Raw genomic sequence first — 57,671 nt, 5'->3', positions numbered from 1 at the left:
TCCTTAAAATGATAAACTTATGAGTAAGTTATGAATCTTTTAACCATTATATCCTTGGATAATAAAAAAATCAAGTCAATTACCAAATAAATATCGAAAATTGTTATTTATATATGCAAAATGATTTCATTCATTTGTAAAAAGCAAATCGATTATGAATCAATTTTATCAATTCTTTGAATGCCGCGTCATTTGGCAAGAAGAATTCTGCCGCCGGAGCCCGTTATAAAGCTGCGGATCTCTTTGGGCGGTTCCGCTTCGGTAATCAGGACGTTTACCTGGCTCAGATCGCAGTAAGTAATCAGGGAAACCGCACCGAATTTACTGCTGTCTGCTAAAAGATAAACCTGCTGGCTGCGCTTTACGGCCATGCGTTTGATATCGGACTCCGAAGGAGAGGAATTGGTCACGCCGTTGGCGATGGAAAACCCGGTCGTGGCCATAAATGCCTTGCTGATATTGTAATTCTGCAGCACCTGTGCGGAGCTGGTGCCGGTAAAGGACAGGGTTTTGCGGTTGAGCGTACCGGAAAGGGAAATGATGTTGATGTTGTCGTACGGGATTGCGCGCAAAATGATTTCCACGTTGTTGGTAAGGATGGTGATTTTCTTTTTATCCCGTATATAGTCGACGATGTGCAGCGTTGTCGTCCCCGAATCAATGAAGGCGATATCGCCGTCCTCCACCAGCTCGGCCGCGGCCGCAGCGATTTGTTCCTTTGCCGCTGAATTCGAGATATTCCGCTCCTCAAAGGAAGTCAGCTCCCTTTTGGGAATCGCCGTCACACCGCCGTAAATTTTTTTAATGTCGCTCTCCATCAAAATCTCGTCCAGGTCCCTTCGGAGCGTGCTCTTCGAAACCTTGAACTTTTCACAGATCTGGTCGAGCGTCACCGTTTTGTTGTCGTAAATGTAGGCTTTGATTTCTTCAATTCTTTTAGACCGCATCATTTTAACTCCTAATCATATGTTATTCGCGGGAAATCATAGAGCAATATATAAAAATGGTTACATTGTTCCTTTATTATATAGAACTTAGTCAAAATTTGCAATTCATAAATTTGTCGAATTCGGAAAGCTTTTGGCTGATTTTTTATTAAAATAGTATTTGATTATAATATAGAAATATAATCACAAAACACGGTGTAAATTTATTCTTTCTGGGACTGATCGGTTGTGAATTATTGATAAAGGAATTATTTGAATATTGTAAGTTATTATAAATAAATAAAAATTGCCTAAGTTTTCGCGAAAATCTATTGAATAATTTGCAGCATAGTGATAACATATCGTCATAACATATCCAAAACATTACAGAGAGAAGGATGAAACATGTCTATCCGTCCTATGAAGGAACTCATTATGGACGCTTCCAAAGAGGATAGGGCAGTCGGAGCCTTCAACGTAGGAAATATGGAAATGCTGATTGGCGCGGTCAAGGCGGCGGAAGAACTGAACACCCCTATTATCCTGCAGATTGCGCAAATCCGGCTGAAACATTCCCCGTTGGATTTGATGGGGCCCATGATGATTCATGCGGCCAGGAATGCGAAAGTGGATGTCGCGGTCCATCTGGACCACGGCCTGACAGTGGATACCGTACAGCAGGCGCTCGATCTGGGCTTTACGTCCGTCATGTTTGACGGCTCCAAATACGAGCTGCCTGAAAACATAAAGGTCACCGGACAGGTGATACGGATGGCCGAAGAGCGCGGAGCATCCACAGAGGCTGAGCTCGGCGTCGTAGGCGGGAGCGAGGACAACAGCGTCAATCATAAAATGGTCTGCACCGATCCGGACGTCGCCCGTGATTTTGTAAAGGAAACAGGGGTGGACGCCCTGGCCGTTGCAATAGGGAATGCACACGGTCACTATACCACAGAGCCGAAAATCCGTTTTGATATTCTGGAAGAAATCCATCAAAAGGTCGCGGTTCCCCTGGTGCTTCACGGCGGTACGGGAATCAGCCCTCAGGATTTCAGGACCTGTATTCAGCACGGTATCCGCAAAATCAACATTGCCACAGCCAATTTCGACGCTCTGACATGGGGAGCGGAAAAGTATTTCCGAACGGAGGCCCCCTACAATTACTTTGCGCTCAATGAAGCGATGGTGAGGGAAGTATACGGGAACGTAAAAAAACATATCGAAATCTTTAACAACAGAATACCTTTGGAGCAAATTTTATAAAAACGCGCACAGGGAAAGGGACGGCATGATGAAATACATAGAGTTTGACGCAAACAGAAAATTCGACCTTACGCCTTTGGGCAGAATTACGATTGACCTCAATCCGGTTGACTATTATAAAACGCTGGCAGAGAGCACGACCTATAAGAAATATCTGGGCGGTTCTCCCGCAAACATCGCGGTGGGTCTTTCGCGGCTGGGGAAGAAATGCGGTTTTTTCGCGCGGGTATCCGACGACCGGTTCGGTGATTATGTGACGGATTATTTCAAAAAAGAGGGAATCGACACTTCCCGGATCCGCCGCTGCGAAAATGGGGAAAAGCTGGGGCTTACCTTTACGGAAATTCTAAGTGAAAAAGAAAGCAGCATTTTAATGTACCGCAACAAAATTGCGGATTTACAGTTAAATGTAAACGATATTGACGAGGAATACATGAAACAGAGCAAGGCGCTTTTGATCTCCGGAACGGCGCTGGCCGAGAGCCCGTCGCGGGAAGCGGCTTTTAAGGCGCTGTTCCTTGCGAAAAAAACCGATACGCCGGTTATTTTTGACATCGATTACCGCGCGTATAACTGGCAGTCACAGGATGAGCTCGGCGTTTACTACGGGATTGCCGCCGGCCAGGCCGATGTGATTCTGGGTTCCAGAGAGGAATACGATCTGACCCAGAGCCTGATCCGGCCCGGTCTTTCGGACGGGGAAACCGCGGCCCTTTGGCACAGCCGCTGCGCCAAAATCGTTGTCATCAAGCACGGGAAGGAAGGCTCCACCGCTTACACCTGCGACGGCCAGAGCTATACCGTGAAGCCGTTTCCGATTAAAAAGCTGAAGGGCTTCGGCGGCGGCGACGGCTACGCTTCCGCGTTCCTGTACGGGCTGCTGGAAGGCTGGGAAATCATCGACTGTCTGGAATTCGGCAGCGCGTCTGCGTCCCTGCTTGTCGCCAGCCATTCCTGCGCGGACAGCATGCCGGACGCGAAGACCGTTCGGGATTACATTGCCGACTGCAAGCAAAAATACGGCGAAATGATCGCCAGAGCATAGAGATTACGAAAGGAGTTCGGTTATGGGTACGACCAGAATGACAATGGCACAGGCGCTTGTGCGTTTTTTGGATCAGCAGTACGTCAGCATGGACGGGGCGGAAAATAAATTCGTGGAAGGAGTCATCACGATTTTCGGGCACGGGAACGTGTGCGGACTCGGGCAGGCGCTGGATGAAAACCGGGGAGAATTAAAGTATTTTCAGGGTAAAAATGAACAGGGCATGGCCCACCTGGCCACCGCCTTCGCAAGGCAGAACAACCGCAAAAGGATTATCGCCTGCTCTTCCTCCATCGGCCCGGGCGCGGCAAATATGGTCACCGCCGCGGCCTGCGCTTCCGTCAACAATATTCCGCTGCTGCTTTTGCCCGGTGATACCTTTGCCAGCAGGCAGCCTGACCCGGTCCTGCAGCAGGTGGAACAGTCAGGCAGCCTGAAAACCACCACGAACGACGCGTTTAAAGCGGTCTGCAAATACTGGGACCGTGTGGAGCGCCCGGAGCAGCTGATGACCGCCATGATTAACGCCATGCGGGTCCTGACCGACCCGGCGGAGGCCGGCGCGGTGTGTGTTGCGATTCCGCAGGACGTGCAGGGTGAAAGCTACAATTATCCGAACTATTTTTTTCAGAAACGCGTACATAAAATCACGAGGTGCCTTCCTGCGAACGAAGAGATCGAAGATGTCCTGAACGCGTTGGCGGCCAGCAAAAAACCGCTGGTGATCTGCGGCGGCGGCGTGAAGTATTCCGGAGCCGGAGACATTCTTCAGAATTTCTGCGAACAGTTCCATATTCCGTTCGGCGAAACACAGGCCGGAAAAAGCGCCTGCTCCGCCAGCTCTCCCTATAATCTGGGCGGGATCGGCGTGACCGGAAATCTGGCCGCGAATACCATCGCGCGGGAAGCCGATCTGATTCTTGCAGTCGGTTCCAGACTGTCCGACTTTACCACTTCCTCCAAATGGCTGTTTCAAAATCCGGGTGTAAAGGTGGTTTCCATCAATGTGTCCCGGTTCCATGCTTATAAAATGGACAGCATCAAAGCGGTCGGCGACGCAAAGGCGTCACTGGAGGTGCTCACCGTCCTGCTGAAAAACAGAGGCTACCGCAGTGCGTACACCAATGAGATTTCAGAAGCCAAAACAGCCTGGAACGAAGAGATGAAACAGCTGGCGGCCTATTCTTACGGGGAAGGCTTTGAGCCGATGGTTACTGCGAGAAATCCCGGCAGCATGGAAGACTTTGTAAAAATGACGGGCAGCAGCCTGACCCAGACGGCGGCGATCTGCGCCATTCGCGGCGGTATTGCGGACGATGCGATCATCATCGGCGCCGCGGGCAGCCTTCCGGGCGATCTGCAGCGCATGTGGACGACCGAGGCACGCGACTCCTATCACATGGAGTACGGTTTTTCCTGCATGGGCTATGAGATTGCCGGCGCGCTCGGCGTCAGGCTTGCAGAGCCAAAGCGGGAAGTTTACGCCATGGTCGGTGACGGCAGCTTCCTGATGCTGCATTCGGAAATTGTCACCGCGGTTCAGGAGCATCAGAAAATCAATATCCTGCTGTTTGACAATGCCTCGAACGGCTGCATCAATAACCTGGAAATGTCCAACGGCATCGGAAATCTGGGGACGGAATTCCGTTTCCGGGATCCCGAAACGGGAAATCAGACGGGGGATTTTGTTCCGGTCAGCTACGCTGCGGTCGCCGCCGGTTACGGGGCGAAAACCTATACCGCGCGCAGCATGGAGGAACTGAAGGCCGCCCTTGCCGACAGCAAGAAACAGACGGTTCCCACTTTGATCGATATCAAAGTCCTGCCCAAAACCATGACGCATGATTACGAATCCTGGTGGCATGTCGGCGTCGCCAGCACAACGCGGAGCGAGGACGGCAGGGAAGCGTTTGAACGCAAGGAACAGCATAAAAAAACTGCGAGAAGCTATTGATGAGGAGTTGTTTTTGATGTTTGACAAAAAGAATGTTTTTCTTGGCATCGCCCCCATTGCATGGACCAATGACGATATGCCCGACCTCGGCAAGGAGAACTCGTTTGAGCAGTGTATCAGCGAAGCCGCGCTCGCGGGTTTTTCCGGCACCGAGGTCGGCAATAAATATCCGCATGATGCCGGTGTGCTGAAAGGCTATATGGAGGAAAGAAATCTGCGCATTGCCAGTGCGTGGTTCAGCTCTTTCCTGACGACGCAGCCTTATGAGGAAACCGAAAAAGCGTTTATCCAACACCGCGATTTTCTATACGACCTTGGCGCGAAGGTGATTGTCGTTTCCGAACAGGGGCACAGCATACAGGGGCAGATGGACACCCCGATTTTCGACGGGAAATATGTTATGAACGACGCGGAATGGAAAATGCTCACAACGGGGCTGGAAAAGCTGGGAAGGCTTGCCGCCGAAAAGGACATGAAGCTTGTTTACCATCATCATATGGGCACGGTCGTGCAGACCACGCACGAGATTGACCGGCTGATGGAGAATACGGATCCCTCCGCGGTTTCTCTGCTGTACGATACCGGACATCTGGTGTTTTCCGGCGAAGACGCGCTGGCGGTGCTGAAAAAATATGCGGGACGTATCCGGCATGTGCATCTGAAGGACATCCGTCCGGCAGTTGTTGCCCGTGTAAAAGCGGAAAAGCTCAGCTTCCTTCAGGCGGTGCGTCTGGGTGCGTTTACCGTTCCCGGTGACGGCGCAATCGATTTCCAGCCGATTTTTGACGTCCTGTCCCAGAATCATTATGAGGGCTGGCTGCTTGTTGAGGCGGAGCAGGACCCCGCCATTGCGAATCCGTTTGTTTACGCAAAGAAAGCGCGAGAATACATCCGTAGGACAGCCGGTATTTAATCCAAACAGTTTTAGCCTCCGGTCATTCTATCTATTTATATTTTCAGGAAAGAGCGGTTGAAAGTGATGAATAAAGTAAGGATTGGCTCCATTGGGCTTGGGCGGCTGGGAGACCGCCATGCAGAGAATATCGCTGAAAAAATTCCGAATGCCGAACTGATTGCTCTCTGTGATGTGGATGCGGATAAGCTGAAAAGGAAAGCGGAATCTCTGCGTGTTCCGCATCTATTTACCGATTTTGATGAAATGCTCGAATGTGACGACGTGGACGCGGTGGTCATCGCCTCCCCTTCCGGACTGCATACGGAGCAGATTGAGAAAGCGCTTGAAAAGGGAAAGCATGTTTTTTCAGAAAAACCGCTGGGAATTACGGTGGAACAGTGCAAAAAAGCGGAAGAGGCGGTTGTGCATCATCCTGACAGAGTGTTTATGCTGGGCTTCATGCGCCGTTTTGACCCCTCTTATCAGTACGCCAAACAAAAAGTGGACGCCGGGGAGATCGGCAAGCCGATTTTGTTTCGTGCTTACAGCCAGGACCCTGAAAAACAGATCGCCGGTTCTATCGCGTTTGCCGCGCACAGCGGAGGAGCGTTTCTGGACATGGCGGTTCATGATATCGATCTGGCGCGCTGGTTTTTAAAGAGCGAGCCGGAAAATGTCTATGCCGTCGGCGGGTGCTATGCTCACGAGGAATTTGCGCGTTACGGAGACGGGGACAACGTTTCCTGCCTGATGAAGTTTCAGAACGGCGCAATGGGGTTCCTTTTTGCAGGGAGAACCGCGCCGCACGGCTATCATATAGAAACCGAAATCGTAGGGACAAAGGGTGTTTTGAGAATCGGCTCCGTACCACAGAAAAATATTGTTGAAATTCTGGACTCCCACGGTGTGCGCAGGGAATGCTGCGAGGATTTTCTGGAGCGGTTCCAGAATGCTTATATCAGCGAAATCAATGAGTTTGCCGATTGCATTTTACACAACCGCAAACCGGAGGTCACAGTTTACGACGGCAGACGCGTTGTGGAAATCGCGGGATCGTGCAAACAGTCGTTTGAGACAGGAAAACTGGTGGAAATGCAGCAGGAATAAAGGGCAAGGTCTCGCAAAAGCTTTTTGCCCGGGTATACAAAAATAATCATTGGAATAAAGGGGCTTATAAAATGAAAAGATCCGCGAATCTGGAAGTCCTTTATACGGAGCTGCCGTGGCGGGAGCGTTTCAGTCAGGCGAAACGGGATGGCTTTGATTCCATAGAGTTCTGGGATTGGGATAACAAGGACCTGGATGAAGTAAAGCGGCTGCTGTCTGAAAATCAGTTGAAAATATCAGCGATGTCCGGCGACAAATACGCTTCTATGTGCGATCCGGAGCATCAGAAAGAGTATGTGGAGTTTGTAAAAAAGTCGATTGGCGCCGCCCAAAAAATCAATTGCCCGGTGCTTGTCGTACACTCCAACGAGCTTCTGTCCGGCCCGAAAGCATATGCGAAGGATCCCTTTCCGCAGTATTCGGATACGGTGAAAATCTGCACCATGTTTGATACGCTGAAAAAATTATCGCCTTACGCGGAAGAAGCGGGTATTACGCTGGCGCTGGAGGCACTGAATATTGTGGTGGACCATATCGGAAATTTCTTGACATCCACGCAGATGTCGGCTGAAATCACTTCGCTGGTCGGTTCACCGAACGTTAAAATCCTTTACGACGCCTATCATATGTACCTGAACGAAGGGAAAATCTGCGAAACACTGTCAAAACACATTGACAGTATTGGGTATATCCACATTGCGGATGCACCGGGCCGCGGGGAACCCGGTACCGGAACCATTCATTACAGGCAGGTGTTTCAGCATCTGAAAAAAATAGGTTATGATCGCACAGTTGGATTTGAGCTGATTCCGCAGAACGGGACGGAGACGGCAGTTCGGGCAATCATGGAATCCAGCAGGGGGTTGTAAAATGGGCGAAGTACCCATTTACATAAAAGTTGAAAGTATTGAAAGGAGAACACTATGAAATTGAGAAGAATTTTAGCAGCAATTTTGGGAGGAATCATGGTTTTGTCCATGGCCGCCTGCAACGGTTCCAGCCAGAATAGCGCTGCGCCGGAGAGCACGGGAGGGACGGAAAGCACCCCGGCATCCACGGAATCATCTGCCGAAAAAAGCAATGCCGATATCCGGATCGGCGTCATTCTGAAAACTTTATCCAGTGAGTATTGGGGATATGTAGCCGCCGGCGTAAAGCAGGCGCAAAAAGACCTGGGTGTTCAGGTGGACCTGGAAGGCCCTCCGTCGGAGACTTCGTTTAACGAACAAAGCAATATGATCGAGACCATGCTTTCAGCCGGAAAGATCGACGCGCTGTGCATTGCGCCGCTTCAGCCGGACATGGTGGTCACAAAACTGCAGGATGCCACGATCCCGGTCCTTTTCGTTGATACGGATGCAAACTACGACAAAAAAGTGACGTTTATTGGAACCGGAAATGAAGAAGCGGCTAAAAAGGGCGGCGAATATATCGCAAAGCTGATCGGCTCCGGTAAAAAAGCAGTGCTGATCGGCGGCGTGCAGGGCGATCCGACCAACGAAGCCCGCATGAGAGGATATACGGAAGCCCTGAAAGCGGGAGGCATAGAGGTTCTGGATACACAGTACGCAAACGCAACTGCCGACAAAGCGGTACAGGTCATGGAAAACTTTATGCAGAATTTCCCGCAGATCGACGCGGTCCTTTGCAACAACGACGATATGGCTATCGGCGCACAGAGAGCGGCTGCTCAGGCGGGGAAAGCAGACAAAATCAAGTTTATGGGCTTTGACGGAATCGCCACCGCGTGCCAGAGCATTATCGACGGCAAAGAGACAGCTTCCGTTGCGCAGTCCCCGTACGACATGGGTTATAAGGCTGTGGAAAATGCGGTGAAAGCGGTAAAGGGCGAGAATGTTGAAAAATTGATCGACAGCGGTTCCACAATCGTCGATGCTTCAAATGCAAAGGATTACCTTGATAAGCTGAATAAGATGACCGGTAAATAAATTTCTCTGTCGGGCAATCCGGAAAGCCATTCCCGCCTTACGGCGGGATGGCGGTTGTCCGCTTACCATGGGGGTGAAATAACGGTGGAATGGAAGATCGGTGTGATAGGCACCGGAGCAATCGGAAGGGATCATATCCGCAGGCTGACAAACGTCGTTCACGGAGCCAAAGTCGTGGCGCTGTCCGATATCCGTCCGGAAAACGCGGCAGGTATTGCGAAGGAATACGGCGCCGTTTTTTATGAAACGGGGGAAGAAGTGATTCGGGACCCGAATGTTGACGCAATTCTGGTTGCCTCCTGGGATCCGACACACGCCGGGTATGTTCTTCAGTGTATCCGCGAACGGAAATATATTTTCTGCGAAAAACCGTTGGGCGTATCGGCGGAGGAATGCCGGAACATTATCGACGCAGAGCTGCAGTGTGGGAAAAGACTGGTTCAGGTGGGGTTCATGAGGCGGTATGACCGCGGCTACCGCGCGCTGAAAGAAATCATCGACAGCGGGAAAATCGGTGCCCCGCTGATGGTGCACTGCTGTCATAGAAACCGTATTCCCGGGCCTCAGCACACTACGGATATGACCATAAAGAATTCCGGGATTCATGAAATCGACGTGCTGCGCTGGCTTTTAGGCGAGGAGTATGAGGCCGGACAGGTCCTGACGGTAAAGCAAAACCGCAGCGCGCAGGACGGTCTGGAGGATCCGCAGATCATGCTTCTTAAAACCGGTAGCGGTGTTCGGATTGATGCGGAGATTAACATGAATTCCCATTATGGGTATGACATTCAATGCGAAGTGGTAGGAGAAAGGGGAACGGCAAGGCTTCCGGACCCGAACACGATTTTATTAAAAACGGACGGCACGCGTTCCTGTCAGATTTATTCCGACTGGTCGGAACGTTTTATAGAAGCATACGACATAGAACTTCAACAATGGATCGATTCTTTGAATCAAGGCGCCCTGCGGGGGCCAAGCGCCTGGGACGGTTACGCTGCCTGCGTAACGGCAGATACGCTGATTCAGGCGCGGCTGAAAGGAACGATAGAACCTGTTTTGATTCAGGAGAAGCCGGCGTTCTATGAGTAACGAAACAGAAGAATACGGGAGATAGAGAATATCTATTCAAATATGATGAGGGAACCCTCAAAAGACAGGTGAAGCGATGAGTGAGTATGTAGTTGAACTCAAAAACATAACGAAACGTTTTCCCGGTGTTGTCGCGCTTCGTGATATGTCCCTTCAAATTAAGCCGGGAGAAATTCACGGGCTGATCGGTGAGAATGGGGCGGGAAAATCAACGCTGATTAAAGTCCTGACCGGCGTGCACCCGGCCGATGAAGGCGAAATCCATGTGAACGGGGAGAATCAAAAATTCAGGAATCCGAACGACGCGAAAATGGCCGGGATTGCCTGTGTTTATCAGGAGCTGAGCATTGTCAAGCTGCTTTCCATCACCGACAATATCTTTATGGGAAACACGGTGAATAAAAAAGGGAGCATTTTTCTTGATTACAATCAGATGCATCAGAAGGCGCATGAGCTTATGCAATCCCTTGGACAGGATGTCGATCCGAAAAAACTGTGCGGGGCCCTTGGAATGGGCGTCCAGCAGATGGTCGAAATCGCAAGGGCGGTTTCCATCGATACGAAACTGATCATTATGGACGAACCGACTTCCAGCCTTGGAGAAAAGGAAGTCCAGCAGCTGATGAAAACGGTTCGTACGCTTAAGGACAGGGGCGTGGCGGTGCTTTTTGTGTCTCATAAGCTGGAGGAACTGTTTGAGCTGTGCGACCGGGTGACGGTTATGCGTGACGGTGAGCATGTACTGACCGACGATATTGCCAATATAGACGCCGACAGACTGATTACCGCGATGGTGGGGCGCTCTATGGACAATCAGTTTCCCAAGGTGCCCGGAAAACGTGAAGAGGAAGCCCTCCGGGTGGAAAAATTGTGTTCGGCGGGCGTTCTGCACGATGTCAGCTTTCAGGCTTATCACGGCGAAATCCTGGGCTTTGCCGGATTGGTCGGCGCGGGCCGGACAGAAACCTTCCGAGCTATTTTCGGAGCAGACCCGGTTGACAGCGGAGAGATCTACATAGAAGGCGAAAAGGTCAGAATCAAATCCCCAAAGAATGCCATTGCACACAAAATTGCTTTTTTGACGGAAGACAGAAGCAGCCAGGGATTGGTGCAGGCAATGGATATCCGTACCAATCTTGTCCTTTCCAATATGAAGGGCTTTCAAAAGGGACCGTGGCTTGACAAAAAGAAAATGAATCAGGTAGGGGAAGAAAATGTCCGGTCACTGCAGATCAAAACGCCCGGGCTTGACGAGCTGGTCGGGCAGCTTTCGGGCGGAAACAAGCAAAAGGTCGTTATTGGCAAATGGATTAATACCGACGCAGATATCTTTATCTTTGACGAGCCTACAAGAGGAATCGACGTCGGTGCAAAAGTCGAGGTCTATAACATTATGAACAGTCTGGTGGAGGCCGGTAAATGCGTGATCATGATTTCCTCCGAGCTGCCGGAAATTCTGGGCATGAGCGACAGAGTCATCGTCATGCGCTCCGGCCGCGTCATGGCGGAAATGGATTGCAGCAGCAGCCACTTTAATCAAGAGGATATTATGAAAGCCGCATGGGGAGGAACATTGGAATGACACAGAAGAAAACAAGCGTGAGTGCAAAGGATATTATGATGAAGCTGGGTTCGCTTCTTGCCCTGTTTATATTGGGCGTGATTTTATCGATTGCGTCACCGAATTTTTTAACCATCAGCAATATTATGAATATTTTCAGGCAGACGGCCGTAAACAGCCTCATTGCTTCGGGGATGCTTGTCACCCTGATTACGGCCGGTATCGATTTGTCGGTTGGCGCCAACTGCGTGCTGTGTACCTGTGTCATGGGTGCGCTTGCGAACAATTTTGGGGTTACAAACCCGGCGGTCCTGATCCTGGCGGCCCTTGCAACCGGCCTGACGGTCGGTCTGCTCAACGGGCTGCTGCTGACTAAGCTGCATCTTCCTCATCCGTTTGTTTCTACCCTGGGTATGAAAAACGTCCTGTGCGGCCTGGCCCTTCTGGTCGTTTCCAGCAAGACGGTCGCAGGTTTCCCCGCGGGCGTAACCGCCCTTGGTTCGACAAATATTTTAAAAGTGGAAGGAAAGTTTTCCGGCTTCCCTCTCTCCTTTATTGTCGTGATTTTGATTTTCATCTGCTTCCACTTTTTTCTCAATAACACGGCTCTGGGCAGGCAGATCTTCTGTGTCGGCGGCAATCCGGAGGCGACGCGCCTTTCCGGTATCAATTCCGACAATGTGCTGATTTTTGTTTATGCGCTTTGCGGGTTTATGGCCGCGATTGCGGGGATTGTTCTGGTTGGCCGGACCGGTGTCGCAAACCCGGCTTCCGCGATCGAACCGTATGACACCGACGCCATCGCCGCCTGCATCATCGGAGGGGCTTCCTTCATGGGCGGCAAGGGTACGATCTGGGGTACGCTGATCGGTGCAATCCTGATTTCAACGATCCGCAACGGGCTGACCCTGCTGAAGGCGTCCAGCGATATCCAGTATGTGGTTATCGGCCTGGTCATTATCGCGGCTGTATTCATCGATGTGACCCGTGTGGCCATGGAGGCAAAAGCAAGAAGACTGGCCGCAAAATAACGGACAGGGTTCCGACACGGAAAAGGATGTATTTATGAAGCTGAGTTATCTTTCCGACAGCCTTGGCAATCTGTCCTTTGACGAAATGCTGAAAACCGTCAGCGGGCTGGGTGTACACGCGCTGGAGCTGACGACCGGGAACTGGGGCGCCTCGCCCCATCTCGACTTGGACGCTCTGCTTTGCAGCGATGTGCAAAGACAGAAATTCTGCGATGCCCTGAAGCGGTACGGCATGGAAGTCATTGCTCTGAACTGCTCGGGGAATCCGCTCGCTTTTTCAAAGGATATGGAAATAACGGAAAAAACCTTCCGCCTTGCGGCAAAGCTGGGAATCCGTAAAATCGTCATGATGAGCGGACTGCCTCCCGGAAATTCCGGGGATACGACGCCGGTGTGGGTATCAACCAGCTGGCCGCCGCTTACACAGGATATCCTGAAATATCAGTGGGAGGAGGTCGCCGTTCCCGTCTGGAGAAAGCTCGCCACCCGGGCGGAAGAATGCGGGATTCAGAAAATCGCCCTTGAAAATCATGGATGGCAGCTGGTCTATAATCCGGAAACTCTGCTGCGGCTGCGCGGCGAAGTGGGGAACATCATCGGCATGAACCTGGACCCGAGCCATCTTTTCTGGATGGGAGGCGACCCCATCTGCGCCGCGCGTGCGCTGGGAGAGGCAATTTATCACGTCCATGGAAAAGATTCCCGCATCGAGCGGTCGCTTTGTGACAGGAACGGGGTTCTCGATACAAAACCTATCAGCCGTTTTTCCGAACGCTCGTGGAACTATGTAGCCGTCGGATGCGGGCATGATCTGCAGTGGTGGAAGGAGTTCTTTTCCGTTGTCCGCATGTGCGGCTACGACGGGGAAGTATCGCTGGAAATGGAGGACCTCACCATGGACGCCATGACGGGCATTAAGATGTCCGTTGCCTGTCTGAAGCAGGCAATGGGTGAGGACTGACGGTAAAGGAACGATCAATTTTATCATTAACAGCTTTTCAATACGGTATCCGATGAATCGGCTCTGCTGTTTTATCTTACAAATTTTACAGGAGGAGAAATCAATATGTTAAACACCGGTATTATTGGCGCGGGACGAATTGGAAAAGTCCACGGGGAGAGCATTACCTATCATGTGAAAAATGCAAGGGTCGCTGCTATGGCGGACCCGTACTGGACCGACGATTCCAGAAAATGGGCAAGGGAAATGGGAATCCCGACATATGATGATTATCACGATATTTTAAAAGATCCTGCCATTGATGCGGTCATGATCTGCTCTTCCACACAGACGCACGCGCCGATTTCCATTGAAGCGATCCGGGCGGGCAAGCACGTCTTCTGTGAAAAACCGATTTCGCGGGAGCTGTCGGAAATCAAGTCGGTCATGAAGGAGCTGGAACATTCCCATTTAAAATACCAGGTGGGCTTCAACCGCAGGTTTGACCACAATTTTCATGCTGTCAGGGAAATCGTGGAGAGCGGGAAAATCGGAGATGTCCACATCGTGAAAATCACCTCCCGCGATCCGGACTCACCCCCGATCGAATACGTGAAGGTGTCCGGCGGTATCTTCCTGGATATGACCATCCATGATTTTGATATGGTACGCTATCTGACCGGAAGCGACGTGGAAGAAATTTACGCAAACTCCGCGGTTCTGGTTGATCCCGGAATCGGGGAAGCGGGCGATGTGGATACGGCGATTATTACCATGAAGCTGGCAAACGGCGCGCTGGCGGTGATCGACAATTCCCGCAAAGCGGTGTACGGCTACGATCAGCGTGCGGAGGTGTTCGGCTCCAAAGGGCAGGCGGCAGTTTCCAACGATCTTCCCTCCAGCGCGGTCGTCAGCACCTCCGACGGCATAACGGGTGAAAAACCGCTCTATTTCTTCCTTGAGCGGTACATGGAATCCTTTGCGACGGAAGTGACACAATTTACGGAATCTGTTTTAAACGATACGCCGGTGGCGGTCACAGTGAACGACGGCCTGCAGGCTGTTCTGATCGCAAAGGCCGCAGCGAAGTCCGTAAAGGAGCATCGTCCGGTCAAGCTGTCCGAAATTCAATTTTAATTTGCAGTCGTTATTTTAATGGAGGCTCGATATGAATCAAATTTTTGGCTGCCCCGGGTTTGATGCGGGGGGCGAAAAAGTTCTCACAGGAATCCACGGCCCTTTTGAAAATATGATGATGAATATTACGGTATACCGTATGGAAAAGGGGAAGTCCGTGACCTTCTCACCCCGGGAAGAGGAAATGGCCCTGCTGCTGATCCAGGGGGATGTCAAGTACAGCTGGGAGGGGCGTTCCGCGACTGCGCGGCGGGGGGATTTCTTTACGGAAGGGGCCACCTGCCTGCACGTGTGCAGGGATGTGCCCGTAACCGTGACCGCCGGCGCGGAAAGTGAGATTCTGGTACAGTCCACACCCAATGACAAAGTCTTTGAAAGTATTCTGTATACGCCGGACAACTGTGGGGAAGAAACCTTCGGACAGGACCAGTTTGAAGGAAAAGCGCAGCGGACGGTCCGCACTTTTTTCGATTACCACACAGCGCCCTATTCCAATATGGTCATGGGCGAAATTCTTGTGCCGCAAGGGGGCTGGTCCAGCTATCCTCCGCACCATCATCCTCAGCCGGAGGTGTACTACTACCGCTTTCAAAAACCGCAGGGCTTCGGCGCATGCTTTATTGGCGACGAGGTCTGCAGAATCAAGGACGGCAGCTTCTGCGCCATCCCCGGAGGGTTGACCCATCCGCAAGTGAACGCGCCCGGCTATCCCATGTATTATGTATGGATGATCCGCCATTTTGACGGGGACCCGTGGACGGACCGCATCTTTGATCCGGCGCACACATGGCTGCTGGAGGAAGCGTAGCTTTCGGAACGGAGGCTATTGGAAAATCGTCTTTCTGTCTGCATTTCAGTTTTTTCATTCATAATGCCTTTTTCTTTAGTCATATACATATCTCCTACCCATCTCCTCCGGTCATTGCGGGTATTCTCCAATCGTCTTGCGGTTCATCAGGAATAACAAGGCCGTCCCCGGAGAATCCCGCAATGGCCCTTTCTGTTTTGAGCGAAAGGATAAATCTTTGAAGTGGCTTTCTATATCGGTCTGCTCCTATTCTATCCCGCAGCGATGATGGCGAACATCGACCCTTGCTTCGCAGTATCAAAATTATCTGAAAAGAGATGCAATCATGTTCAAAAATATGAAAATAGGCAATCAATTAATATTGACCTTTGTATTGGTGACAGTGATTTCCAGCACTGCGGGAGTAGCAGGGCTTGTCAGAATGACGGATATGAATACCCGCTACAGCGGCGCTTTGATCGACTACGGGTTTGCCCAGGGGGATATCGGCCTTTTCAATACGGAATTCAACGACAGCCGAACCATTATCAATTCCGTGATTTCTTCGACCGACACCGGTACCCGGAATATTTATCTGAATCAGCTTTCCGACTCCATTCAGAAGATTGATACCTATTTCTCAAACATGGAAAAAAGGATGACAAACGAAAAAGAGAAAGGGTACTATAATAACATTAAAGATAATTTAGAACAGTATAAAACGGTGAGCAGCCAGGTGGTGGCATTTGCCGAGCAAGACAAAACAATGGAGGCCCAGACTCTTTTAAAGTCCCAGGGGGAGACGCTGTCTGAAAATATTAAGACCGCGACCAGCGCGCTGATCAATGAAAAAACAGTGTCCGGCAACCGGATTGCCGCGGACCTCTCGTCAAAGGGTACGGCGGCCACATGGGGAATCCTTGCCGTCGTTCTTGTTTCTCTGGCCATTTCCACAGTCATTGCGCTGCGTATCTCACGCAGCATCGGCAGACCGGTAAAAAAGATGGCGGAGGCTGCGCAAAGACTGGCGCAGGGGGATCTGAGCGTGCAGGTCAGCGTCGATTCCGGCAATGAAATAGGACAGCTTGCTGCTTCCTTTTCCGAAACGATCGAATCCATTCGAATGTATATTACGGACATATCGGCCAACCTTGCCAAAATGGCGGAAGGGGACCTGAACATCTTCTGCTCTGTGGAATATAAAGGGGACTTTATTGCGCTTCAGAATTCGATCTTTCACATCGACCAGTCTTTTCACCATACTCTGTCCGAAATCAATCAGGCTTCGGAACAGGTGTTGAGCGGTTCCAACCAGGTCTCCGACGGCGCGCAGTCCATGGCGCAGGGAGCCGCCGAACAGGCGGAAGAGGTGGAACGGCTGGCGTCGTCCGTTGCTGCAATTTCCGAACAGGTGAAAAGCAATGCCGAACACACCGCGAATGCCGGTCAGAACGTTTCCCAAGTCCGTTGCGAAATTGATTCCAGCAGCCGCCATATGAGCGAAATGATGGAAGCAATCTCGCAGATCAGCGATTCGTCGGGTCAAATCGGAAAAATTATCCGGGTCATTGACGATATCGCTTTCCAGACCAATATTCTTGCATTGAACGCTGCGGTCGAGGCCGCAAGGGCAGGCGCCGCAGGAAAGGGCTTTGCCGTAGTTGCCGACGAGGTGAGAAATCTGGCGGGCAAGAGCGCAGAGGCGGCAAAAAACATTACTTCCCTGATAGAAAAGTCGGTTCAGCAGATTGAAAACGGAACCGTGATTGCAAATCAGACGGCGGAATCGCTGTTTCAGGTGGTCAACGCAACAAATGTTGTTTTTGACGCGGTTGAGAAAATATCGCAGGCATCCAGTTATCAGTCGGATGCAGTCGGCCAGATCAAAAGGGGAATTGACAACATTTCCAACGTCGTGCAGACGAATTCCGCGACAGCGGAAGAAAGCGCGGCGGCCAGCGAGGAGCTTTCCGGACAGGCAAGGGAGCTTAAAAAACTTGTGGACCGTTTCCGTTTGATTGAAGCCGGGTCCGTTACCGCGGATCGACCGGCGGAGCGTGCGGATGAATTTCAGCCGGATTAAAGGATGATATTGCCTGAGGACTTTGCAAACACGCATCAAAGAAGCCGCTTCCGTATCATACGGGAGCGGCTGTTTTCATAATATTTTCGTTCTGTCAAGGGACCGGTTTTAAGGGAAAAAGCCGACAATCCCCCGGTTTTCCTTATAAGCCCGGCGTAGGGCTGGCCAATAGAAAGCAAATTTTCCCGGCTTTGGTAGTGGCCGTAAAAGGGGCTGTAGCAGGCGGTATTCATTGAATCTTTTTTTCATAGAACATTCCGGTGTATCCGTTATCCGTGGTTTTTCATCTGATTATTTTGAAGATGATTCCAGGCCGCTTTCTACTTCGGAACCGATCTCCTTATATCCTTCGGATTCCACCGAATATCCCGCTGTCTTCAGATTGGGGCGGGTGTAAGCGAAAAGATGAATTTCCGGCTCGTTGTAGGGATTGTAAAACCAATGTGTCGCCCCGCGCGGAATGAAAAGAATATCTCCCGGCATATCGATGCTCTCGTGGTCGCCGATCCCGCCGACGCATTTGCCCGAAATGCAATACATAATTTCCTCACATTCGCTGTGCGCGTGCTTTTCATGATACGATCCGGGCTGATAAATGCATAACCCGACGGTAAGGTCCTCCGCTCCCATGGTATCTTTATCTACCAGGATTTCTCTGATGGCACCCTCCAGGTGGGGAAGGGGGTAGTTCTTTCCATCGGTAAGGAATACTTTTTGATAACGGAAATTCTCTCTATTTTCCATCAGTTGCTCTTCTTGTTCAGGAGTAAGCGGTTTAATTTCTTTCATTATGTAGCCATCCCTTTCTTTTAGCATCAATAAAATACTATTAGAATTCCTTTGGTATACCAATGTGGCTATTATATTCTATTTTTTGCCCAAATGCAACCGCATACTTCTAAATATTATAAAAATCATGCATAAAATAATATTTCCCGATTTAGTGAGAACAGCTAAATCAGTGACCTTTGGCAAAGGAAAAGGCGCGGCCTTTCAGACCACGCCGTTTGTCCGGAGGGAGCATGGCCTAAAATTTTCTATCGACATGAGAAGATCAAATAGTGGAATCCACAATGTTCGGCGCAAACAATTTCAGCTGATTGATTTTGCTGTTCCGGATATGCTCACGCATAAAAGACTCCGCGGCGTTACAATCGTGTCCTTCGATGGATTCAAATATCTGAGTGTGCAGCTTATGGGAATTCATAATGCCGGCGGCGTTTTTATCAATCAGTCTGGTGATTCGGAGCACCTGGCTCTGAAGGTTTTTCCAGGTCGCTAAAAGGATATCGTTATTGGCGCTTTTTATAATGCATTCGTGAAAATTGTAATCCGCAGCGAAAAGATCGTTATGATTATTCACTTCCAGATTCCGTTCCATTACCAGAAGATAGTCGTGGAGCTCTTTTATCCCGGTTTCGGAAATCCGCTGTGCGCTCAGCCGTGCGGCCAGCCCCTCCAGATATTCGCGAACCTCATAGACGCACGCAATATTTTCGTAAGTGATCGTGGAAATCACGCTTCCCTTATTGGTAAGGTTTGTGGCCAGGCCTTCGGAAACCAGCTGCTGAATGGCCTCTCTTACCGGGGTCCGGCTGACGTTCAGCGCATTGCAGATCTGTCTTTCAACCAGCACGGTACCCGGCTCCAGGCGATTGAAAATGATCTCCTGTTTTAAATATTCATAAATTTGCTTCTTCTTTGATTGTTCTGCTGAATTGATTTGCATGATATTCATTGTGATCCCCTGTTTTTCTAATTTTTTATTTCAAAAGTAAATCCCATCTCTTACAGCATTTCCAGTTGATTCTGCAACAAGTTTGCGTTTCTCCCCCGCCGAAGACGGGGGAGAAACGTGTTTTGTCACGCAAACTGAAATGGAATCGCTGTAGGAATTACATTCTGACATGTTTAGTCTGAAAAATTGTGCTCTGTTTTGCTGCTGTCAAAGTCATAACATAAAACATATACCAAGTGAATATCTGTGGTATTCCTTTTGATTTATCATATCATAATTATAAAAAAAGGTCAAAGAGTTATTTTGAAAAAATTGTCAGATCTGTGTAATTTAGCCGATGGAAACAGTAGAATTGCACAAATTTTTTAAAAAGTATTGAAATAAACAGGCCTACATGCTATGATAGCGTTGTTGGTATACCAAATGAATATTACTGGAATTCCTTAGGCGCTATGTTAGTATTCAATAATTAAGGGGGCTCCTTCTCGAAGCAAACTGTTTTACCTGACGGAAATGGCCCTGGCTGAAGGCCGGGGAAAGGGTAAAACCCATTCGATGTTGAAGCGACTGATAAAGGAGGAAGCAGTTTGGATTTATTTGATCTGCACGGTAAAAAAGCGATTGTTACGGGTGCGGCTGCGGGACTGGGCCAGAAAATTGCACAGGGTCTTGCCGAAGCCGGAGCGGCGGTTGCCATTATGGACAGAATCGACGAAACGGAAAAGATCGCCGCTGCCATGTCGGCGGGCGGGCTTACATTTTACGGAGTGCAGGCGGATCTGATGGATCGGGAGGACCTGAAACGCGGATTCGGCAGCGCTGTCCAGAAGCTCGGCGGCCTTGACATCCTGGTGAATAATGCGGGGGTGCAGGTCCGCGGCCCTGCGGAAGAAATCCCGCTGGACAAATGGGACCGCCTGATCGAATTGAACATTACGGCGGTGTTTGAAATGAGCCAGCTGGCAGCGAAAGCAATGATCCCAAACGGAACGGGGAAAATCATCAACGTCGCTTCCATGCTCAGCTTTTTCGGCGGTTACACCTGCTCGCCCTACGCCGCTTCAAAGGGGGCGGTGGCACAGCTCACCAAAGCGTTTTCCAACGAATGGGCGTCAAAGGGAATCAATGTGAACGCCATTGCTCCCGGCTACATGGACACCGCGCTGAATACCGCCATTATCAACGATCCGGTCCGCAATCATGAAATTACGCTGCGTATTCCCGCCGGGCGCTGGGGCACCCCGGACGACTTAAAAGGAACCGTTGTTTTTCTGGCTTCCCGGGCCTCCGATTACGTGACCGGCGCAGTAATCCCCATTGACGGCGGGTACCTTTCCAGATAAACGCCGATCCCCGCGAAAAGGAGAACCGATATGGACACCGCTCAAATCTTACAGGAAATCAAGAAACGAAAGCTCATCGCCATTGTCCGTGGCGTAAAGTCCGGGCAGATCGTGGAAACGGCGGGGGCACTGGGAGCCGGAGGCATCCCCTGCCTGGAAATCGCCATCGACCAGACCAGCGGTGAAACCGTGCAGGAAACCTTCCGTTCCATAAAGCTTGTAAAAGAAACCTTCGGGGACCGGATTTTTCTGGGAGCCGGAACCGTGCTGACGGAAGAACAGGTGAACGCGGCGGCGGAGGCCGGCGCCGAATATATGATTTCTCCCAACACGGATGAAAAGGTTATCCGCCGGACCAAAGCGATCGGAAAAATTTCCATTCCGGGCGCCTTCACCCCTTCGGAAGCGGTAGCCGCTTACCGCGCGGGTGCGGACATTGTAAAGCTCTTCCCCGCCGGGCTGCTCGGCCCGGATTACATAAAAGCGATCAGAGGCCCGCTGGGGCACATTCCGTTTACAGCCGTAGGCGGGGTGGACCTCACAAATGCCGCGCTGTTTCTGCGCGCGGGTGTGTGCGGGGTCAGCGTGGGCGGAAATCTGGTCTCTCTCAAGCACATCGCCGCCGGAGATTTCGCCTATCTTACGAAAACGGCGCAGGATTTTATAAAGGCGATTCAGGACTTCTGTTAATCCGCATATCGCTGTAAACCAACAGTGACCATACAATATTTTATAAAGGAGACGGAAAAAATGAGTAAGAAGTGGGAGATCCCATACCCCCAGACCGTAAAGGTCGCCGGATATATGGATTCCGAGGAACCGATTTATTTTCAGAACATGACCATGAAGCAGAGTGAGGAACGTTTAAAGAAGAATGACCTCATTATCATCCCGATCGGCTCTACGGAGTGTCACGGAGCCTGCGCGCCGTACGGGGAAGACACCTTCCTGGTAACGCGTATGGCGGAGCAGGTGGCGAAGAAAACAGGCTGCACGGTTTCCCAGCCGGTCTGGTTCGGTTCGCATCCTTACCACCATATGGGCATGCCCGGCACGGTCCCGATCAATGAAAACACCTTCTGCGATTACCTTGCGCAGATCATCGCCGGTTTCTGGAACGCCGGTTACCGCAAGCAGATCCTTCTGAACGGTCACGGACAGGAATACGTCATTCCCACGGCCATCCATCAGTATGCGAGAAAGTATCAGGTGCCGGGCGTAATCATGAATGTCAACTGGTACTACGCCATTCCGGAGTATCTCAAGGTCGGCGATCCCAAGTGCCGTTTTGAAACACCGTTCAACCATGCCGACGAGCAGGAAACCTCCTTCTCCCTCGCACTGTTCCCCGAAATGTTCCACATGGAGGATGCCCAGAACACCACCCTGCACACCTTCCTTCCTCCGGGGCATATCGACAACGCGGGCAATATTTACGGCAGAGCGGTCAAATGGTACGCGCACGCGGGCGCCGGTACGATTGAAGTCATCGGAAATCCGGAGGGCGTCGTAGGCAACGCACAGCTGGCAAGCGCGGAAAAGGCGATGCCGGGAACGGAAGCGCTGCTGGATTATCTGGAGAAGCTGGTCAACGACATTATTGAGAAATGGCCGGCCGGCAAGCTGCCCGATACCAACAAGGTCACCCAGCGCTTTACCGACGAGGAGCTTCAGGCTTACATAGACGGTCCGCTGAAGGGCGGCAAGCATATCTACACCATCGCAGCCTATTGATCTTTTTTTTGAAATTACCACAGCTGTATTTCGGCCGGCGGTTTTTCCGCCGGCACCGGAATACACCGCAGAAGGAGTTTTTGCAATGAAAGCCTATGTGCTGGTCAATCCCATGGATATGCAGGTACAGGAACGGGCGGTCCCGGACATTTCGGACGACGATGTTTTGGTCAGGGTCACGAATGTCGGTCTCTGCGGTTCCGATATCCATCTTTATAAAGGAACCTATAACGGCCCCCACAATTATCCGATGCTTTTCGGTCACGAATGGTCCGGAATCGTTGAAAAAACCGGCAAAGGTGTCACCGGCCTGAAGCCGGGGGACAAGGTCACCGGCGACTGTTCCCGCTACTGCGGGGAGTGCGAAGCCTGCCGAAGGGATAAAAATCTGTGCACCCACATCGAAAAGTTCGGAATCACCGTCGACGGCGCTTCCGCCGAATACATCGTACGCAATCAGAAGTACTTATACAAAGCGGACGCGAAGGCCGATCTGGCCCTTCTGGCGCTGACGGAACCGATTTCCGTGGCAAAGCACCTGCTGGAAAAAGTTCTGGGAGCCGCGGGCAGCCTGCGCGGCAAAAAAATTCTGGTATACGGCGGCGGAGCCATCGGACAGGCCGCGCTGCTGCTCCTGAAACGCCTGTACGGCTGTGAAGAGGTGGACCTTTCCGACCTGATTGCCTTCCGTACCGATCTGGCCAAATCCTTCGGGGCGAATATCCCCTCCCGGGAGGAGCTGAAAGTACAGGGCGGCAGCGATTACGCTTCCCTATACAGTCAGGCAAGGTACGACGTGATCATCGAAACCACGGGTGTCGCCCCGGTCTTTGCCAATGCGCTGAACCTGCTGAAGCCGGGCGGGGTGCTGGGCTGTGTGGGCATGATCGCCAGCGTGGAGATCGCGCAGAAGCTGATTGTCACCAAGGCTCTGACCGTACTGGGCAGCATTGGGGGAACCGGCGAATTTGAGCAGGTGATCCGGTTTATCCATGAGAATGAAACCGAAGCGGCCCGGCTGATCAGCCATCACTTCAAAATGGAAAACGCATCACAGGCTTTTGAAACGGCGGTAGATGCGAATCAGGCAATGAAAATCACATTGGAATTATAGACAGAAAAAACCAACAATTTTATATGGATATATGAAGAAGAAACAACCGGAAAAGGATTCTGGTTATAATGGAGGAGTGATCTTTTGTCTTTACCAAAGAGAATGAGGGCTGCCGTCCTTTATGATTATAACGACCTCCGGGTAGTCGACCGGGACGTCCCCGCTCCCGGAGAACAGGAGGTATTGATTCAGGTAAAAGCGTGCGCGATCTGTGGGTCCGATCCGAAGATCGTTGCGCATGGCTGGCCCAACTGTCCCCCCATGGGAGAGTATATTCCCGGACATGAGTTTTCCGGCGTGATCGCGGCGGTCGGCAGCGGCGTAACCGGCTACCGGGCGGGCGACCGGGTGGCAGTGGAGCCGCACAAGGGCTGCGGACACTGCGTCAACTGCATCCGCGGCTTATACACGACCTGCCTGAATTACGGAAAGCTGGAGGAAGGGCATCGCCATTACGGCTTTACCGTAAATGGCGGATACGCAGAATATGCCGTATGTCATATCAACTGCATTCACAAATTTTCAGAGACGCTGTCCTATGAAGACGCCACGCTGCTTACAACCGCGGGCACCGCGCTCTATGGCATCCAGCGCGCCGGGGGTATCTGGCCGGGCGAGACGGTTGTCGTCATCGGGCCGGGGCCAATCGGGCTGATGGCGGTTCAGCTGGCCAAAGTGCTGGGCGCCGGCAGGGTCATTCTGGTGGGCACGCGCGAATCGCGCCTTGCGACAGGGAAGGAGGTCGGAGCGGATATTACCGTGAACAGCCGGGAAACGGATGCCGTACAGGCGATTTCCGAGCTGACGGGCGGCGTGATGGCCGACATGGTTGTGGAAACATCCGGCAGCACCGGCGGCGGAGCACAGGCCGTGGAGCTTGTCAAAAAGAGCGGCCGCGTTGCGTTTGTCGGCATTTATTCCGAACCGGTGACTTTGAACCTGAACAAGGTCGTACAGTGGAACGTACAGCTGGCGGGCGGCAAGGCGGAGGGCGAGGATGTGCTCGACCGCATTGTACCCCTGATGGAAAGCGGCCGTATTAAAACCAAGCCGCTGCTGACCCATGAGTTCTCGCTGGAGCAGATCAATGAGGGCATGAATACCTATATCAACCGCGTTGGGAATGCCCTGAAAGTCGTCATTAAACCTTAGGCCCACATTTGAAATGAGGTGAGAACCTTGAGCAATTCCGATATTGCCCTGCAAATGAAGGATATTTGCAAATATTTCCCCGGTGTGAAGGCTTTGGACCATGTTGGATTCGAAGTGAAAAAAGGGGAAGTCCATGTGCTTCTGGGGGAAAACGGCGCGGGAAAATCCACTCTGATGAAAATTCTGTCGGGCGTGTATCCAAAGGACGGCGGAGAGATTTTCCTGGAGGGGGAACCGGTCGAAATCCACGGGGTCAAAGAGGCGCAGGCCCTCGGCATCAGCATCATCCATCAGGAGCTGAACATGCTGACCGAGCGCGACATTGCCCAGAATATTTTTCTTGGGCGGGAGCCGGTCAAAAACAAGCTGAACGCTGTTGATACGAAAAAAATGTACGCGGACAGCAGCGCCCTGCTGCAGAAGCTGGACATCGATCTGAATCCCAAAACCATGATCAAGGACCTGAGCATCGCGCAGCAGCAAATGGTGGAGGTCGTCAAAGCGCTGTCCATCCAGACGAAAATTCTGATTATGGACGAGCCCACCTCCAGCCTGACGCAGAAAGAGATTGACCGTCTGTTTTCCATTGTGCGCAGCCTGCGTGACAGCGGGATCAGCATCGTCTATATCTCCCACCGCATGGAAGAAATTTTTGAAATCGGGGACCGCGTCACCGTCATGCGCGACGGAAAATACATAGATACCGTCAATGTCAGGGAAACCGACATGAGCCGCCTGATTTCCATGATGGTCGGCAGAACCATCGACCACCTTTACAGCCGGACTTATCATACCCCCGGAGAGGAGGCGCTTCGGACGGAAAATCTGACCGGGCTGCGCTTCCGCAACGTGAACATCAGCCTGCACCGCGGCGAAATCGTCGGTCTTGCGGGACTGGTCGGCGCGGGACGCACGGAGCTGGTCAAAGCTATTTTCGGCTACGACCCGATTGACAGCGGAACCATCCTGCTGAACGGGAAAAAGGTAAAAAGGCATTCCCCGAAGGAACTGGTGGAAAACGGTCTGGTGCTGATTCCGGAGGACAGAAAAAACGAAGGGCTGGTCGTCCAGGAGCCGATCAAGAACAATATTGTGCAGGCCAGCCTCAGGAAGCTTTTTAAAAATCATATCGTCAATAAAGAGGTTGAACGAAAGACAGCGGAGAAATATCACGCCGACCTGCATATCGCGTCCTCCGGCATCGTACAGAAGGTCGAGTCGCTTTCCGGCGGAAACCAGCAAAAGGTTGTTCTGGGAAAATGGCTCTGTACCGGATGCAATGTCCTGATTTTCGATGAACCGACCCGCGGAATCGACGTCGGAGCAAAAGCGGAGATCTACGAGCTGATGAATCAGCTCGTAGGGGAAGGCTACGCCATCCTGATGATCTCATCGGATCAGATGGAACTGCTGGGCATGTCCGACCGCATCTATGTGATGTGCGAGGGAGAAATTACCGGTGAGCTTTCAAAAGAAGATGCAACTCCTGCGCTTTTACTGTCGTATTCCATTGGAAAGGGAGGAATAGAGAGTGAATAAAGTCAAGACTGCCTTTTCAAAGCTGCCCGGCATCCTGTACGGCCTGCTTGCGATCGGCCTTATCTTCAGCGTGGTTGCACAGGGATTTTTCACTGTTTCCAATTTGCTGGATCTTGCAAAGAGCAGCGGGCTTCTGATCCTTGTCTCCATGGGGATGAGCCTGTGTATTTTGTCCGGATATATCGACATGTCCGTGGGTGCGCTGATGTCCCTGAGCGGGGTGGTCACGGCGCTCTGCCTGAAAGCTGGAACGGGCCTTCTTGTGGCTGTGCTGGCCGGAATCGTAACGGGACTGGCCGTGGGTTCGATTAACGGGGCCCTGATTGCTTATGAGAAATTTGATTTCTGGGTCGTAACCTATGCGATGATGGGAATCTGTCAGGGAGTGGCGCTCAAGCTGTCGAACGGAAATACCATCGCCGGTTTCAAAACCGATTTCCGGTTTATCGGCGACGGAAAAATCCTTGGAATTTATTTTATCATCTGGGCTACCGCTTTGCTTTGTCTTGTTATGACCCTGCTTTGCAATAAGACAAAATTCGGCTATAATATCTACTCCATCGGCGGTTCCTATCAATGCGCCTCGCTGGCCGGCGTCAACGTCAGGAAAAATCTTTTCTTTGTATTTGTACTTTCCGGACTGCTCGCTTCCCTGAGCGGAATTATGCTTGCCGCCAAATCGAATTCGGCAAGCCCCATCGGCGGTCAGGGATATGAATTCGACGCTATCGCGGCCGTTCTGATCGGCGGTACCAGCTTTGAAGGGGGAAAAGGAAAAATCACGGGAACCATTATCGGCGCCATTATGATGAGAATGATTCGTAACGGCCTGAATTTGGTGGGCTTTTCTCCGTATTATCAGACGTTCCTGATGGGCCTTATCATCGTAGCCATCATTTTGATTGACGTGGTCAATCAGCATCGTAAAAAGATACAGGCGACGAGGAGGGTCTATAAATGAAACGAAAAGTATTGTCGGCTGTTTTCAAATACTCCCAGCTTGTGATTTTAATCGTCATTCTGATTATTCTTTCCCTTACATCGAAAGAGTTTCTTACCTGGGATAACATTTCCAATGTGGTCATGCAGCAGATGCCGTTTATGCTCATCATCAGCATGGGCATGACGCTTGCCATCCTGACCAAAGGAATCGACCTTTCCATCGCCTCAAACCTTGCCCTGTCCTCCTGCGTCGCCGCCTATTTTATCAAAGACGGCAAAGTGTTTTTGGGGATTCTGGCTGCCGTTGTCATCGGCGCTCTGGTCGGGGCCGTCAACGGAATGTTGATTACCAAAGCAAGGCTGGAACCTTTTATCGCAACTTATACCATGGACATGGTGGTCCGGGGGCTGGCGTACCTTTTCATGAGCGGGACCCTGTTTTACGGATTCAGCGCCGGTTTCTGCTCGATCGCGACGGGTAGTGTCGGACCTGTCTCCAATCTCCTGATTGTTTCCCTTCTGCTGTTTGCCGTGCTTTTCTTCGCACTGCGGAAGACTACATACGGACGCAGCGTTTATGCCATTGGCTGCAACATCAATGCGACAAGGCTCTCCGGCATCAACACCGGAGGGGTCGTCTTCTCCATCTATGTCATTAACGGCTTGCTGGCGGCTGTTACGGGGCTTTTGTACATTGCAAGGCTCAACGCGGCAGAGTCTACGATCGGCAGCGATTTCACCATGCAGATGATGGCCGCCACCCTGATCGGAGGAACCTCCTTCTCCGGGGGCAAGGGCGGCATTGAGCGCACGCTTCTCGGCGTTCTGATTATGGTGTTCATCGCAAACGGCATGAATTTGAACGGAGTTTCTTCCCTTTTACAGGATGCGGTGTTCGGAGTATTCATCGTTATTTCGCTTGTTATTGATAAATTTGGCTCGAAATATTCGGCCAATTTATAATTCAGTAAATATGGAAAAGAGGATTTGTATGAAAAGAGCACTTTCGTTGGCACTGATCGCTTCTATGGTTCTTGGCGCAATGTTCACAGGCTGCTCACAGGACGGGGTGGCCGCTTCCACTCCTGCTGAAACTTCTTCCCAAGCTTCGGCGAAGGAAAATACCGGGAAAAAGAATGTGGTTCTGATCCTGAAAAACCTGACCAACCCGATGTGGGTGGAGGTAAAAGAGGGAGCTGAAGAAGCGGCTCAGAAAGCGGGTGTAAACCTGACGACGCTTGCGCCCGTACAGTCGGAAAACAATGATGAGCAAATCAGCGAAATCGAGCAGTCGATCAGCAAGGGCGTGGACGCCATCGTGATTGCGCCGGCGGATTCCTCCGGAATTGTTCCGGGCGTGGAAAAAGCGAACGCCGCCAACATTCCCGTGGTTGCGATCAATACGAAAATCGACACCAGTTCCGGCGCCAAAATGGCGGCCTTCGTCGGTGTTGATGCCTATACCTGCGCCGTTGAAATCTCAGAAAAGCTCAGCGCAATGATGGACCAGACCGGCGAGGTCATGATTCTGGAAGGCAAAGCCGGTGCCCAGACCTCCGTCGACATGGTCAAAGCCGCAAACGATACCTTTAAAAAGTACAGCGGAATCAAGGTCGTCGCTTCCCAGACGGCGGACTGGAACCGCGCGAAAGCCATGACGGTGACCCAGAATCTGCTGCAGGCGCATCCGAATGTAAGAGCGATTTTTGCTGCTAACGACGAAATGGCCATGGGCGCTGTACAGGCGGTTGCTCAGGCGGGCAAAGAAGGAAAAATCCTGATTTCCGGAAACAACGCGATTGAAGACGCCAAAAAAGCGGTCGATAACGGTCAGCTGGCTTTGACCATGGATTCCAACAACCATGGCTTGGGCTATACGGGTGTGGAAACCGCCTTGAAGCTGATCAACGGGGAAAGCGTTGACGAAATGATCCCAATCCCCACCACTCTGTACCTGAAAAAATAACGGCACTTTAGAAACCCTGCCCCAAAAGGGTTCGCCCGAAAGCCGCTTTCTGTTGTGTCAATACGGAAAGCGGCTTCTTTAACAGAAAGAACGGAGGAAAATCATATGGGAAAATACATCATCACCGTCGACACCGGTACGACCAACACGCGCTGCATTCTATGGAATGAAAAACGCGAAAAGATGGATGAGAAAAAAAGCCCCGTAGGGGTCCGCAACACCGCCATCGACGGCAACAACGGCAAATTGAAGGCGGCCGTAAAGGAGTGCCTGGACAAATTAATCGCAGAAAATCACATCCGCTATGACGACGTAAGACGCGTCATCGCAAGCGGCATGATTACTTCCAATGTGGGGCTGGTCGAAATTCCGCATGTCGTGGTCCCCGCCGGCAAGGAAGACCTTGCGAAAGCAACAAAATCCGTTTTGCTGGAAGACGTCTGCCCGGTGCCGATCTGGTTCATTCCGGGTGTGAAAAATTCCGGCGGGAGAATCACCTTTGAAAATTTTGAAACTATGGACATTATGCGCGGGGAAGAGGTGGAGGGCGTCGCCATTATCGACCATTACCCGAGAGGACGGAATTATCTGCTGATTCTTCCGGGCTCACATACAAAGTTCGTTTCCGTTGACGGCGAAGGGAAAATGACGGGCTGTCTTACGACGATTACCGGCGAACTGCTGGCGTCCATCACAAACGACACCATCATAGCGGACGCCGTCGGAAGAAAGTTTGTGGAGAAAAGCACCTATGACAAAGAGATGATGCTTCTGGGCTACGATACGGCGCTGAAATGCGGAATCGGCCGCGCCTGTTTTTCCGGCAGAATCCTGAACCAGTTCGTGACCGGGGATAAGGAAAAGGTTGCGAATTTCATCTTCGGCGTTGCGCTTCAAAACGATATCACGGCGATTAAAAATTCCGGCGCGCTTCAGGTCACCCGGGACACGACGGTCGTCGTGGGCGGAAAGGAGCCCTTCAGCACCGCCTTTGCCGATATTTTGGAGCATGACGGATATTTTGAAAAGGTGGAGCACTTTGTCAGCGAAGAGGGAATGCCGCTTTCGGCTCTCGGCGCTTATGCCATAGCCGAGCTCAGCGGAATCCTTTGATTTTAAGAATAGAGGGATAAATATGAAGGTTGTTATCACGGATTTTGAATACCCAAATGTTGACCAGGAAACAAAAATTATCACGGAATCCGGCGCGCAGCTGCAGGCGTGCCATTTAAAGACGGAAGAAGAAATCATCGCCGCGGTGCGGGACGCGGAGGCGGTCATTGTCCAGTACGCGGTTATCACCAGGAAAATCATCGATCATATGCAGAACTGCAAAATGATTATTAAATACGGTATCGGCGTCAATAACATTGATTCCGCGGCGGCGACCGAAAAGGGGATTTACGTCTGCAATGTTCCTGATTACGGCGTTGACGAGGTGTCCAACCACGCGATCGCGCTGCTTCTGGCGCTGGCGAAAAAGCTGCCCGTGATTACAAAGGCGCTGCGCGGCGGCGACTGGGGCTACACCAGCGCGGTTCCGCTTTTCCGTCTGGCCGGTTCCACGCTGGGGCTGGTCGGTCTGGGCCGGATTCCTTCGCTGGTGGCGAAAAAAATGTCCGGGTTCGGCATGCGCATCCTGGCCTTTGACCCGTATATGACGCCGGAAGCCGCCCGCGAACGCGGCGCGGAGCTTGTGGATTTTGAGACCCTGTGCAGGGAAAGCGATTTTATTTCCATCCATTGCCCGCTGACGGACTCCACCACACACCTGTTTGATGAAAAGGCTTTCGCGCTCATGAAAAAGACCGCCTTCCTGATCAATACGGCCCGCGGGCCGGTCATCGACGAACAGGCGCTGGTTCAGGCGCTGAAATCAGGGAAAATCGCCGGAGCCGGTCTGGACGTCTTTGAAAGCGAACCGATCTCTCAGAAAAGCGAGCTGCTGAGGATGGAGAACGTCATCGCCACGCCCCACTGCGCGTGGTACAGCGAAGAAGCGATTTCCACCTTGCAGCGCAAAGTGGCCGAGGAAGTGGTCAATGTCCTCGGCGGCAATCCTCCTTTTAACCGTACGAATAAAATTTCCTGATTTTTTATAAAAAGAGACGCCATGCGCGAAATCCATCGGATTGCAGATTGCGCGCATGGCGTAAATTTTTAAATAAGAGGTAGAACGATGTTTACGATTGTGGGAAAGCGGATATTGAATGATTCAATGACATTGATGGCGGTAGAAGCGCCATATATTGCGAAAAAGGCGAAGGCCGGCCAGTTCATTATTCTGCGTGTCAATGAATTCGGGGAAAGGATTCCTCTGACGGTAGCGGATTACGACCGCGAGAAGGGAACCATTACCATTATTTATCAGAAGGTCGGAAAAACGACCCTGATGCTGGATCAGCTGAATGTCGGCGACGCGATTCTGGATTTCATCGGGCCTTTGGGAAAAGCGACCGAGCTGGAGGGCTATAAAAACGTGGCGGTGATCGGCGGCGGCGCCGGCTGCGCGATCGCGTACCCGCAGGCGAAGGCCCTGCACGGCATGGGCGCGAAGGTGGACATGATCGCGGGGTTCCGGAATAAAGACATTATCATCCTGGAAGACGAGATGAAGGCGGTCAGCGACCATCTGATTTTAACCACGGACGACGGTTCCAACGGCAACAAGGGCTTTGTGACCGACGCCCTGCGTAAAAATATTGAGGACGGCGCCGGGTATGACCTGGTCATCGCCATCGGGCCGCTCGTCATGATGCGCGCCGTCTGCAACCTGACAAAGGAATACAACATCAAAACGCTGATCAGCATGAACCCCATTATGATCGACGGGACCGGCATGTGCGGCGGATGCAGGCTGACGGTCGGCGGAAAGACCAAATTCGCCTGTGTGGACGGTCCGGATTTCGACGGCCACGAGGTGGACTTTGACGAGGCCATCAAAAGATCAAGAACCTATTCTGAGTCGGAAAAAGAAGCGACGCGCGAATACAACTGCCGCTTGATGGAGGGTGCGAAAAATGCCTAATATGTCCAAAGTAAAAACGCCGATGCCGGAGCAGGACCCCAATGTGCGCAACAAGAACTTTGAAGAGGTCTCGCTCGGCTATACGGAAGAAATGGCCGTGGAAGAGGCCAAACGGTGCCTGAACTGCAAAAACAAGCCGTGTGTCGGCGGATGCCCGGTCGGCGTGCGCATTTCCGAGTTTATCGGCTGCGTCGCCTCCGGCGATATGGAAAACGCGTACAGGATCATCAAGACGACGAACTCCCTTCCCGCCGTCTGCGGAAGGGTCTGCCCGCAGGAATCCCAGTGCGAGCAAAAATGTGTGCGCGGCATCAAAGGGGAGCCGGTGGGAATCGGCCGGCTGGAGCGCTACGTGGCCGACTGGCACATGAAGCACGGCGGAGCCGAGACATTTGAGGAAAAGCCGAACGGACACAAGGTCGCCGTGATCGGGGCGGGCCCCGCGGGTCTGACCTGCGCCGGAGATCTGGCGGCCCTGGGGTACTCCGTTACCGTGTTTGAGGCGCTGCATACCGCGGGCGGCGTACTGATGTACGGCATCCCGCAGTTCCGGCTGCCGAAGGAGATCGTGCAGAAGGAAATCGACGGCCTGAAGGACAAGGGCGTCGACATCCGGACCGATATGGTCATGGGCAAGGTGCTGTCGGTAGACGAGCTGTTTGAAATGGGCTATGAAGCCGTATTCATCGGCACCGGCGCCGGACTGCCCAGTTTTATGAATATTCCGGGCGAGGAGCTGGTGGGGACTTACTCGGCCAATGAATTCCTGACGAGGGTAAACCTGATGAAGGCCTATCTGGACGAATACGACACCCCGATCATCCGGCCGAAGAACGTCGCCGTCGTGGGCGGCGGCAACGTGGCGATGGACGCCGCGAGGACCGCCAAGCGTCTGGGCGCGGAGAATGTGTATATTGTGTACCGCCGCGCCGAAGAGCAGATGCCCGCGCGGAAAGAGGAAATCTACCACGCGAAGGAAGAGGGCATCCTTTTCAACCTTCTGCGCAATCCCGTTGCCATCCATGGCGACGAAAACGGCAGGGTCAGGTCGATCGAGTGCATCGAGATGGAGCTTGGCGAGCCGGACGCCTCCGGCAGACGCAAGCCGGTGCCCAAAGAGGGTTCGAACTTTGAGATTCCGGTGGACTGTGTGGTCATGGCGATCGGCAACTCGCCGAACCCGCTTATCCGCTCTACGACCGAGGGTCTGGAAGCGAACAGGAAGGGCTGTATCGTTGTGGATGAAGCGACCATGGCGACGACCCGGGAGGGCGTTTACGCCGCGGGCGACGCCGTCAGCGGCGCCGCAACCGTGATTCTGGCCATGGGCGGCGGCAAGGAAGCCGCACGCTCCATCGATCAGTACATTCAGGCCAGGGGGAAGCCCTGAAGACGTCCGCCAAAGGGTGCCTGCCCTGCGGTGGCAGCTTCTTTCTGAATTCTATATGGAGGAAAGGGTGGGGAAGATCATGTTAAAAAATATGAAAATCGGGAAAAAACTGATAATATCCTTTGTTTTGATTACATTCCTTTCGAGCTTCAGCGGTGTAGTAGGATTTATCATTATGAGAACCATGAATCAGCAATATGCGGGCGCGCTGGTTCAGTATGGATTCGCGCAGGGCGACATCGGCCTGTTCAATACCGAGTTTAATAATAACAACGTCATTATGAGGGATATAATTATTCAGCCGGGCGTCAACGAGAGGCTGAAAAGCAAAGAGGAGCTGGACCAGTCCAGTGCAAAGCTGGTACAATACCTTACCAAAATGAAATCCGGGATTATCGGCAGTAAAGAACAGGGCTACTATGATACGATTATGGGCGATCTGCAGGAATACACGGTTGCGCGGGATCAGACGGTTCAGCTGGCCATTTCCGGAAAAGACACGGATGCTTATATCATGATGTTCCAGAAATGTTCCCCGCTTTCTCTGGAACTGCGCACGGCCATCGATTCCTTGGTTACGGAAAAGACGAATTCGGGAAATCAGTTGTCCAAAAGCCTGACCGCGCAGGGGGAACGTGCTTACGTGATTATGAGCGCGATTCTTCTGATTTCCATTCTGCTGTCCGTCCTGATCGCAGTCTTCATTTCGCGCGGAATCAGCAGGCCGGTTTCTGAACTGCTGAGCGCGGCACGGAAAATGGCCGAAGGCGACTTGAAAGTTCGAGTGAAGGTAAAATCGAGGGACGAAATCGGCCAGCTGGGAAACGCGTTTGCGGAAACAATCGAAACTCTGAATCAGTACATAACGGATATTCAGTCCACACTGCTCCAGGTGGAACAGGGAGATTTAAACGTGGCGCGCCGTTTTGAGTATAAGGGCGATTTTATCCAGCTGCAAAAATCGATCGAAGCGATCATCCTGTTTATCAACGATACGATTACTCAGATGCAGCAGGCCTCTCAGCAGGTCGCAGGGGGTTCCGAGCAGCTGTCCTCCGGCGCTCAGGAGCTGGCACAGGGCGCGACGGAACAGGTGAATTCCGTGGAAAGACTGTCCGCCGCGGTTGCCGAAATTTCAGCGCAGGTCAAAGAGAACGCGGAGCATGCGGAAAAGGCCAGCGCCAATGTGGAGGACGTGAACTCTGAAATAGAAATATGCAATCAGCATATGCAGAAAATGGTTCAAGCCATTTCCGGCATTCACGATTCCTCTCAGCAAATCGAAAAAATCATCAAAACCATTGAGGACATCGCCTTTCAGACAAATATTCTCGCACTCAACGCCGCGGTAGAGGCCGCGCGGGCCGGAAGCGCCGGAAAGGGCTTCGCCGTGGTGGCGGATGAGGTACGGAACCTTGCGGGCAAGAGTGCCGAGGCGGCGAAGGACACAACGTCATTGATTCATAACTCCATCGGCGAGGTGAAGAATGGGACCGTCATCGCGGATGAAACCGCGAAATATCTGCTTCATGTGGTGGAAAGTACAAAAGCTGTTTCTGAAATTGTAGGACACATTTCAAAAGCCAGCGTGAGACAGTCGGACGCGGTTGAGCAGGTGAACCGTGACGTGGAGCGGATTTCCAGCGTTATTCAGACGAATTCCGCGACAGCGGAAGAAAGCGCGGCGGCAAGCGAGGAGCTTTCCGGACAGGCCCAGATCATGAAAGCCCTTGCGGAACAGTTTAAGCTCAGGGTGGAAGCGGCCGGCCAGAATCAGGCTGAGGATGAAGAACCGGAAAATACCGTATCGGAAATTGCAATGCGGCAGGCGGCGTCCGTCTGATCTATGAAAATTCGTTCTGATACAGTCCGGAAGTCCCTTTTGGCATGAAAATACCCCCAAAGTTGTTTTCAGTATGCGCTACTGTCTGACTTTTGGGGGATTTCATCTGCACCGGGTTTGGTGGTATGTTATGAACTTATTCGGCAATCGCCGGAGGGCGGTCAATCGGTTGTATTCCCTGCCGCAGGCGTTTTGGGGGGACGCAGTGCGACCAGGCCGATCAGCAGCGCGCATGCCAGGATACACGTTGTGACCAAAAACGTATTGTGGATGCTGGAGGCAATCTTTTGGGGGCTTGCACCGCCGATCGACGTCGTGCTGGCGAACGCATAGAAGACGGCGCCGATCACCGCTGCGCCGGTAGTCAGCCCGATGGTACGCGATAGATTGAGAAGGCCCGATGCCAGTCCGCGCTGTTCGGGCTTCGCGTGCGAAATAATAGAGGCGTTGTTCGGCGTCTGAAAAAAAGCAAGGCATCCGTTAAAGAGAAACCATATCATGGAAAACGTAACGTTGCCCGTCGAAAGGCTGACCGTCGACATCAGCAGAGAGCCTACCCCCATGGCCGCTATCCCGAAAATCATGACGGGAAAGTCGCCGAAACGTTTTGCGGCGGCAGCCGCTAACGGTGTCAGCAGTGCGCAGCCGACCGCGCCCGACATCATCATGACCCCCGACACGGAAGTGGAAAGCCCCTTTGCCTGTTGAAGGTAAAAGGGGAAAATCACAACCGCCCCGGTCGTGGTCGTGTAAATCAGCACGCTGATTGCAAGGCTCGCGCTGAATACAAAGTTCCGAAACATATTCAGGTCGACGAGCGGGAAGTCCGTCCTTTTTTCAAGGAACAGGAAGACGGCGATCCCCGCGGCGGCTCCGGCGCCGAGCAGGAGAACGCTTTTGCTGAGCCCCTGATTTTCGGCGAGGGTAACGCCCAGCACATAGCAGACCAGCGTGGCGGTCAGGACAAGCAGGCCCCGTATATCGAGCTTTCTGACCTTCTCCGTAACGGGGAGGGTGGGGAAGCGCAGGGCGCACAGGAACGCGGCTACGCCGATCGGCACATTCAGAAAAAAGACCGATCTCCAGCTGAAAACACCGATCAGAAGCCCTCCGACAGAGGGGCCCAGGGCGAAACCGGTCGGGAGCATGACGGTAAGAATGGACATGCCCTGGGTGATTTTTTCTTTCGGAATCATGTCGCCCGCGATGGCGAAGGACAGCGCCATCAGAATCGAGCCGCCGATTCCCTGAAGGGCACGGAACACGATCAGCTCGTAAATGGAACCGGACGTGCCGCACAGCAGAGATGCCAGCGTGAACAGTCCGATACCGAAGAGAAAGATTCTTTTTTTACCGAAAATATCGCCGATGCGCCCGATACCGACGATCAGCGCAGTAACGGCCAACAGGTAGCTGAGCACGACCCATTGAAGGCTTGTAAAGTTTGCGTTCAGGGCTTTCCCGATGGTTGGCAGCCCGATATTGACGATATTGGTGTCGATTGCGGACATCAGCGTGGTAAGGGAAAGGACAAAAATGACTAAACCGTATCCGGTCGTTTTACCGGGTTCACTGGTCTGAGACATGCTGGTTACTCCTTTATTGATGCCGCCTTCCTTTTTTCGCCGTGTTACCCATTCAGACGAAGGGAACGGATCATGATCTGTTTTTCATTATATATTAGGATAAACCATGTTTTTGGGTTTGCCTAATTGCCATTGCGCATATGGGGTATAGCTGAAACGCATACCTCGTGAAAGGAATACGATGGTCAGTTTAGAACAAATACGATATTTCCTCGAAATCGTCCGCTGCGGCAGCCTGAATAAGGCCTCCGAACGCCTTTATATCTCACAGCCGTCGCTTTCAAAACAGCTCCGGCAGCTTGAAAAGGGGCTTGGCTGCGGGCTGCTTAACCGAAGCTACGACGGCGTGAAGCCGACTCCGCAGGGAAAGCTCCTCTATGAGAGAATGAGCGGCGTAATGAATCAGTTTGATCAGGCAGTCGACCTGGTGAGGCGTTTTGAAGAGGTTCCTCAGCTGCGTATCGGCGGGCTCGAAAACCTTGTGACTTATTTTCTCCCCCGGTATATGGAAAAGCTGAAAGCGGGCGGGCGAAATCAGGTGACCGTCGACACCTGCTTTTCCAACGGGGAACTCGTGAATGGCGTCGAAAACGGAAAGTTCGACATGGCGCTGCTTTCCGATGCGCAGCCGCAGCGGAACATTGCCGTGATCCCGCTCATGACGGAGACGCTTTATGCGGTATTTCCCGTGGCGCATCCCCTGTATTATCGGGAGGAGATCAGCTTCAGGGATATCGTCCTGCATGAAAAGCTTGTGCTCTATAAGGACCCGTGCACGATCCGTGCTTCCATACGCAGGGAGTGCGGCCGAATGGGAGTCGTACCCGATCTTGCGCTGGAGCTTGATCTCACCGAGTCGCTTCTCAGCTATGTAAGCAGCGGGGAGGGGATTACTTTTCTGCCTTCGATTGTGGCGAACGGGATTCAGTCCCCGTCCATCGCCGTGCGGGAAATCAGCCGGCCCCCGATTTACCGGGAAATTTCCGTCGCTATGAAAAAAGAAAAGGTACCCTCTTATCTGCCGATGTTTACCAAAGACGCAGCTGAGGTCTGAATCTGACCACAGTTGGGCTGTTTAAACGGAAAGTCCAAAAAGACCGTTTTGCGGAGTACTTGCTGAAAGCCTGACAAAAAAGCCCAGAAAGAATTACGAGCGGTCGATCGACGCGTCTACAACTTCAAAGTGCTCCTGAATCGCGCGGACCGCGTCGTCCTCGTCGTTGCGGCTCAGGGCGTCCACCAGCTTTTCGTGCGACAAATGGAGCTGTTCTCCCTGTTCGTCCTCCTGCACGATGCGCCCGTACATGATGCTGATAAAATCATTGATGGTCGAAAGCATGGCCATGAAAATCGCGTAGATCAGCTTGTTGCCGGCGGCTTCACAGAGAAGCGTATGAAATTTCTGGTCGAGCAGGGAGGCTTTTTCGGCGTCCGGCTCCTCGCGCATCCGGCGTACCAGATCCGCCAGCTTGGCCGTCTGACGGGGAAGGATGCGGCTGGCCGCCAGGCGCGCCGTCTCGGATTCCAGCCCCCTGCGCAGCTGGCTCACCTGCCTAAAGTTGGTTTCTCCCATCATCATCATGATCCGGAGCGTCTCGCTCAGATTCTGCTCCAGATCGCACGATATGAAATTTCCTCCGCCGTGTACGCTGGAGATGAAACCCATCATGCTCAGCGTGCGCATCGCCTCTCTTACGGAGTTGCGGCTTACGCCAAGCAGCTCCGCCAAATCTCGCTCCGAAGGCAGCCGCTCTCCCCGTTTGAGGTTTCCGCGCCAGATTTCGTCCTTTACATAGTCAATCACCCGTTCATAGGCTTTTTCACTTTTTTCCGCTTTTGCGTCCATAGAAACATCTCCCTGCAGCCAGGCTGCCGTCTCGCGGTTTTCTGCCGAAAATTCCTTTGATAATCTATGCAGAGAACCGTAGAATTTATTTATTTTCAAGTTTGATTTTTGAGTTCCATATAACTACGTATTATAGCATTTCTGTGTGTCTTAAACAAGAGTCATTCAACTGCAGCCGCAGAGACAGCAAGCCGCCGGCTTGCTGCTAGTATGGATAAACGAGTATGGATAAAAAGGAGTAAGTGAATTTATTTGACGCCCATCCAGCCCGAGATGACCATGCGCTGTACTTCGCTGGTTCCTTCGTAAATCTCAGTGATTTTTGCGTCGCGCATCATGCGCTCAAACGGATATTCACGTGTGAAGCCGTAGCCTCCGACCAGCTGCACACAGCGGCGGGTCACGTCGCTGGCGGTGTCGGCGGCAAAAAGCTTCGCCATTGCGGCAAGGTGGCTGTATGGGTCGCCGTCCTGCTTGGCCTGCGCCGCGCGGTACGTCAGCAGACGGGCCGCATCGACATGCGTCTGCATATTGGCCATTTCAAACTGCGTATTCTGGAACTGGCTGATGCGTTTGCCAAACTGGATGCGCTGGGTAATATAGGGAATGGTCTGATCGATACAGCCCTGAGCGATGCCGACAGCCTGCGCGGCAATGCCGATCCGGCCGCCGTCCAGCGTCATCATGGCAACCTTGAAGCCCTTGCCGATTTCGCCCAGAAGATTCCCCTTGGGAATGCTGCAGTCTTCAAAGACCAGCTCACAGGTGGAGGAGCCGCGGATTCCCATTTTCTTTTCATGGGAACCGATGCGGAAGCCGGGAGTGTCCTTCTCGACAATAAAAGCGGAGATTCCCTTGGTTCCCAGACTCTTATCCGTCATTGCGAAAACAACAAAGACGGACGCAAACCCTGCGTTGGTGATGAATATTTTTGAGCCGTTAAGAAGCCAGGAGTCGCCCTTGTCCTCGGCAACCGTGCGCTGCATGGCGGCGTCGGTTCCGGCGCCGGGCTCAGTCAGGGCAAAGGCGCCCAGTTTTTCGCCGGAGCACAGGTCCGGCAGGTATTTTTGTTTCTGCTCCTCCGTGCCGAAAGCGAAGATCGGCCAGGCGCACAGGGAGGAGTGCGCGGAAAACATAGTGCTGGTGGCCGCGCAGTGCTTTGAGATTTCCTCAACCGCGGCAATATAGGAAAGGTAGCTCAGGCCGGCTCCGCCCGCTTCTTCCGGGTAGGCCATGCCCATCATGCCCATTTCGGCCAGCTGATGCCAGGTCTGCTCGGGAAATTTCTCCTGCTCGTCAATTTCCGCAGCAATCGGAGCGACCGACTTTACGCAGAAATCATGCAGCATATCCAGGATATCCTGTTCTTCGGCGGTAAATTTAAAATCCATATTGAAAGACCCCTTTTCTTGTTAATCAATCTCAGGCTCTTGCTTTTTTGATCTCGGCAGTTAATGCGGGGACGATCTCAAAAAGATTGCCCACAAAACCGTAGTCCGCGACACCGAAAATCGGGGCGTCAAAATCCTTGTTGATCGCCACGATGACGTCGGAGGAGCTCATACCGGCCAGATGCTGGATGGCGCCGGAAATGCCGCAGGCAATATACAGTTTCGGGCCGACGGTTTTGCCGGTCTGGCCGACCTGATGGGAATGGGTGATCCAGCCCTCGTCCACCGCCGCGCGGGACGCGCCGACGGTAGCGCCCAGCACGTCCGCCAGTTCATGGAGAATTTGAAAGCCTTCCGGCCCGCCGACACCGCGGCCGCCCGAGACGATGATGTCCGCGCCTTCAAGGTCGACGATTTCGCCCGCGGCCTCACGGATGGTTTCCAGCAGTTTGGTCCGGATCTGATCCGCCGACACATGGAAGTCCTCGCGGATGATCTCCGCCTTGTCTTCACAGACGTCGGGCTTCTTAAACACTCCCGGCCGCACCGTACCGAGCTGCGGGCGATGATCCGGACAAAGGATTACCGCCATCAGGTTTCCGCCGAATGCCGGTCGGGTCCAGGCGATATTGCCGCTGGCTTCGTCGATGTCCAGCGCGGTGCAGTCGGCGGTCAGGCCGGTGCCGAGGCGGCAGGACAGGCGCGGCCCGAGGTCGCGGCCGTTCGGGGTAGCGCCGATCAGCATACTCGTAGGTGCGTATTTTTCAAGCAGGTGCGCCAGCGCGGCGGTGTAAGCGTCCGTGGTGTAGCGCTGAAATTCCTCGCTGTCCACTACGATCACCTGATCCGCTCCGTGAGCGCCCGCTTCTTTTACGGCTGCATCCGTGTGGCAGCCGATGACAACGGATACCAGCTTGCCGCCCTGCTTGTCGGCCAGGTGGCGTCCGGGGTTCAGTAATTCTATTCCGACATTCTTGGCAGTGCCGTCTTCATTTGTTTCCAAAAATACCCAAAGGTCCTTGGTTTTGGCTTCCATTTCCGATCCCTCTCTTTCAAATCACGTGCGCTTTGCTCAGCAGCTCATATAGCTTGTGAGCGGACGCTTCGGTGGTTTCTTCCTTGACCACAACGCCGGCTTCTTTGCGCGGCGGCACATAGGTGCGCTTCACTTTTGTGGGCGAACCTTTCAGGCCGGCGTGCTCCGGGTCGATGTTTGTCAGCTCCGCTGCGGTAAGCTGGGTGATCTGCGCTTTGCGCGCCGCCATCTTGCGTTTGATGGTCGGGAAACGGGGATCGAAAGAAGGTTTGGTAAAGGTAATCAGGCAGGGCGTCTGTACGCCGATGACTTCCTTGCCGTCTTCCGCCTCGCGGTAGACATGAAGGCCGTCTTCCGCCGATTTTACCTCCAGTGCGTAGGTTACCTGCGGGTAGCCCAGGTGTTCCGCGATTTCCGGGCCAACCTGTGCGGTATCGCCGTCGATCGCCTGCTTGCCGCAGAAGATCGCGTCAAATTTCGCGCCTTCCAGCTCTTCGACCTTTGCGATTGCCCTGCTAAGGATATAGCTGGTGGCCAGCGTATCGGAACCGCCGAAGATGCGGTCCGTCACCAGGTAAGCGTTGTCGGCCGCAATGGCCAGGCACTCCCGCAGCGCGTTTTCCGCCTGCTTCGGGCCCATGGAAAGCACCACGATTCTGGTGTCCGGCGCGTCGTCCCTCAGGCGTGCCGCCGCTTCCAGCGCGTAGCCGTCGAATGGGTTGACGATACTTGGCACACCGTCGCGCACCAGGGTGTTGGTGACCGGATCGATCTTGATTTCATTGGTATCCGGTACCTGTTTGACACATACAAGAATGTTCATATCGTTACTCCTTTTAAATGATTCTCCTAAAACTATTCTCCCTTTCTCGTCAGGTCCATACAAACCTTGCCGGGGTTCAAAATCAGCTTCGGATCAAATACTTTTTTAATACCGCGCATCAGCTCCATGTTTACCGGGCCCATTGCGCTTTCAAGGAAATGTACCTTCCCGTAGCCGATGCCGTGCTCACCGGAAATCTGGCCGCCGAGCTCCACTGTCTTCTTGTAGAGAGCGCTCAGGAACTGCTCGACCTGCTTCTTGAATTCTTCCTCTTCCATTTCCGTGGAGCAGGTGTAGATATGCAGGTTGCCGTCTCCGGCGTGGCCGAAATATTTTACCTCAAAATCATAGTTTTGCTTGATCTCATTGACATATGCGACATAGGACGCAATTTTGTTTACAGGAACGACCACGTCGCATTCATCCAGCAGCTTGGTCTGCTCCTCGATGCCCTCCAGGAAAGAGGAACGGGTCGCCCAGATGTCTTTCAGCTTCGGCGCCGTATCCGCCACCAGAACGTCCAGCGCGCCTTCTTCCACCAGCATTTCGGATGCGCTCTCGACGATCGGGTCCAGTTCATCCATGGAATCGCCGTCAAAAGTAACCAGCAGATAAGCGCCGACGTCCGTGCCGTCGATCTTGCGGGGGAAGACCTGCTTGCCCAGATACTCTTCGGAAGAAATCAGGATTTCCTTCTCAAAGAACTCCAGTGCCTGCGGACGGAAATGCTTCATAAAGAATTTCGGTACGGCAGAAATGCAGACCTCCAGGTCCTCGAACGGAGCCATCAGGCTTACGGTGGCCTGCGGGGCGGGGATGAGCTTCAGGGTCAGTTCGGTGATGATGCCCAGCGTGCCTTCCGAGCCGATCATCAGGTTCGTAAGGCTGTAGCCGGAACTCGTCTTGGAAACCGTGCCGCCGAAACGGGTGATGTCGCCGTTCGGAAGGACTACGGTCATGGCGCGGACATAGTCGCGGGTAGCGCCGTATTTTACGGCGCGCATGCCGCCCGCATTGGTGGCAACGTTGCCGCCCAGGGTAGCCATCTTCTCGCCCGGGTCCGGGGGATACATGCAGCCGTGTTTCAGCGCGTCGTCGGCCAGCTGCTGCAGCAGGACGCCGGGCTGTACCGTGACCGCGAAGTTTTCAAGGTCGTAGGCCAGAATCTTGTTCATGCGCATGGTGCAGAGTACGACTCCGCCGCAGACCGGGGTGCAGCCGCCCACCAAACCGGTGCCGGCGCCGCGGGTCGTGACCGGAATGTTGTGCTCATAGCAGATTTTCATGATGGCGGAGACTTCCTCCGTGCTCTGCACGTCGATGGTGACGTCGGGCATGCGGGTACCGTAAATGGGCATTTCGTCGCGGGAGTAGTCCGGGTTGACATCTGCGCCGGTGACCACGTGACCGGGCGCCGCTTTTTCCAGTTCAGCAAGAATCTCCTGTGTGACCGGATTATAATTTGCCATGATAAATCCTCCTGATAAAATATTTTTATAAAAGCTGTTAAGCCGATTCTCTCACCATAACGGAGATGCCGTTGGGGATCACGACCAGATGGGCGTCCGCGCCTTTGATGTCCCTTGCTTCCTTCAAAGCGGTATCCACATCCGGGGCCCACGCGATCTTCATGTCTTCAATCGTCTTCCGCTGTTCGGGTTCGGTGACATAGATGACATGGTGCTTGCACAGCACGCGGCAAAGGATCTGGAATTCCCACTGGTCGGGCTGGGTCCGGTCCTGCGGGGTGGCGAGAATCTGTTCCGTCAGCTTTTCCGGGGAAACGCAGTCGCGCAGCGCACGGTAAAAGCTTTCTCCGCCGTGTCCGTCGCTGCAGGAGCTGACCATGATCAGCACGGCGCCCGGCGCCGCTGCGGCTTCCGCCGCGGTAAGGCCTTTTACGCTCTGGTAAATATTCTGGTCCAGCGGGTGACCTCCGTTGCTGGAAATCACGATATCGCCGCGCTGCTCCGGCTGCACCTGACAGTATTTCAGCAGCAGGTCGCAGCCCCGGCGGTGGGCGGTGATGGCGTCCCCGGCAAAGGCGGCGACCACATGCTTATCTTCGTCAATAATGACGTTCACTATGTATGCCAGATGCGCCATTTTTGCCGCGGCGAGCATATCCTTGTGCAGCGGGTTGCCGTCCAGAACGCCGGTGCGCGCATAAGGCGAAGCGATAAATTCGGAGCAATGGTTGCCAAGCACCGTCACCTGATCGCAGACACCCGGTAGCACGCTCTTGCGCCCGCCGGAAAAACCGGCGAAGAAATGCGGTTCGATAAAGCCCTCGGCAACAAGCAACTCTGTTTGTGCCGCTATTTTGTCGATCACGCACGCTGCTCCGGAAGGAAGCACGCCAATCTGCACATTGCCGGATGCGTCCCGGCTGTCATGGATTACGATTTTTTCATGCTCTACGATATCCCGGCCGAGCTTCGCCACCAGCTCTTCCTTGCCGGTCGGACGGTGGAAGCCGGTGGCCACCAGCAGCGTCACATCGATATCCGGGCTGCCTTCGCGCAGCTCGGCCAGCATGGCGGGGAGAATGTGCTTGCTCGGGACCGGACGCGTGTGGTCGCTGATAATGATCGTGCAAGTCTTTTTGCCGGCGGCCAGTTCCCGCAGGCGGGGGGAGTCGATCGGATTGGCCATAGCGGCCAGCACCAGGCCGTCCTCCGTGTCGGCGGCTTTGAGTTCTTCCACATGGGATTCCAGAATTTCCGCATCGCTGAGATCCGCGTGCAGCGGCATCCCGGATTTGCCAAAGGGAATCATGACAGACATGAAAGCGCCTCCATTCTGAATTTTACACCAACCGTTTACAGATGCAAGCGGTAAAAACCACCTTAAAATTGGTAGCTCCACTTATGTATGCTATCATCTTACCACATTTTATTTTTAATACAATGCCAAAACGAGTGATTCTATTTTTCTGACAAAATTAAACTTGGATATTCGTCAAATATACTAAAATATAATTTTGGATATAACTTCATATGGACTTTATGCTAATTTGAGGATATAATGTGTCCAGTATAGAAATATTCTTTTTTGAGAGAATTCGTTTTTGCTGCTGTTCATTCTATATATCGCCGGAATGTTTGTCGAAACTGGTAGAACCAAAAGCGGGTAAACTGTGACTATTGCAGCCACTGAAATAAATAGGGGAGGTCTCTTATTATGCTTCAGTCCTATCTTGCTCTGGTGCCAATCGTCTGGCTGATTATCGCGCTTACATATCTAAAGATGCCCGGTCACAAGGCGTGCCTCAGCGCGCTGGCCGTTGCCGTCGTTCTGGCGCTGACGCTTTGGCGTATGCCGGCGGCGGAATGCGCCACCTCCGCCCTGGAAGGCTTTGCCACCGCGCTGTGGCCGATCATTCTGGTTATCATCGCCGCCATTTTTACCTATAACCTTTCTTTAAAAACCGGTGCCATGGACATTATTAAGCGGATGCTCACAGGCGTTTCCGCCGACAAGCGTCTCCTGATCCTGCTGGTTGGCTGGTGCTTCGGCGGATTTCTGGAGGGCATGGCCGGCTTCGGCACGGCAATCGCCATTCCGGCAAGCATGCTGGCCGGAATGGGCATGAATCCGATTGAGGCCTGTGTGGTCTGCATGATCGCCAACGCCTTTCCCACCGCGTTCGGTTCCGTCGGCATCCCTACCGTTACCCTGCAGGCGGTGACCGGGCTGGATGTGCTGCCGCTGGCCTTTACGACGGTATTTCAGATGGTGCCGTTTATGATTCTGGTTCCGTTCCTGATGGTCATCGCGGGCGGGGGCGGCGTCAAGGCGCTGAAGGGCGTTGTGGGCATCACGCTGGTGTCCGGCCTGTCCTTCGTCCTGCCTGAGCTGGTTGTTTCCAGATTCCTCGGGCCGGAGCTGACCGTTATCGTGGGCTGCGTCGTCTCGCTGGCCTGTACCTTCCTGATGGCCAGGGCACGGAAAAATAAGCCGGTTCCCCCGGAGTACGATATGAGCGCGGGGATTGCCGGCACAGCGCAAAAGCAGGATGAACCGGCAATGCCGCTCGCGGTGGCCGGCCTGCCGTTTATTCTTATTTTCGTGCTTCTTCTGCTGACCTCCAAGCTGGTTCCGCCGGTCAACAGCTTCCTTTCTATTTTCAAATCTACCGTAAAGATCAGCACGGCCCCGAGTGCCGGTCCTGTTTCTTTCAGCTGGATCAATACACCCGGCATCATCATTTTTGTCGCCACAGTAATTGGCAGCCTTGTGCAGAAAGCCAGCGGAAAGATGATGTGGCAGGCGCTGACCGGCACGGTGAAGCAGATGTCTAAAACGATCATTACCATCATGTCCGTGCTTGCCGTTGCCAAAATTATGACATATTCCGGGATGATCGCCGATATGGCGCATCTTTTTGTCGTTCTCACCGGCCGCTACTATCCGTTTGTGGCGCCGATCATTGCCGCGATCGGTGCGTTCGTCACCGGCAGCGGCACCAATACCGAGGTGCTGCTGGGGACCCTGCAGACGGCTGCCGCGCAGCAGATCGGCGTTTCCAAGTACTGGCTCGCCGCGGCGAACTCTCTGGGCGCCGGCGTCGGTAAAATTATGTCTCCCCAGTGCGTTGCCACTGCGGTGGCGGCTGTCGGCCTCGTCGGTCAGGACAGCAAAGCGCTGCGCGCGGTCCTCAAGTGGGCGCTCATTATGCTTGCGATTACCTGTGTGGTAGTCGGCTTCGGCGTTCCTCTTTCTCCTGCCTGAGCACTGCTGACGGCTTCCGGGTGTTTTGGATACGGCCGGACGTCCTTTCAGCACATCAGGATTTCTGATTTACAAACAAGCTTGGCATGCGTAGCCATACATTTCCTTCCAGCGACCTAAGGAGCCTTTCTTCCGCCGATGTTTCAGCGGAAGAAAGGCTCCTGCTGTTCTATGGGACACACGAAACGATTTGCCTTTTCGGTTGGGGGTTATAGAATTGTTTATTGTTTATATTCGGTATTTGCAGTATAATATAGCCAAATTATGTCGGCTACAGCAATTCCATTTCAGTTTGCGTGACAAAACAGGTTTCTCCCCCGCCGAAGGCGGGGGAGAAACGCAAATTTGTTGCAGAATCAACTGGAAATGCTGTAGAATCTTTACGGTAAGACGATAATCCTTTTCGCTGGCCAGCGGTGGAGCCGTGGCCTGTATTGGGAATGGGCTGCTGCCTGGTTCAGGCCTTGTTTGTAAAATCAAGAGTCAGTCAGAGAGGAAAATGAAAATATGTGTAATGATTTTATAAACTTAACAACGGAGAACCTTGTCAATGAGCATCTATGCTGTATTATACGCAGTAAAAAACCACATCATGGCGTTGAGGCAAAGCGACAATGGCTTTCTGAACGACTGAAGGAAGGGCATGTTTTTAGGAAGTTAAATGCAAAAGCCACGGTTTTTATTGAATATGCTCCTCTTGAAACTGCGTGGGTTCCCATTATTGGCGACAACTATTATTATCTGTATTGCTTATGGGTTTCTGGCAGTTATAAAGGAAAAGGGTATGGAAAATCGTTGATGGAGTATTGTTTGGCAGATGCTAAGGAAAACGGAAAATCCGGCATTTGCATGCTCGGAGCGAAGAAACAAAAATCTTGGCTTTCAGACCAATCGTTCGCGAAGAAATTCGGCTTTGAGGTTATTGATCATACCGATAATGGCTATGAGTTGCTTGCACTTTCTTTGGATGGAACAATGCCAAAGTTCGCACAAAATGTTAAAAATGAAAAGATTGAAAGCAAAGAGTTAACAATTTATTATGATCTGCAATGCCCCTTTATCTATCAAAACATTGAGACGATAAAACAATATTGTGAAATGAATGACGTTCCTGTGTCTTTCATTCAAGTGGATACGCTGCAAAAAGCAAAGGAATTGCCCTGCGTTTTCAACAACTGGGGTGTGTTTTATAAAGGAAATTTTGAGACAGTGAATTTGTTAGATATTGCCTACTTAAAAAGAATACTTGAAAAATGAAAATACAATTTGGCTTTTCACTTAGGAGTATCCTATTCAAAAAGCGAAATGCTCCAAACCTGTGGCTGCGGCTATTTGATCTCAGTTTATCAACGGGAGAATGGAATGATGGAGAGAAAGCGCAAACTTTTCTGTGAGATATCACCATTTACATACAAATTATCTTTACTGAAGTGTCGGGTTATACGCCATGTTTTGAATTTTACCTGTCTTAAAAAATTCGCCATAACAAAAAGCAATGAGAGTTTACCCGTTTTGGTATATAGACATAAATCGTTAATTCGCCGGAAGCTGGGAAATGTAGATGTACAGTTACAAAACAATAAAGCGGTGAATTTAAATATTGCCGCGCCGAAAGTATCAAATGTTATGATACGCCCCGGAGAGTGCTTTTCGTTTTGGAAATTAGTAGGTTCCTGCACTGTGAAAAAGGGGTACAAAGAAGGGCTGACCATCAGTAACGGACAACTGGGAAAAGATGTTGGCGGCGGTATGTGTCAATTCACAAATCTGATCCATTGGATGATTCTACATACCCCCATGCAGATTGTGGAACATCATCATCATGACGGAATGGATTTGTTCCCCGATTATGGCAGGCAGATTCCGTTTGGGGTTGGGACTTCCATTATGTACAACTATCTGGATTACCGCTTTATCAATCCAACTGAGTACGTCTTTCAGCTGATCGTTTATACGACGTCGGAATATTTGTGTGGGGAACTAAGGGCTGATAAGGAACTTCCATATAAATATCATATTAAATTGACAGATGAATTTTTTTCTAAAGAAGCGGATGGAATATTTCGCAACAACTGTATTTATAGAGAATGTTATGATAAGAAAACAGGCAACCTTATTACAAAAGAGTTAATGAAAAGAAATCATGCAAAAGTGATGTATGATACGAGTAAACTCCTAATAACAGAGCGTACTGCGTAAGTCTTCTGAACCCGGGAATTTCCTTCCAACATTTTAGTTTGCGGGACAAAACACGTTCACGGTTTGTTTGGGACAGGCAATTGAAAAACTGGTTAAATGAGGTGTGAAATATGAGCCAAAAAGAGTTTGAACGGGAAAGCAAAGGACAGAAACCTGTACTGGCAATTTGCTACGATTTTGACAAAACCTTATCGCCGAATGATATGCAGGCACAGGGTTATATTCAATCGGTAAAATATGACGTGGGGGATTTTTGGACGGAATCCAACGAACTGGCCGAGAACAACGAGATGGATCAGAACCTGGCGTATATGTACAAAATGGTTCAGACAGCGGAAGGCAACATCGTCTTTACCAAAGAGAGATTGACTGACTACGGCGCACATGTTACTTTGTTTCCCGGTGTGGAGGACTGGTTCAAAAGAATCTGTGAATATGGGACTGAAAAAGGGGTTATTGTTGAACACTACATCATTTCCTCCGGGCTGAAAGAGATGATTGAGGGGACATCTGTTGCCAAACAGGGTGTTTTCAAAAAAATATATGCCAGTTCGTTTTACTATGATCCCCAAACCGGCGTTGCAAAATGGCCGGCGCAGGTCGTGAACTATACCAATAAAACACAGTTTTTGTTCCGAATTGAAAAAGGAGTTCTGGATATCAACGACCAGGGTGTCAATGATTCTTTTGCCCCTGAAGAAATGCGTGTACCGTTTCGCAATATTGTCTATATTGGCGACAGCGACACCGATATTCCTTGCATGAAGCTTGTGAATTCCTATGGCGGGCATTCCATTGGTGTTTATAATGCTGCGACGAATGATAAATCTAAAGTTTATAAAATGATGCACGACGGCAGGATAAAGTACTATGTACCGGCTGATTATTCGGAAGGAAAGGAATTGGACAACCTGGTGAAGTCAATTATTGACCGTACGGTTGCCAATGAGGTTTTGGAGGATATTTACTATCAATGTAAAAAGGAAAACCTTGAAGCCGATAAACAAAACAATGAAGAAGGCCGCAAAAAAACGGATTTACTCATTGCGCTGGAGAGCAGTGGAAGTTTTGCAACGACACATTCCACAATAAAAGCACTGAATGGCTTTGACAACTGGACGTCAGACGAAAAGGAACTGTTATTTAACATTGCGGTTGAGAATAGCCAGGTGTTTTATGTCCTGGGCGATTTGGATGTAAAAATTTTCTATCAAAATCTGCTTAGGAATATTCCAAGGCTTACGGAAAACGCAAGAAAAGTAAAGGAGAAAATTGAAAAATAAAACGGAGGGGTAAGGAGCGAACGTTATGGATCAACCATTATCATTTACTTCCGTCATCGACAGCGCGGCAAAACTCCCGTTTGTCCATGTGGGCCGGGAAGAGTTCCTGGCCAAGAACCTCGGCAAGCTGTGTACAGAAAAGCAGTTGCAAAAGGCTATCGAAGAGGGAACGCTTCATGCTGACATTCCGAATGCAACATTGGACAGTTTGGCAAACGCGGTGATTCATGCAGAAACCATCAAGGTAACCGCCATATCAACAGCAGCGGGCTTGCCGGGTGGATTCGCTATGGCGGCAACTATCCCGGCTGACTTGGCGCAGTTCTACGGATTTGTAATCCGTACTGCGCAGGAATTGGCATACATATACGGTTGGGACGAGATATTTACCGAATCGTCTGAGCTTGACGCGAACACGGAGTCGCAACTTATTTTGTTTATCGGCGTGATGTCCGGTGTGGGAGCCGCCAACACGGCGGTGGCCAAATTATTCGGTGAAACGGCAATGAATGCTGTTGCAAAAAGGGTTGCCGCCAAAGCGCTTACCAAAACGTGGTATTATCCGATTGTCAAGAAAATTGCGGCAATGTTGGGGCAAAAAATGGTGAAGGCAACATTTGCCAAGGGCGTATCAAAAGCTGTGCCTATCCTTGGCGGAGCTATCTCCGGCGGCCTCACGCTGGCAACGTTTAAACCGATGGCACACAGGCTCCGGAAGCATCTCTCAACAATGGCTCATATGTCGCCGGAAGAGTTTGCCGAATACGAAGCCGCTATTGTCATTAATGCGGAAGACTCAGACACAGATGACGGGATTGTTGAGGCAGAATTTGAGAAGACTTCGACAGACTGTTGGGTGTGTACTTGCGGTGCAAAGAGTAAAGGCAAATTCTGCCCAGACTATGGCAAAGCAAAGCCCGCCGGGATACCGCAATACCAATGTGACAAGTGCGGTTGGGAACCGGATGATAAGACTCACCCGCCGAAGTTCTGTCCGGAGTGTGGCGACCCGTTTGATGAAGGCGATATAGTATTGGTATAACATCAACCATATTCGGCTGCCGTGAACTTCGCGCAAGGTGAGCGGGGCACTCTTCCAGCTTTCTATAAGACCACTTCTAAAAAAGGAAATAGATTATGACAAATGCCGAATTCAGGAGAAATACAATGGGATATAAAATAGAAAAAGTCCCTATGGAGGAAAAGGAGAATGTGCTTGAAATTTATGAAGCTTTAAAAGGCAGTTATGGCTGCACATGGGACTCTGATTATCCGGTTATCGAAGATGTTGTCAGGGATATTCATAGCGGTTCCCTGTACGGTGTTTTTAAAGATCAGGAACTGATTGCCGTAGCTGCCGCGGGGAAAGATGATGAATTAGCACATTTGTCCTGTTGGGATCGGTCGCTGAAGAACGCGTGCGATCTGGCACGTGTTGCGGTAAGGGCTGATTATCAAGGTCGGGGAATGGCAAAAATACTGATTACAGGGATAGAAAAAGATGGAACGGAAAGAGGATTCGACGGCATTCGTTTGATCGTCGGCAAAAAGAACCCTTATGCGATAAAGCTCTATGATTCGTTAGGCTACCTATGCTGTGGGGAAGCTTCCATGTACGGCAATGAATGGTTCTGCTACCAAAAGAAATTATGACAGAGCCAGGCCGGATGAAATAAACTCCAATACCTTGCCGGACCACCGGGACATAAAACAGCTCCATGGCCTTTCGACCATGGAGCTGTTTTATGTCTGACGGTCATTCTTCCCTGAATTTTACCGATCAGCAGGACGGACGGGCGTTTTTGCGGTACTCCTTCGGGGAAACGAAGAGATGCTGCTTAAACACAGTGCAATAGTAGCTTTGATTGCAGAAGTGATAAAAGCTTGCGATATCCGCGATTTCGTAATCTGTGTAAGCAATGAAATAGGTCGATTCCTCAATCCTCCGCCGTGCGATAAAGTCGGTAAGCGAGCATCCGACCTCTTTTTTGAAGATACTGCTCAGATAATTCGGATGCACATACGCGTGCTTCGCAATATCGGCCAAACTCAGTTTTTGCGTCAGGTTGTTGTTGATATATTGCAGCGCGGAAAAGATAGGACGCGAATATTTTGCCGAGGTTTTATCCTTCGCCAGCTTGATGAACTCTTTTAACATTTCCTGCTCAAAGTTGCGCACCTCGGAAATGCCGTTCATCTTTTCGATCTGCTGAATAAAGGTGTCGCTGTAGGTAAAAGCGATATCCGGGAACACCCCGGCTTCGATCACCGCGCGCGTAAAAAAGGAGCAGGAACAGATGATTGAATTCTTGAGGGAGCGCAGCGGGTCCTTTGCCAGAACCGCACGACTGAGCAGGTTGATTTCCATCAGTGTGTTCAGCGCGCCGTCTATATCGTAAATTTTGATTTGGTTAACGATCTTTTTTTCCAGAAAGAACGGCGGGTGCGAAAACATCTTTTCCTGATTTTTATGGGTATTCTGAAAGTATTCCTGAATAAATCCGACTTCCTTGCCGATCGGGTGGGAATCCGGCGTTTTGTTCATGTTTCTGGCATTGAAAAGCGATGCGATCAGTTTTCCGCAATAATAATATGTTTGGGGAGTGATTTCGTTGATGCCCTGATAATAGGACTCCAGCTTCTGCTTCAATTTGATCGGGATTTTTTCACTTTGGATCATGTTTACGATCATACCGTCCCGTACCGGCTCTGTCAAAAAAGGTCCCGCGGCTACAACGTAAGTATCGTCGAATACATATACAACGAAAAGCTCGCCGAACTCACTGGAAAGATATTGTACGGTGTTGTATTCGTGAGGGCTGTATTGAATAGGTAAGGCGGATTCCCCTGTAATGATTTGCCCGGCTGTCACCAGAGCTTCGGGAAAGGATTGCTCGATTCGATCGTTCTTTAAGATACTGACGGGAAGCTGGGTCGCATAATAAAAGACCTTCACTTGCTCAGATAAATCAAATTCGAGCATAATTTACACCTGCTCAAATTTATTTTAGATATATTTTTATATCTTATTAAGATTATAACACTAATCTTAATATTTTGAAATACTGATTCCTTTTTTTACGTTATGATAAGATCATTCTCATTGGGTATATAAAAACAAATCTAGGAGGATTGTAATGATGAAAAAGATACTAGCGGCATTTTTGGCAATTGCCATGGCAGCCGGCATGACCGCCTGCGGGGGCCAGCCGGCAAGCTCCTCAAAATCGGCCGATACAGAGAGCCAGGCCGCCGAATCCAAAGCAGAGGCGGCAAACGGACCCGTCACATTGAAATTCGGCGCACAGGCGGATTCCACCCCCGCCACACAGGCTGTTGTAGATGCATTTAACTCGTCCCAGACAAAGTATAAAGTGGAATGGGAACAGTTCACAAACGATTCCGCGCAAATGCACGACCAGCTTTTAACGTCCCTTTCCTCCGGTTCCTCTGACTACGACGTCATTTCACTGGATGTCGTGTGGGCCGGCGAATTTGCCGCGGCAGGGTACCTTTCGCCGCTGGATGTCAAAATGAGCGAGGCAGGCTACAAAAAGACAGATTTTAACAAAGGCTCCATGGACTCCGGCAATTATCAGGGCAAGCAGTACACTCTGCCGTTTTTCCCCGACGTTGCCATGCTGTACTACCGCTCCGACATCGTCTCGAAAGAAGACGGGGAGAAACTTGTCAGCGGCAGCTATACATATGACGATCTTTATCAAATGGCTGCAAAATACAAGGGACAGAAAGGCACTGCCGACGGTTACGTGTTTCAGGCAAAACAATACGAGGGCCTGACCTGCAACGCCAATGAATTTACCGCGAACTTCCAGGACATTAAGGGTGGGCTCCAGGTGATGAATAAATTCATTACTTCCAAGGTTGTGCCCAGCGACGTTCTGAATTATAACGAAGGCTCGACCGACGCCAGCTTTAAAGACGGCAAGAGCGTATTTTCCCGCAACTGGCCGTATCAGTACGGTTTGATCAAAGCCGGAGACGTGGCGGTCAAAACGGAACAGGTCGGGATCGCGCCGCTGCCGAAGGGCGGCTGCGTAGGCGGCTGGCTGTTAGGCATGAATGCAAAATCCAAGAATGCGGACGGCGCATGGGAATTTATCAAGTATCTCGCAGGGCCCGACGGGCAGAAAATCATGTCGACAAAAGGCTCCTATCTTCCGGGCTACAACGCGGTGATGAAGGATGAGGAAGTCATCAAGGCAAATCCGCTGCTTACCATGGAAGGTTTCCAGAAGGCGCTGAATACGACCATCGCACGGCCGGTTTCCGCCCAGTACTCCAAGACAAGCGACACAATTCAGATCAATATTCATAAATATCTTTCCGGAAGTCAGGATGTCGACACCACCGAAAAGGCTGTGCAGGACGCATTGAAATAAATTTGGTAGGCGTGCACCAAAACTGATGCACGCCTTTTTTGTATTAAGAGACTTCCGGCGCGGTCAGGCATGATTCCGAATTTCTGAGATTGTGAGGCTTATCTATGAAAAAGAAGATGACATTCAAAGAATTCTTATTTATCGTACCGCTGTTGGTTATCATCGCCGTATTTTCAATCTGGCCGATTTTAACCTCCTTTTCATACACTTTTTTTGATTATCAGCTCAATAACGCACAAAAGTCGAAGCTTAGCTTCAGCGGCAGCTTTTCAGCCGATAATTTTAAGGAAAACAGCGAGTATATCAAGATTTTTTTGAATGACGACGCAGCCGTGGCGGCAAAGGACGCGGCCGCCGCAAAAGATTTTGCAGCGGCGCTTTCTTACACGGAGGCTTATACAAAACAATTTTCCGCCCTGCAAAGCGGAAAAATCTCCGCCCTGCAAAGCAGTGATTTCACTGCTGCAACCGCCGGGCTGCAGGCGGAAGTAGAGGCGCTGTATAAGAACCATCCCAATGCAGAGTACGCCAACGCGGAATCTCTTCCGAAGATTTTTGAAGAAATAAACAAGGCGATTGCTCCCTCGAATTTCATCGGACTGCAGGGGTATCAGAAAATTTTCAGCGACAGCAGGCTGTTTGCCGCGCTTGGACATACGGTGTATTTTACGCTGATCTCCGTTTTCATTGAATTTATTCTGGGGCTGGGCCTTGCGCTCGTTATGAACCGGGCGATCCGGGGAATCGGAATCATTCGGGCAAATGCGCTGATTCCATGGGCGATTCCGACCGCGGTTTCCGCGCTGATCTGGAGCTATTTGTACGACGGGTCCAACGGCATTATTTCTCATATTTTTGCCGAAATGGGGCTTGTATCCGAACCGGGAGCGATGCTGTTGACAGGCCCCGGGGCCATGTCGGCCACCATCCTTACGGATGTCTGGAAAACGACGCCCTATATGGCGCTGCTGCTGCTGGCAGGCCTGCAGGTGATCGATAAAGGATTGTATGAAAGCAGCGCCATTGACGGTGCCAACCGGATACAGACTTTCTTTAAAATTACGCTTCCGCTGCTAAAGCCTTCCATTCTCGTGGCGGTTTTGTTCCGGATGCTGGATGCTTTCCGTGTGTATGACCTGATCGCCGTTCTGACCGGCGGCGGTCCCGGCGGTTCCACGGAAACGCTTTCCGTTTACGCTTATAAGACGATGTTTTCCCAGACAAACTTCGGGTATGGTGCCGTCGTGGTGATGTTTATGTTCGTCTGTGTGCTGGTGATTGCGGCTTTGTTCGTTAAGGTGCTGGGCGCCAATATTTTGTCTTCGGATTAGGAGGGACGCATGATGAAAAAAGCAGAAAATAGTATTTTCTATTTGGTGACAGCCGCTTTCCTGGTGATTATCCTGTTTCCATTTTTCTGGATATTGATCACCTCTTTCAAGCCCTCCAGTGAAATCTTCGGTGCCGGTGCATTCCGCGTGTTCAGCGATCATTCCACCCTGCGGAATTACGGCGCGGTGCTGACGGGAAAGAACATCCTGAGCTCCATCAAAAACAGCCTGGTCGTTTCAGCTACCACTACGCTCTATGTGATCGTTGTGGCAACCATGGCTGCCTATGCGATTTCCCGCTTCCATTTCCGTTTTAAAAACATCCTGCTGGGGCTGATTCTGGTAATCTCGATGTTCCCGCAGATGATCATTGTCGGCCCGGTTTTTAACCTGTTCACCTCTTTGCACTGGACAAATTCTTATTTTATCGTCCTTCCCTACTCAACCATCACCATTCCCATGGCGGTCTGGATCATGGTCGCCCATTTTGGGAAAATCCCGCTGTCCATCGAGGAATCGGCGAGAATTGACGGCGCGTCCGCATTTCGCACGCTGTGGAGCGTGGTGTTCCCGCTGGCGGCTCCGGGTGTGTTTACAACTGCCATTATTACCTTTATCGCCGCGTGGAACGAATATTTGCTGACGGCGACTTTGAATACGGAAATCTCCATGCAGACGGTGCCTGTCGCCATTTCTTTTTTGCGGACACAGTTCCAGATCCTCTGGGGCGAGGTCGCGGCGGCGACGGTGATTGTGACGATCCCCACAATGATTATTGTACTGATTTTTCAAAAGAGAATTGTTTCCGGTCTCGTTTCCGGGGCAGTGAAGGAGTAACTATGGATGAAAGTAACTATGTCTATGAAGTCAGTGATTTTAGCCTTGAAAATGATGAGCTGATGCTGTACGAAACGCTTTTTCATAATGCAAACGGTTACCTTGGCGTCCGTTCCAATTTTGAAGAAGGGTATCCCATCGACTTCCAGTCGATTCGGGGGGAGTACATCAACGGCTTTTATGATTTTGCTGAAATGAAGCAGGCGGAAAGTCTTTGCGGCCTCACCGAAGAAAAACAGACAATGCTCAATGTAGCCGATACGCAGGGAATCAAACTGTATCTGGGGGACGAGGAGTTCAGCATGTTTACGGGGAAGGTCCTGAAAAGTTCCCGGGTGCTGGATATGGAAAAGGGCGTGACCCGGCGCAGTGTGGTATGGCGTTCCCCCGGCGGGAAGGAGGCTGAAATCACGATCCTGAGAATGGCCTCCTTCGTTATGCTTCCGCTTTTCACGATAGAATACGGTGTAAAGGCACTGAATTTCAGCGGGACACTACGCTTTCAATCCACCCATATCGGCAGCGTTCTGAACTATTGCGATCCCGGTGACCCCCGTGTGGCAAACGAGACCTTCCAGCATCTTCTTTCCTCGAAAGCGGAGTTTGTGGAGAATGCCTCCGTGATCTCCTCCCGTACCTCAAAATC

At 51.6% G+C, this 57,671-nt stretch carries 49 protein-coding genes and 1 pseudogene (1 of these 50 only partly in view); 39 read left to right on the top strand and 11 right to left on the bottom strand.

Annotation, left to right across the window (positions count from 1 at the left end):
* Positions 1-188 precede the first annotated feature (188 nt).
* Entirely contained in the window at positions 189-947 is a 759-nt protein-coding gene (locus LY85_RS06325) for a DeoR/GlpR family DNA-binding transcription regulator (RefSeq protein WP_038325369.1), read from the bottom strand.
* A 384-nt stretch (positions 948-1,331) separates the two neighbouring features.
* Here LY85_RS06325 and LY85_RS06320 point away from each other — a divergent pair, with 384 nt between their 5' ends.
* The 14 genes from LY85_RS06320 (at position 1,332) to LY85_RS06255 (ending at position 17,767) form a co-directional block, all read left to right on the top strand.
* Positions 1,332-2,189 carry a class II fructose-bisphosphate aldolase gene (locus LY85_RS06320; protein WP_141825936.1) on the top strand — a complete coding sequence of 286 codons (858 nt, stop codon included), beginning with the start codon at positions 1,332-1,334 and terminating at the stop codon, positions 2,187-2,189.
* A 28-nt stretch (positions 2,190-2,217) separates the two neighbouring features.
* Complete coding sequence (gene iolC / locus LY85_RS06315) at positions 2,218-3,234, top strand: 5-dehydro-2-deoxygluconokinase (RefSeq protein ID WP_141827999.1); 1,017 nt, start codon at positions 2,218-2,220, stop codon at positions 3,232-3,234.
* 22 nt (positions 3,235-3,256) lie between these two features.
* Positions 3,257-5,188, top strand: coding sequence for a 3D-(3,5/4)-trihydroxycyclohexane-1,2-dione acylhydrolase (decyclizing) (gene iolD / locus LY85_RS06310; RefSeq protein ID WP_141825935.1), 1,932 nt, complete (start codon positions 3,257-3,259; stop codon positions 5,186-5,188).
* 16 nt (positions 5,189-5,204) lie between these two features.
* Positions 5,205-6,101 carry a myo-inosose-2 dehydratase gene (iolE, locus tag LY85_RS06305; RefSeq protein WP_141825934.1) on the top strand — a complete coding sequence of 299 codons (897 nt, stop codon included), beginning with the start codon at positions 5,205-5,207 and terminating at the stop codon, positions 6,099-6,101.
* Positions 6,102-6,167: 66 nt separating this feature from the next.
* Positions 6,168-7,190 (top strand): inositol 2-dehydrogenase, encoded by a 1,023-nt coding sequence (iolG, locus tag LY85_RS06300; RefSeq protein WP_141825933.1) that lies wholly within the window; start codon positions 6,168-6,170, stop codon positions 7,188-7,190.
* A 71-nt stretch (positions 7,191-7,261) separates the two neighbouring features.
* Complete coding sequence (locus LY85_RS06295) at positions 7,262-8,059, top strand: TIM barrel protein (RefSeq protein ID WP_141825932.1); 798 nt, start codon at positions 7,262-7,264, stop codon at positions 8,057-8,059.
* A gap of 54 nt (positions 8,060-8,113) precedes the next feature.
* Positions 8,114-9,139: a sugar ABC transporter substrate-binding protein gene (locus LY85_RS06290; RefSeq protein ID WP_141825931.1), complete on the top strand. Its 1,026-nt coding sequence runs from the start codon at positions 8,114-8,116 to the stop codon at positions 9,137-9,139.
* 84 nt (positions 9,140-9,223) lie between these two features.
* Entirely contained in the window at positions 9,224-10,228 is a 1,005-nt protein-coding gene (locus LY85_RS06285) for a Gfo/Idh/MocA family oxidoreductase (protein WP_141825930.1), read from the top strand.
* A gap of 76 nt (positions 10,229-10,304) precedes the next feature.
* Entirely contained in the window at positions 10,305-11,810 is a 1,506-nt protein-coding gene (locus LY85_RS06280) for a sugar ABC transporter ATP-binding protein (protein WP_038325363.1), read from the top strand.
* Positions 11,807-12,820, top strand: a complete 1,014-nt coding sequence (locus LY85_RS06275) for an ABC transporter permease (RefSeq protein WP_038325362.1) — start codon at positions 11,807-11,809, stop codon at positions 12,818-12,820. The genes LY85_RS06280 and LY85_RS06275 overlap by 4 nt, the downstream gene beginning before the upstream one ends.
* Before the next feature lie 34 nt (positions 12,821-12,854).
* Positions 12,855-13,781, top strand: a complete 927-nt coding sequence (locus LY85_RS06270) for a sugar phosphate isomerase/epimerase (protein ID WP_141825929.1) — start codon at positions 12,855-12,857, stop codon at positions 13,779-13,781.
* Positions 13,782-13,886: 105 nt separating this feature from the next.
* Positions 13,887-14,897, top strand: coding sequence for an inositol 2-dehydrogenase (iolG, locus tag LY85_RS06265; RefSeq protein WP_141825928.1), 1,011 nt, complete (start codon positions 13,887-13,889; stop codon positions 14,895-14,897).
* A gap of 31 nt (positions 14,898-14,928) precedes the next feature.
* Complete coding sequence (locus tag LY85_RS06260; protein ID WP_141825927.1) at positions 14,929-15,705, top strand: 5-deoxy-glucuronate isomerase; 777 nt, start codon at positions 14,929-14,931, stop codon at positions 15,703-15,705.
* A gap of 325 nt (positions 15,706-16,030) precedes the next feature.
* A complete protein-coding gene (locus tag LY85_RS06255; protein ID WP_141825926.1) occupies positions 16,031-17,767 on the top strand; it encodes a methyl-accepting chemotaxis protein in 1,737 nt (578 codons plus the stop codon).
* Between the two features lie 291 nt (positions 17,768-18,058).
* Here LY85_RS06255 and LY85_RS06250 read toward each other — a convergent pair whose 3' ends face one another.
* Both LY85_RS06250 and LY85_RS06245 read right to left on the bottom strand, forming a co-directional pair.
* Complete coding sequence (locus LY85_RS06250) at positions 18,059-18,556, bottom strand: cupin domain-containing protein (protein ID WP_243122497.1); 498 nt, start codon at positions 18,554-18,556, stop codon at positions 18,059-18,061.
* Positions 18,557-18,821: 265 nt separating this feature from the next.
* Entirely contained in the window at positions 18,822-19,505 is a 684-nt protein-coding gene (locus LY85_RS06245; RefSeq protein ID WP_141825925.1) for a GntR family transcriptional regulator, read from the bottom strand.
* A 587-nt stretch (positions 19,506-20,092) separates the two neighbouring features.
* Here LY85_RS06245 and LY85_RS06240 point away from each other — a divergent pair.
* The 14 genes from LY85_RS06240 to LY85_RS06175 all read left to right on the top strand — a co-directional run bounded on the left by LY85_RS06240 (position 20,093) and on the right by LY85_RS06175 (position 35,556).
* Complete coding sequence (locus LY85_RS06240; RefSeq protein ID WP_141825924.1) at positions 20,093-20,848, top strand: SDR family oxidoreductase; 756 nt, start codon at positions 20,093-20,095, stop codon at positions 20,846-20,848.
* 30 nt (positions 20,849-20,878) lie between these two features.
* Positions 20,879-21,538 carry a bifunctional 4-hydroxy-2-oxoglutarate aldolase/2-dehydro-3-deoxy-phosphogluconate aldolase gene (locus LY85_RS06235; RefSeq protein WP_141825923.1) on the top strand — a complete coding sequence of 220 codons (660 nt, stop codon included), beginning with the start codon at positions 20,879-20,881 and terminating at the stop codon, positions 21,536-21,538.
* A gap of 60 nt (positions 21,539-21,598) precedes the next feature.
* Entirely contained in the window at positions 21,599-22,582 is a 984-nt protein-coding gene (iolN, locus tag LY85_RS06230; RefSeq protein ID WP_038325354.1) for a 3-dehydro-scyllo-inosose hydrolase, read from the top strand.
* Positions 22,583-22,667: 85 nt separating this feature from the next.
* Entirely contained in the window at positions 22,668-23,696 is a 1,029-nt protein-coding gene (locus LY85_RS06225) for an alcohol dehydrogenase catalytic domain-containing protein (protein WP_141825922.1), read from the top strand.
* A gap of 84 nt (positions 23,697-23,780) precedes the next feature.
* A complete protein-coding gene (locus LY85_RS06220) occupies positions 23,781-24,848 on the top strand; it encodes an alcohol dehydrogenase catalytic domain-containing protein (RefSeq protein WP_141825921.1) in 1,068 nt (355 codons plus the stop codon).
* Between the two features lie 27 nt (positions 24,849-24,875).
* On the top strand, positions 24,876-26,387 hold the full coding sequence (locus LY85_RS06215; protein ID WP_347562414.1) for a sugar ABC transporter ATP-binding protein: 1,512 nt from the start codon (positions 24,876-24,878) through the stop codon (positions 26,385-26,387).
* Positions 26,380-27,348, top strand: coding sequence for an ABC transporter permease (locus LY85_RS06210; RefSeq protein ID WP_141825920.1), 969 nt, complete (start codon positions 26,380-26,382; stop codon positions 27,346-27,348). Before LY85_RS06215 ends, LY85_RS06210 begins: the two co-directional genes overlap by 8 nt.
* Positions 27,345-28,292: an ABC transporter permease gene (locus tag LY85_RS06205; protein WP_141825919.1), complete on the top strand. Its 948-nt coding sequence runs from the start codon at positions 27,345-27,347 to the stop codon at positions 28,290-28,292. Before LY85_RS06210 ends, LY85_RS06205 begins: the two co-directional genes overlap by 4 nt.
* Before the next feature lie 28 nt (positions 28,293-28,320).
* Entirely contained in the window at positions 28,321-29,295 is a 975-nt protein-coding gene (locus LY85_RS06200; protein ID WP_185741129.1) for a sugar ABC transporter substrate-binding protein, read from the top strand.
* Between the two features lie 105 nt (positions 29,296-29,400).
* The gene (locus tag LY85_RS06195) at positions 29,401-30,408 is read left to right on the top strand and encodes a 2-dehydro-3-deoxygalactonokinase (RefSeq protein WP_141825917.1); all 1,008 of its coding nucleotides are present in this window, start codon (positions 29,401-29,403) and stop codon (positions 30,406-30,408) included.
* 22 nt (positions 30,409-30,430) lie between these two features.
* Positions 30,431-31,387: a C-terminal binding protein gene (locus tag LY85_RS06190; protein WP_141825916.1), complete on the top strand. Its 957-nt coding sequence runs from the start codon at positions 30,431-30,433 to the stop codon at positions 31,385-31,387.
* Between the two features lie 87 nt (positions 31,388-31,474).
* Entirely contained in the window at positions 31,475-32,323 is an 849-nt protein-coding gene (locus LY85_RS06185) for a sulfide/dihydroorotate dehydrogenase-like FAD/NAD-binding protein (RefSeq protein ID WP_141825915.1), read from the top strand.
* The gene (gene gltA / locus LY85_RS06180) at positions 32,316-33,713 is read left to right on the top strand and encodes an NADPH-dependent glutamate synthase (RefSeq protein ID WP_141825914.1); all 1,398 of its coding nucleotides are present in this window, start codon (positions 32,316-32,318) and stop codon (positions 33,711-33,713) included. Before LY85_RS06185 ends, gltA begins: the two co-directional genes overlap by 8 nt.
* 79 nt (positions 33,714-33,792) lie before the next feature.
* Positions 33,793-35,556, top strand: a complete 1,764-nt coding sequence (locus tag LY85_RS06175; protein ID WP_185741128.1) for a methyl-accepting chemotaxis protein — start codon at positions 33,793-33,795, stop codon at positions 35,554-35,556.
* 161 nt (positions 35,557-35,717) lie between these two features.
* Here LY85_RS06175 and LY85_RS06170 read toward each other — a convergent pair whose 3' ends face one another.
* Positions 35,718-37,142 (bottom strand): MFS transporter, encoded by a 1,425-nt coding sequence (locus tag LY85_RS06170; RefSeq protein ID WP_141825912.1) that lies wholly within the window; start codon positions 37,140-37,142, stop codon positions 35,718-35,720.
* Between the two features lie 181 nt (positions 37,143-37,323).
* Here LY85_RS06170 and LY85_RS06165 point away from each other — a divergent pair, with 181 nt between their 5' ends.
* Positions 37,324-38,196, top strand: coding sequence for a LysR family transcriptional regulator (locus LY85_RS06165; RefSeq protein WP_141825911.1), 873 nt, complete (start codon positions 37,324-37,326; stop codon positions 38,194-38,196).
* A gap of 93 nt (positions 38,197-38,289) precedes the next feature.
* Here the strand turns inward: LY85_RS06165 and LY85_RS06160 are convergent, their stop codons facing one another.
* From LY85_RS06160 to larA, 6 genes are all read right to left on the bottom strand, one after another.
* A complete protein-coding gene (locus LY85_RS06160; protein ID WP_141825910.1) occupies positions 38,290-38,988 on the bottom strand; it encodes a FadR/GntR family transcriptional regulator in 699 nt (232 codons plus the stop codon).
* Positions 38,989-39,236: 248 nt separating this feature from the next.
* A complete protein-coding gene (locus tag LY85_RS06155; RefSeq protein ID WP_038325343.1) occupies positions 39,237-40,379 on the bottom strand; it encodes an acyl-CoA dehydrogenase in 1,143 nt (380 codons plus the stop codon).
* A 31-nt stretch (positions 40,380-40,410) separates the two neighbouring features.
* A complete protein-coding gene (locus LY85_RS06150; RefSeq protein WP_141825909.1) occupies positions 40,411-41,415 on the bottom strand; it encodes an electron transfer flavoprotein subunit alpha/FixB family protein in 1,005 nt (334 codons plus the stop codon).
* 16 nt (positions 41,416-41,431) lie between these two features.
* Positions 41,432-42,238, bottom strand: coding sequence for an electron transfer flavoprotein subunit beta/FixA family protein (locus tag LY85_RS06145; protein WP_141825908.1), 807 nt, complete (start codon positions 42,236-42,238; stop codon positions 41,432-41,434).
* Positions 42,239-42,270: 32 nt separating this feature from the next.
* A complete protein-coding gene (locus LY85_RS06140; protein WP_141825907.1) occupies positions 42,271-43,707 on the bottom strand; it encodes an FAD-binding oxidoreductase in 1,437 nt (478 codons plus the stop codon).
* Between the two features lie 37 nt (positions 43,708-43,744).
* Entirely contained in the window at positions 43,745-45,025 is a 1,281-nt protein-coding gene (gene larA, locus LY85_RS06135) for a nickel-dependent lactate racemase (protein ID WP_141825906.1), read from the bottom strand.
* 396 nt (positions 45,026-45,421) lie between these two features.
* Between larA and LY85_RS06130 the strand changes: the two genes are divergently transcribed.
* From LY85_RS06130 to LY85_RS06105, 6 genes and pseudogenes are all read left to right on the top strand, one after another.
* Positions 45,422-46,972 carry a lactate permease LctP family transporter gene (locus LY85_RS06130; RefSeq protein WP_038325338.1) on the top strand — a complete coding sequence of 517 codons (1,551 nt, stop codon included), beginning with the start codon at positions 45,422-45,424 and terminating at the stop codon, positions 46,970-46,972.
* A gap of 507 nt (positions 46,973-47,479) precedes the next feature.
* On the top strand, positions 47,480-48,229 hold the full coding sequence (locus LY85_RS06125; protein WP_141825905.1) for a GNAT family N-acetyltransferase: 750 nt from the start codon (positions 47,480-47,482) through the stop codon (positions 48,227-48,229).
* A 105-nt stretch (positions 48,230-48,334) separates the two neighbouring features.
* The gene (locus LY85_RS06120) at positions 48,335-49,171 is read left to right on the top strand and encodes a VanW family protein (RefSeq protein WP_243122496.1); all 837 of its coding nucleotides are present in this window, start codon (positions 48,335-48,337) and stop codon (positions 49,169-49,171) included.
* Between the two features lie 110 nt (positions 49,172-49,281).
* A complete protein-coding gene (locus tag LY85_RS06115; RefSeq protein ID WP_141825904.1) occupies positions 49,282-50,454 on the top strand; it encodes an HAD family hydrolase in 1,173 nt (390 codons plus the stop codon).
* Between the two features lie 853 nt (positions 50,455-51,307).
* A pseudogene (locus tag LY85_RS19490) lies at positions 51,308-51,496 on the top strand (SPFH domain-containing protein); the annotation flags it as partial.
* A gap of 125 nt (positions 51,497-51,621) precedes the next feature.
* Positions 51,622-52,107, top strand: a complete 486-nt coding sequence (locus LY85_RS06105; protein ID WP_185741127.1) for a GNAT family N-acetyltransferase — start codon at positions 51,622-51,624, stop codon at positions 52,105-52,107.
* A 127-nt stretch (positions 52,108-52,234) separates the two neighbouring features.
* On the opposite strand, the gene LY85_RS06100 is transcribed toward LY85_RS06105, so the two are convergent.
* The gene (locus LY85_RS06100; RefSeq protein WP_141825901.1) at positions 52,235-53,437 is read right to left on the bottom strand and encodes an AraC family transcriptional regulator; all 1,203 of its coding nucleotides are present in this window, start codon (positions 53,435-53,437) and stop codon (positions 52,235-52,237) included.
* Between the two features lie 154 nt (positions 53,438-53,591).
* Here LY85_RS06100 and LY85_RS06095 point away from each other — a divergent pair, with 154 nt between their 5' ends.
* The 4 genes from LY85_RS06095 to LY85_RS06080 all read left to right on the top strand — a co-directional run.
* Positions 53,592-54,857 carry an extracellular solute-binding protein gene (locus tag LY85_RS06095; protein WP_141825900.1) on the top strand — a complete coding sequence of 422 codons (1,266 nt, stop codon included), beginning with the start codon at positions 53,592-53,594 and terminating at the stop codon, positions 54,855-54,857.
* A 104-nt stretch (positions 54,858-54,961) separates the two neighbouring features.
* A complete protein-coding gene (locus tag LY85_RS06090) occupies positions 54,962-56,188 on the top strand; it encodes a sugar ABC transporter permease (RefSeq protein ID WP_141825899.1) in 1,227 nt (408 codons plus the stop codon).
* Between the two features lie 9 nt (positions 56,189-56,197).
* Positions 56,198-57,025 carry a carbohydrate ABC transporter permease gene (locus tag LY85_RS06085; protein WP_207705547.1) on the top strand — a complete coding sequence of 276 codons (828 nt, stop codon included), beginning with the start codon at positions 56,198-56,200 and terminating at the stop codon, positions 57,023-57,025.
* Between the two features lie 2 nt (positions 57,026-57,027).
* A protein-coding gene (locus LY85_RS06080) for a glycosyl hydrolase family 65 protein (RefSeq protein ID WP_141825898.1) crosses the window boundary here: on the top strand, positions 57,028-57,671 show its 5' portion. 1,654 nt of this gene lie beyond the right edge of the window; only the first 644 of its 2,298 coding nucleotides appear in the window; it begins with the start codon at positions 57,028-57,030; the stop codon falls past the right edge of the window.

This window comes from Clostridium sp. KNHs216 (genome assembly GCF_006714885.1).
Classification (GTDB): domain Bacteria; phylum Bacillota; class Clostridia; order Oscillospirales; family Acutalibacteraceae; genus Caproiciproducens.
The sequence above is the reverse complement of the archived record's forward strand: the minus strand, read 5'-3'. Positions and strand labels throughout refer to the sequence as shown.

What these genes read in the sequence shown, in the direction of transcription:
- LY85_RS06245 (WP_141825925.1), bottom strand. Translation starts at nt 19,505, where the DNA reads ATGAATATCATGCAAATCAATTCAGCAGAACAATCAAAGAAGAAGCAA.
- LY85_RS06320 (WP_141825936.1), top strand. Translation starts at nt 1,332, where the DNA reads ATGTCTATCCGTCCTATGAAGGAACTCATTATGGACGCTTCCAAAGAG.
- LY85_RS06260 (WP_141825927.1), top strand. Translation starts at nt 14,929, where the DNA reads ATGAATCAAATTTTTGGCTGCCCCGGGTTTGATGCGGGGGGCGAAAAA.
- LY85_RS06275 (WP_038325362.1), top strand. Translation starts at nt 11,807, where the DNA reads ATGACACAGAAGAAAACAAGCGTGAGTGCAAAGGATATTATGATGAAG.
- LY85_RS06160 (WP_141825910.1), bottom strand. Translation starts at nt 38,988, where the DNA reads ATGGACGCAAAAGCGGAAAAAAGTGAAAAAGCCTATGAACGGGTGATT.
- LY85_RS06290 (WP_141825931.1), top strand. Translation starts at nt 8,114, where the DNA reads ATGAAATTGAGAAGAATTTTAGCAGCAATTTTGGGAGGAATCATGGTT.
- LY85_RS06250 (WP_243122497.1), bottom strand. Translation starts at nt 18,556, where the DNA reads ATGAAAGAAATTAAACCGCTTACTCCTGAACAAGAAGAGCAACTGATG.
- LY85_RS06185 (WP_141825915.1), top strand. Translation starts at nt 31,475, where the DNA reads ATGTTTACGATTGTGGGAAAGCGGATATTGAATGATTCAATGACATTG.
- LY85_RS06325 (WP_038325369.1), bottom strand. Translation starts at nt 947, where the DNA reads ATGCGGTCTAAAAGAATTGAAGAAATCAAAGCCTACATTTACGACAAC.
- LY85_RS06115 (WP_141825904.1), top strand. Translation starts at nt 49,282, where the DNA reads ATGAGCCAAAAAGAGTTTGAACGGGAAAGCAAAGGACAGAAACCTGTA.
- LY85_RS06295 (WP_141825932.1), top strand. Translation starts at nt 7,262, where the DNA reads ATGAAAAGATCCGCGAATCTGGAAGTCCTTTATACGGAGCTGCCGTGG.
- LY85_RS06175 (WP_185741128.1), top strand. Translation starts at nt 33,793, where the DNA reads ATGTTAAAAAATATGAAAATCGGGAAAAAACTGATAATATCCTTTGTT.
- LY85_RS06195 (WP_141825917.1), top strand. Translation starts at nt 29,401, where the DNA reads ATGGGAAAATACATCATCACCGTCGACACCGGTACGACCAACACGCGC.
- iolC (WP_141827999.1), top strand. Translation starts at nt 2,218, where the DNA reads ATGAAATACATAGAGTTTGACGCAAACAGAAAATTCGACCTTACGCCT.
- iolD (WP_141825935.1), top strand. Translation starts at nt 3,257, where the DNA reads ATGGGTACGACCAGAATGACAATGGCACAGGCGCTTGTGCGTTTTTTG.
- LY85_RS06165 (WP_141825911.1), top strand. Translation starts at nt 37,324, where the DNA reads ATGGTCAGTTTAGAACAAATACGATATTTCCTCGAAATCGTCCGCTGC.
- LY85_RS06100 (WP_141825901.1), bottom strand. Translation starts at nt 53,437, where the DNA reads ATGCTCGAATTTGATTTATCTGAGCAAGTGAAGGTCTTTTATTATGCG.
- LY85_RS06235 (WP_141825923.1), top strand. Translation starts at nt 20,879, where the DNA reads ATGGACACCGCTCAAATCTTACAGGAAATCAAGAAACGAAAGCTCATC.
- LY85_RS06150 (WP_141825909.1), bottom strand. Translation starts at nt 41,415, where the DNA reads ATGGAAGCCAAAACCAAGGACCTTTGGGTATTTTTGGAAACAAATGAA.
- LY85_RS06190 (WP_141825916.1), top strand. Translation starts at nt 30,431, where the DNA reads ATGAAGGTTGTTATCACGGATTTTGAATACCCAAATGTTGACCAGGAA.
- LY85_RS06155 (WP_038325343.1), bottom strand. Translation starts at nt 40,379, where the DNA reads ATGGATTTTAAATTTACCGCCGAAGAACAGGATATCCTGGATATGCTG.
- LY85_RS06145 (WP_141825908.1), bottom strand. Translation starts at nt 42,238, where the DNA reads ATGAACATTCTTGTATGTGTCAAACAGGTACCGGATACCAATGAAATC.
- LY85_RS06170 (WP_141825912.1), bottom strand. Translation starts at nt 37,142, where the DNA reads ATGTCTCAGACCAGTGAACCCGGTAAAACGACCGGATACGGTTTAGTC.
- LY85_RS06085 (WP_207705547.1), top strand. Translation starts at nt 56,198, where the DNA reads ATGATGAAAAAAGCAGAAAATAGTATTTTCTATTTGGTGACAGCCGCT.
- larA (WP_141825906.1), bottom strand. Translation starts at nt 45,025, where the DNA reads ATGTCTGTCATGATTCCCTTTGGCAAATCCGGGATGCCGCTGCACGCG.
- gltA (WP_141825914.1), top strand. Translation starts at nt 32,316, where the DNA reads ATGCCTAATATGTCCAAAGTAAAAACGCCGATGCCGGAGCAGGACCCC.
- LY85_RS06125 (WP_141825905.1), top strand. Translation starts at nt 47,480, where the DNA reads ATGTGTAATGATTTTATAAACTTAACAACGGAGAACCTTGTCAATGAG.
- iolG (WP_141825928.1), top strand. Translation starts at nt 13,887, where the DNA reads ATGTTAAACACCGGTATTATTGGCGCGGGACGAATTGGAAAAGTCCAC.
- LY85_RS06270 (WP_141825929.1), top strand. Translation starts at nt 12,855, where the DNA reads ATGAAGCTGAGTTATCTTTCCGACAGCCTTGGCAATCTGTCCTTTGAC.
- iolN (WP_038325354.1), top strand. Translation starts at nt 21,599, where the DNA reads ATGAGTAAGAAGTGGGAGATCCCATACCCCCAGACCGTAAAGGTCGCC.
- LY85_RS06095 (WP_141825900.1), top strand. Translation starts at nt 53,592, where the DNA reads ATGATGAAAAAGATACTAGCGGCATTTTTGGCAATTGCCATGGCAGCC.
- LY85_RS06255 (WP_141825926.1), top strand. Translation starts at nt 16,031, where the DNA reads ATGTTCAAAAATATGAAAATAGGCAATCAATTAATATTGACCTTTGTA.
- LY85_RS06120 (WP_243122496.1), top strand. Translation starts at nt 48,335, where the DNA reads ATGATGGAGAGAAAGCGCAAACTTTTCTGTGAGATATCACCATTTACA.
- LY85_RS06280 (WP_038325363.1), top strand. Translation starts at nt 10,305, where the DNA reads ATGAGTGAGTATGTAGTTGAACTCAAAAACATAACGAAACGTTTTCCC.
- LY85_RS06200 (WP_185741129.1), top strand. Translation starts at nt 28,321, where the DNA reads ATGAAAAGAGCACTTTCGTTGGCACTGATCGCTTCTATGGTTCTTGGC.
- LY85_RS06225 (WP_141825922.1), top strand. Translation starts at nt 22,668, where the DNA reads ATGAAAGCCTATGTGCTGGTCAATCCCATGGATATGCAGGTACAGGAA.
- LY85_RS06130 (WP_038325338.1), top strand. Translation starts at nt 45,422, where the DNA reads ATGCTTCAGTCCTATCTTGCTCTGGTGCCAATCGTCTGGCTGATTATC.
- iolE (WP_141825934.1), top strand. Translation starts at nt 5,205, where the DNA reads ATGTTTGACAAAAAGAATGTTTTTCTTGGCATCGCCCCCATTGCATGG.
- LY85_RS06205 (WP_141825919.1), top strand. Translation starts at nt 27,345, where the DNA reads ATGAAACGAAAAGTATTGTCGGCTGTTTTCAAATACTCCCAGCTTGTG.
- LY85_RS06140 (WP_141825907.1), bottom strand. Translation starts at nt 43,707, where the DNA reads ATGGCAAATTATAATCCGGTCACACAGGAGATTCTTGCTGAACTGGAA.
- LY85_RS06105 (WP_185741127.1), top strand. Translation starts at nt 51,622, where the DNA reads ATGGGATATAAAATAGAAAAAGTCCCTATGGAGGAAAAGGAGAATGTG.
- LY85_RS06090 (WP_141825899.1), top strand. Translation starts at nt 54,962, where the DNA reads ATGAAAAAGAAGATGACATTCAAAGAATTCTTATTTATCGTACCGCTG.
- iolG (WP_141825933.1), top strand. Translation starts at nt 6,168, where the DNA reads ATGAATAAAGTAAGGATTGGCTCCATTGGGCTTGGGCGGCTGGGAGAC.